Origin of the sequence: Micromonospora sp. NPDC048868 (assembly GCF_043198195.1) — a bacterium.
Taxonomy (GTDB): domain Bacteria; phylum Actinomycetota; class Actinomycetes; order Mycobacteriales; family Micromonosporaceae; genus Micromonospora; species Micromonospora reichwaldensis.
Genome location: NZ_JBICUN010000018.1, coordinates 1 through 56,766, shown reverse-complemented (window position 1 = coordinate 56,766; position 56,766 = coordinate 1). Strand labels below are relative to the sequence as shown.

Annotated in this window: 49 protein-coding genes; 18 read left to right on the top strand and 31 right to left on the bottom strand. The window is 72.8% G+C overall.

The window, feature by feature from the left end; all coding sequences use genetic code 11:
• Window positions 1-85: 85 nt before the first annotated feature.
• From ACGFNF_RS24240 to ACGFNF_RS24230, 3 genes are all read right to left on the bottom strand, one after another.
• Window positions 86-793: an HAD family hydrolase gene (locus ACGFNF_RS24240; protein WP_393170869.1), complete on the bottom strand. Its 708-nt coding sequence runs from the start codon at window positions 791-793 to the stop codon at window positions 86-88.
• Window positions 794-1,240: 447 nt separating this feature from the next.
• Window positions 1,241-1,819: a TetR/AcrR family transcriptional regulator gene (locus tag ACGFNF_RS24235; protein ID WP_393170867.1), complete on the bottom strand. Its 579-nt coding sequence runs from the start codon at window positions 1,817-1,819 to the stop codon at window positions 1,241-1,243.
• A 639-nt stretch (window positions 1,820-2,458) separates the two neighbouring features.
• Entirely contained in the window at window positions 2,459-5,167 is a 2,709-nt protein-coding gene (locus ACGFNF_RS24230; RefSeq protein ID WP_393170865.1) for a glucosidase, read from the bottom strand.
• 42 nt (window positions 5,168-5,209) lie between these two features.
• Between ACGFNF_RS24230 and ACGFNF_RS24225 the strand changes: the two genes are divergently transcribed.
• From ACGFNF_RS24225 to ACGFNF_RS24215, 3 genes are all read left to right on the top strand, one after another.
• Window positions 5,210-7,153, top strand: coding sequence for an amylo-alpha-1,6-glucosidase (locus tag ACGFNF_RS24225; RefSeq protein WP_393170863.1), 1,944 nt, complete (start codon window positions 5,210-5,212; stop codon window positions 7,151-7,153).
• A 139-nt stretch (window positions 7,154-7,292) separates the two neighbouring features.
• Window positions 7,293-8,624: a glycosyltransferase family 4 protein gene (locus tag ACGFNF_RS24220; RefSeq protein WP_393170861.1), complete on the top strand. Its 1,332-nt coding sequence runs from the start codon at window positions 7,293-7,295 to the stop codon at window positions 8,622-8,624.
• A gap of 213 nt (window positions 8,625-8,837) precedes the next feature.
• The gene (locus ACGFNF_RS24215; RefSeq protein ID WP_311412960.1) at window positions 8,838-9,647 is read left to right on the top strand and encodes a metal-dependent hydrolase; all 810 of its coding nucleotides are present in this window, start codon (window positions 8,838-8,840) and stop codon (window positions 9,645-9,647) included.
• Between the two features lie 18 nt (window positions 9,648-9,665).
• Here the strand turns inward: ACGFNF_RS24215 and ACGFNF_RS24210 are convergent, their stop codons facing one another.
• Entirely contained in the window at window positions 9,666-10,730 is a 1,065-nt protein-coding gene (locus ACGFNF_RS24210) for an aminoglycoside phosphotransferase (RefSeq protein ID WP_393170858.1), read from the bottom strand.
• Between the two features lie 249 nt (window positions 10,731-10,979).
• On the opposite strand from ACGFNF_RS24210, the gene ACGFNF_RS24205 reads away from it, so the two are divergent.
• Both ACGFNF_RS24205 and ACGFNF_RS24200 read left to right on the top strand, forming a co-directional pair.
• A complete protein-coding gene (locus ACGFNF_RS24205; RefSeq protein WP_393170856.1) occupies window positions 10,980-11,564 on the top strand; it encodes an N-acetylmuramoyl-L-alanine amidase in 585 nt (194 codons plus the stop codon).
• A 48-nt stretch (window positions 11,565-11,612) separates the two neighbouring features.
• Window positions 11,613-12,185, top strand: coding sequence for a GNAT family N-acetyltransferase (locus tag ACGFNF_RS24200; protein WP_393170854.1), 573 nt, complete (start codon window positions 11,613-11,615; stop codon window positions 12,183-12,185).
• An 8-nt stretch (window positions 12,186-12,193) separates the two neighbouring features.
• On the opposite strand, the gene ACGFNF_RS24195 is transcribed toward ACGFNF_RS24200, so the two are convergent.
• Together ACGFNF_RS24195 and ACGFNF_RS24190 are read right to left on the bottom strand one after the other, a co-directional pair.
• Window positions 12,194-12,787 carry a nucleotidyltransferase family protein gene (locus tag ACGFNF_RS24195; RefSeq protein WP_357578672.1) on the bottom strand — a complete coding sequence of 198 codons (594 nt, stop codon included), beginning with the start codon at window positions 12,785-12,787 and terminating at the stop codon, window positions 12,194-12,196.
• A gap of 230 nt (window positions 12,788-13,017) precedes the next feature.
• Complete coding sequence (locus ACGFNF_RS24190; RefSeq protein WP_393170852.1) at window positions 13,018-13,830, bottom strand: NAD(P)H-binding protein; 813 nt, start codon at window positions 13,828-13,830, stop codon at window positions 13,018-13,020.
• An 81-nt stretch (window positions 13,831-13,911) separates the two neighbouring features.
• Between ACGFNF_RS24190 and ACGFNF_RS24185 the strand changes: the two genes are divergently transcribed.
• Complete coding sequence (locus ACGFNF_RS24185; RefSeq protein WP_088999458.1) at window positions 13,912-14,325, top strand: helix-turn-helix domain-containing protein; 414 nt, start codon at window positions 13,912-13,914, stop codon at window positions 14,323-14,325.
• 16 nt (window positions 14,326-14,341) lie between these two features.
• On the opposite strand, the gene ACGFNF_RS24180 is transcribed toward ACGFNF_RS24185, so the two are convergent.
• Window positions 14,342-16,045 (bottom strand): bifunctional 3'-5' exonuclease/DNA polymerase, encoded by a 1,704-nt coding sequence (locus ACGFNF_RS24180; RefSeq protein ID WP_393170848.1) that lies wholly within the window; start codon window positions 16,043-16,045, stop codon window positions 14,342-14,344.
• A gap of 94 nt (window positions 16,046-16,139) precedes the next feature.
• On the opposite strand from ACGFNF_RS24180, the gene ACGFNF_RS24175 reads away from it, so the two are divergent.
• Both ACGFNF_RS24175 and ACGFNF_RS24170 read left to right on the top strand, forming a co-directional pair.
• Window positions 16,140-18,038 (top strand): ABC transporter transmembrane domain-containing protein, encoded by a 1,899-nt coding sequence (locus tag ACGFNF_RS24175; protein ID WP_393170846.1) that lies wholly within the window; start codon window positions 16,140-16,142, stop codon window positions 18,036-18,038.
• Window positions 18,035-19,765 carry an ABC transporter ATP-binding protein gene (locus ACGFNF_RS24170; RefSeq protein ID WP_393170844.1) on the top strand — a complete coding sequence of 577 codons (1,731 nt, stop codon included), beginning with the start codon at window positions 18,035-18,037 and terminating at the stop codon, window positions 19,763-19,765. The genes ACGFNF_RS24175 and ACGFNF_RS24170 overlap by 4 nt, the downstream gene beginning before the upstream one ends.
• 12 nt (window positions 19,766-19,777) lie before the next feature.
• On the opposite strand, the gene ACGFNF_RS24165 is transcribed toward ACGFNF_RS24170, so the two are convergent.
• The 5 genes from ACGFNF_RS24165 to ACGFNF_RS24145 are packed head-to-tail and all read right to left on the bottom strand — an operon-like array spanning window position 19,778 to window position 24,802.
• The gene (locus tag ACGFNF_RS24165) at window positions 19,778-20,707 is read right to left on the bottom strand and encodes a carbohydrate ABC transporter permease (RefSeq protein ID WP_132238816.1); all 930 of its coding nucleotides are present in this window, start codon (window positions 20,705-20,707) and stop codon (window positions 19,778-19,780) included.
• Window positions 20,707-21,615 carry a sugar ABC transporter permease gene (locus ACGFNF_RS24160; RefSeq protein ID WP_334563809.1) on the bottom strand — a complete coding sequence of 303 codons (909 nt, stop codon included), beginning with the start codon at window positions 21,613-21,615 and terminating at the stop codon, window positions 20,707-20,709. The genes ACGFNF_RS24165 and ACGFNF_RS24160 overlap by 1 nt, the downstream gene beginning before the upstream one ends.
• Before the next feature lie 16 nt (window positions 21,616-21,631).
• On the bottom strand, window positions 21,632-23,068 hold the full coding sequence (gene ngcE, locus ACGFNF_RS24155; protein ID WP_393170843.1) for an N-acetylglucosamine/diacetylchitobiose ABC transporter substrate-binding protein: 1,437 nt from the start codon (window positions 23,066-23,068) through the stop codon (window positions 21,632-21,634).
• A 25-nt stretch (window positions 23,069-23,093) separates the two neighbouring features.
• Window positions 23,094-23,843, bottom strand: coding sequence for an SIS domain-containing protein (locus ACGFNF_RS24150; protein WP_393170842.1), 750 nt, complete (start codon window positions 23,841-23,843; stop codon window positions 23,094-23,096).
• Complete coding sequence (locus tag ACGFNF_RS24145) at window positions 23,840-24,802, bottom strand: MurR/RpiR family transcriptional regulator (protein WP_393170840.1); 963 nt, start codon at window positions 24,800-24,802, stop codon at window positions 23,840-23,842. The genes ACGFNF_RS24150 and ACGFNF_RS24145 overlap by 4 nt, the downstream gene beginning before the upstream one ends.
• A 190-nt stretch (window positions 24,803-24,992) precedes the next feature.
• Between ACGFNF_RS24145 and ACGFNF_RS24140 the strand changes: the two genes are divergently transcribed.
• The 4 genes from ACGFNF_RS24140 (at window position 24,993) to ACGFNF_RS24125 (ending at window position 28,604) form a co-directional block, all read left to right on the top strand.
• Entirely contained in the window at window positions 24,993-25,979 is a 987-nt protein-coding gene (locus ACGFNF_RS24140) for an N-acetylglucosamine kinase (protein ID WP_393170838.1), read from the top strand.
• Between the two features lie 259 nt (window positions 25,980-26,238).
• Window positions 26,239-26,859, top strand: coding sequence for a class I SAM-dependent methyltransferase (locus tag ACGFNF_RS24135; protein WP_393170836.1), 621 nt, complete (start codon window positions 26,239-26,241; stop codon window positions 26,857-26,859).
• A 7-nt stretch (window positions 26,860-26,866) separates the two neighbouring features.
• On the top strand, window positions 26,867-27,667 hold the full coding sequence (locus tag ACGFNF_RS24130) for a Stf0 family sulfotransferase (RefSeq protein WP_393170834.1): 801 nt from the start codon (window positions 26,867-26,869) through the stop codon (window positions 27,665-27,667).
• Between the two features lie 10 nt (window positions 27,668-27,677).
• Window positions 27,678-28,604: an aldo/keto reductase gene (locus ACGFNF_RS24125; RefSeq protein ID WP_393170832.1), complete on the top strand. Its 927-nt coding sequence runs from the start codon at window positions 27,678-27,680 to the stop codon at window positions 28,602-28,604.
• Here ACGFNF_RS24125 and ACGFNF_RS24120 read toward each other — a convergent pair whose 3' ends face one another.
• The 13 genes from ACGFNF_RS24120 to ngcE (ACGFNF_RS24060) all read right to left on the bottom strand — a co-directional run bounded on the left by ACGFNF_RS24120 (window position 28,605) and on the right by ngcE (ACGFNF_RS24060) (window position 42,070).
• Complete coding sequence (locus ACGFNF_RS24120; RefSeq protein WP_393170830.1) at window positions 28,605-29,111, bottom strand: hypothetical protein; 507 nt, start codon at window positions 29,109-29,111, stop codon at window positions 28,605-28,607.
• 25 nt (window positions 29,112-29,136) lie between these two features.
• Window positions 29,137-31,230, bottom strand: coding sequence for a prolyl oligopeptidase family serine peptidase (locus tag ACGFNF_RS24115; protein WP_393170828.1), 2,094 nt, complete (start codon window positions 31,228-31,230; stop codon window positions 29,137-29,139).
• Window positions 31,223-31,642, bottom strand: coding sequence for a VOC family protein (locus ACGFNF_RS24110; protein WP_393170826.1), 420 nt, complete (start codon window positions 31,640-31,642; stop codon window positions 31,223-31,225). Before ACGFNF_RS24110 ends, ACGFNF_RS24115 begins: the two co-directional genes overlap by 8 nt.
• A complete protein-coding gene (locus ACGFNF_RS24105) occupies window positions 31,639-32,946 on the bottom strand; it encodes a hypothetical protein (protein ID WP_393170824.1) in 1,308 nt (435 codons plus the stop codon). The genes ACGFNF_RS24110 and ACGFNF_RS24105 overlap by 4 nt, the downstream gene beginning before the upstream one ends.
• Window positions 32,943-33,173 carry a hypothetical protein gene (locus ACGFNF_RS24100; protein ID WP_393170822.1) on the bottom strand — a complete coding sequence of 77 codons (231 nt, stop codon included), beginning with the start codon at window positions 33,171-33,173 and terminating at the stop codon, window positions 32,943-32,945. Before ACGFNF_RS24100 ends, ACGFNF_RS24105 begins: the two co-directional genes overlap by 4 nt.
• Window positions 33,170-34,408 (bottom strand): MFS transporter, encoded by a 1,239-nt coding sequence (locus ACGFNF_RS24095; RefSeq protein ID WP_393170820.1) that lies wholly within the window; start codon window positions 34,406-34,408, stop codon window positions 33,170-33,172. The genes ACGFNF_RS24100 and ACGFNF_RS24095 overlap by 4 nt, the downstream gene beginning before the upstream one ends.
• Complete coding sequence (locus ACGFNF_RS24090) at window positions 34,408-34,992, bottom strand: hypothetical protein (protein ID WP_393170818.1); 585 nt, start codon at window positions 34,990-34,992, stop codon at window positions 34,408-34,410. The genes ACGFNF_RS24095 and ACGFNF_RS24090 overlap by 1 nt, the downstream gene beginning before the upstream one ends.
• Window positions 34,983-36,434, bottom strand: a complete 1,452-nt coding sequence (locus tag ACGFNF_RS24085; protein WP_393170816.1) for an MBL fold metallo-hydrolase — start codon at window positions 36,432-36,434, stop codon at window positions 34,983-34,985. The genes ACGFNF_RS24090 and ACGFNF_RS24085 overlap by 10 nt, the downstream gene beginning before the upstream one ends.
• Window positions 36,434-37,894: an MBL fold metallo-hydrolase gene (locus ACGFNF_RS24080; protein ID WP_393170814.1), complete on the bottom strand. Its 1,461-nt coding sequence runs from the start codon at window positions 37,892-37,894 to the stop codon at window positions 36,434-36,436. Before ACGFNF_RS24080 ends, ACGFNF_RS24085 begins: the two co-directional genes overlap by 1 nt.
• Before the next feature lie 81 nt (window positions 37,895-37,975).
• Entirely contained in the window at window positions 37,976-38,116 is a 141-nt protein-coding gene (locus ACGFNF_RS24075; RefSeq protein WP_357578650.1) for a hypothetical protein, read from the bottom strand.
• A gap of 651 nt (window positions 38,117-38,767) precedes the next feature.
• The gene (locus ACGFNF_RS24070; protein ID WP_393170812.1) at window positions 38,768-39,673 is read right to left on the bottom strand and encodes a carbohydrate ABC transporter permease; all 906 of its coding nucleotides are present in this window, start codon (window positions 39,671-39,673) and stop codon (window positions 38,768-38,770) included.
• A complete protein-coding gene (locus tag ACGFNF_RS24065; protein WP_357578649.1) occupies window positions 39,670-40,578 on the bottom strand; it encodes a sugar ABC transporter permease in 909 nt (302 codons plus the stop codon). Before ACGFNF_RS24065 ends, ACGFNF_RS24070 begins: the two co-directional genes overlap by 4 nt.
• Window positions 40,579-40,651: 73 nt before the next feature.
• Entirely contained in the window at window positions 40,652-42,070 is a 1,419-nt protein-coding gene (gene ngcE / locus ACGFNF_RS24060; protein ID WP_132238802.1) for an N-acetylglucosamine/diacetylchitobiose ABC transporter substrate-binding protein, read from the bottom strand.
• Between the two features lie 195 nt (window positions 42,071-42,265).
• On the opposite strand from ngcE (ACGFNF_RS24060), the gene ACGFNF_RS24055 reads away from it, so the two are divergent.
• The gene (locus ACGFNF_RS24055; protein WP_393170809.1) at window positions 42,266-43,726 is read left to right on the top strand and encodes an acyltransferase; all 1,461 of its coding nucleotides are present in this window, start codon (window positions 42,266-42,268) and stop codon (window positions 43,724-43,726) included.
• On the opposite strand, the gene ACGFNF_RS24050 is transcribed toward ACGFNF_RS24055, so the two are convergent.
• Window positions 43,698-45,209, bottom strand: a complete 1,512-nt coding sequence (locus ACGFNF_RS24050; RefSeq protein ID WP_393170807.1) for a CoA-acylating methylmalonate-semialdehyde dehydrogenase — start codon at window positions 45,207-45,209, stop codon at window positions 43,698-43,700. The two genes, ACGFNF_RS24055 and ACGFNF_RS24050, sit on opposite strands and share 29 nt — an antisense overlap.
• Window positions 45,206-46,513: an aspartate aminotransferase family protein gene (locus tag ACGFNF_RS24045; RefSeq protein ID WP_393170805.1), complete on the bottom strand. Its 1,308-nt coding sequence runs from the start codon at window positions 46,511-46,513 to the stop codon at window positions 45,206-45,208. The genes ACGFNF_RS24050 and ACGFNF_RS24045 overlap by 4 nt, the downstream gene beginning before the upstream one ends.
• 194 nt (window positions 46,514-46,707) lie before the next feature.
• Here ACGFNF_RS24045 and ACGFNF_RS24040 point away from each other — a divergent pair, with 194 nt between their 5' ends.
• Entirely contained in the window at window positions 46,708-47,703 is a 996-nt protein-coding gene (locus ACGFNF_RS24040; RefSeq protein ID WP_393170803.1) for a hypothetical protein, read from the top strand.
• A 61-nt stretch (window positions 47,704-47,764) separates the two neighbouring features.
• On the opposite strand, the gene ACGFNF_RS24035 is transcribed toward ACGFNF_RS24040, so the two are convergent.
• On the bottom strand, window positions 47,765-48,460 hold the full coding sequence (locus tag ACGFNF_RS24035) for a Tat pathway signal sequence domain protein (RefSeq protein WP_393170801.1): 696 nt from the start codon (window positions 48,458-48,460) through the stop codon (window positions 47,765-47,767).
• 380 nt (window positions 48,461-48,840) lie between these two features.
• Here ACGFNF_RS24035 and ACGFNF_RS24030 point away from each other — a divergent pair, with 380 nt between their 5' ends.
• From ACGFNF_RS24030 to ACGFNF_RS24020, 3 genes are all read left to right on the top strand, one after another.
• Window positions 48,841-49,608, top strand: a complete 768-nt coding sequence (locus ACGFNF_RS24030) for a TetR/AcrR family transcriptional regulator (RefSeq protein ID WP_327028997.1) — start codon at window positions 48,841-48,843, stop codon at window positions 49,606-49,608.
• Between the two features lie 210 nt (window positions 49,609-49,818).
• Complete coding sequence (locus ACGFNF_RS24025; RefSeq protein ID WP_357580105.1) at window positions 49,819-50,448, top strand: DUF6230 family protein; 630 nt, start codon at window positions 49,819-49,821, stop codon at window positions 50,446-50,448.
• Window position 50,449: 1 nt separating this feature from the next.
• A complete protein-coding gene (locus ACGFNF_RS24020) occupies window positions 50,450-50,968 on the top strand; it encodes a DUF6114 domain-containing protein (protein WP_393170798.1) in 519 nt (172 codons plus the stop codon).
• A 1-nt stretch (window position 50,969) separates the two neighbouring features.
• On the opposite strand, the gene murD is transcribed toward ACGFNF_RS24020, so the two are convergent.
• Complete coding sequence (gene murD, locus ACGFNF_RS24015; protein WP_393170796.1) at window positions 50,970-52,316, bottom strand: UDP-N-acetylmuramoyl-L-alanine--D-glutamate ligase; 1,347 nt, start codon at window positions 52,314-52,316, stop codon at window positions 50,970-50,972.
• Window positions 52,317-52,407: 91 nt separating this feature from the next.
• On the opposite strand from murD, the gene ACGFNF_RS24010 reads away from it, so the two are divergent.
• On the top strand, window positions 52,408-53,757 hold the full coding sequence (locus ACGFNF_RS24010) for a hypothetical protein (protein ID WP_393170795.1): 1,350 nt from the start codon (window positions 52,408-52,410) through the stop codon (window positions 53,755-53,757).
• Between the two features lie 19 nt (window positions 53,758-53,776).
• Here the strand turns inward: ACGFNF_RS24010 and ACGFNF_RS24005 are convergent, their stop codons facing one another.
• Together ACGFNF_RS24005 and ACGFNF_RS24000 are read right to left on the bottom strand one after the other, a co-directional pair.
• Window positions 53,777-55,603, bottom strand: a complete 1,827-nt coding sequence (locus tag ACGFNF_RS24005; RefSeq protein WP_393170793.1) for a PucR family transcriptional regulator — start codon at window positions 55,601-55,603, stop codon at window positions 53,777-53,779.
• Window positions 55,604-55,786: 183 nt separating this feature from the next.
• Entirely contained in the window at window positions 55,787-56,440 is a 654-nt protein-coding gene (locus ACGFNF_RS24000) for a hypothetical protein (protein WP_393170791.1), read from the bottom strand.
• Between the last annotated feature and the right edge of the window lie 326 nt (window positions 56,441-56,766).

The following is a 56,766-nucleotide window of genomic DNA, read 5'->3' as shown; positions in this document are numbered from 1 at the left end:
CCGGCGGCCCGGCCACGGCGTGCCGGCGGCCCGGCCACGGCTCCCCGGCGGCGCAGCCGCGGCTCAGAAGTGGCGCAGCCGCGGCTCAGAAGTGGCGCAGCAGTTCGGGAAACGCGGACAGCCGCAGCACGCCCGGGTCGGCCGGGTCCAGCTCGTCGTGCTCCAGCACCCAGGTGTTGTCGTTGGGAATGAACACGGCGTTCAGCCCGGCGGCGCGGGCGGGCAGGATGTCGGACTTCGGGGAGTTGCCGATCATCCACGTGACGGCGGGGTCGACGCCGTGTTCCCGGACCAGCCACCGGTAGGTGTCGACGTCCTTCTCCGGCACGATGTGCGCGGCCCGGAAGTGGTGCAGCAGACCGCAGGCGTCGAGCTTGCGCTGCTGCTCCTCGCGTTCGCCCTTGGTCAGCAGCAGCAGGTGGTGCCGGGCGGCCAGGACGTCCAGCGCCTCGGCCACCCCGGGCATCAACTCCACCTGGTGCGCGACCAGGGCCGCCGCCAGCTCCTCGATCTCGCGCCGCTCCGCCTCGGTCGCGGGCCGCAGCCGCAGCCGCTCCAGGCACTCCCCCAGGCTGCGCAGGAACACCTTGCTGCCGTAGCCGTGCGCGACCGCGTTGGCCCGCTCGATGTCGTCCAGGATGGCCCGGGTCTCGGCCCGGTCGAGGGTCGGATGGTCCAGCCACTCCAGGAAGTCGTCGATCACCCGCTCGAACAGGACGTTGTTCTCCCAGAGCGTGTCGTCGGCGTCGAAGACGAGCACCTGCCCGTCGCGGCGGCGAATCGCGTCGCCCATGCCTCCCCTCCCCCTCCCCATCCCTCCCCGCGATGCGACTCCGGGCCCTGCTGGCGGGGGCGCACCCAGCTGATCTTGGACAGTTGCCGTGCGGTGCGCACCGTAACTGTCCAAGATTCCGAGCGGCAAGCGAGTTGCGAGCGGTCGGCAGGGCGGCGAGGCCGCGCAGGTTGTGGCCGGGGAGGGGCCGAGCCGCGGAGTCGGGGGGCCGAGCCGCGGGGTCGCGGGCCGAGCCGCGGGGTCGCGGGCCGAGCCGCGGGGTCGCGGGCCGAGCCGCGGGGTCGCGGGCCGAGCCGCGGGGTCGCGGGCCGAGCCGCGGGGTCGCGGGCCGAGCCGCGAGGTTGGGGGTCGGGCCGCGAGGTCGCGGGCCGAGCCGCGGGGTCGGGGGTTGGGCCGCCGGGTCGGGAGTCGGGGGCTGGGCTGCCCGGTCGGGGTTGGGCTGCGGGGTCAGGGGGCGGCGAACACACCGGACATGATCATTTCCTCACGCTGTTCCTGGACGTCCGGGCGCAGCCGCCCGCCCCGCGTCAGCATGACCGTGCCATGCAGCAGCGCCCACCCGACCTCGGCGAGGGTGTCGGGGTCGCGGCCGGCAGCCAGTGGCGTCAGGGCCGCGCGCAGCTCGGCGGAGGCCGCCCGGGGCGCCCCGGGCCCCGGGTCGCGGCCCAGCGTGAGGTCCGAGGTGTGCGCGAGCATCGCGTCGTAGACCTCGGGACTGGCGTACGCGAAGTCCAGGTAGGCCGTCACCACGGCCGGCCACTGCCCGCGTTCGCCTCCGGTGGCGGTGTCCCGGGCGGCGGCGAGCGCGGCGGCCAGGTCGGCGAAGCCGAGCACCGCCACGGCGGACATCAGCGCGGCCGGGTCCGGGAAGCGACGGTAGAGGGCCTCGATGTCGATCCCGGTCCGCTCGGCCAGTCGGCGGTGGGTCACCGCCGCCCACCCCTCGGCCTCGGCCAGCTGGCGCGCGGCCAGGACGAGGCGCTCCCGCTCGGCCGGCGCGGCGTCTGCTTCCTCTGCTGGCGACACGCCGCCGATGCTAGCGACCGTCACCGCCCGTGAGGCATCCGCGACGGATTGACGACTCTGCGCCCGTCGCGTCGCCGTCGCAGTCACCGTGGCCGTCACCGTCGCAGTCGCCGTCGCCGTCGCCGTCGCCGTCGCCGTCGCCGTCGCCAGAGATCTTGGTACCGGAGCGCCCCCAGAGGGGCCGATTCCTGCCAAGATCTGCCCCGTTCGCCTCGCCGTGCCGTGACCGTTCGGGGAGCGGGCCGGCCGAAGCGAGCCAGGACGGGCCACGCGCGGCGGAACGGGGGCGCGGCGGGACAGGCCGATGGCAGCGGGGGCGGGCCGACCCCCGTACGCGCCGGCACGGCGGCCTGGCCCCGCCCTGACCCGCCTGCGGCACGGTAACCCGCCTCCGGCACGGCGGGCACGGCCCCGCCTCCGGCACGGCGGGCACGGCCCCGCCTCCGGCACGGCGGGCACGGCCCCGCCTCCGGCACGGCGGGCACGGCCCCGCCTCCGGCACGGCGGCCTGACCCGCCTACGGCACGGTAACCACGGCCCGCGTCCGGCACGGCGGACACAGCCACGCCTGCGGCACCGTAACCACGGCCCCGCCTGCGGCACGGCGGGCACGGCACGGCGGGCACGGCCCGCCCGGGGTCAGCGGCGCAGGGTGAGGATCAGGTCGGCGACCAGGGCCGTCCATCCGGTCTGGTGCCAGGCGCCCAGCCCGGCGCCGTTGTCGCCGTGGAAGTACTCGGGGAAGCAGATCAGGTCCCGCCAGTCCGGGTGGGTCTGGAAGAGCTGGGCGGCGCCGTAGATCGGCCGGCGGCCCCAGCCGTCGCGGGTGAACAGCGAGATCAGCCGCGCGGAGAGGTCATCGGCGATCTCGTCGAGGGTCCGCTTCACCCCCGACCGCGTCGGATACTCCACCTGGAGGTCGTCGCCGAAGAAGGCGGCGTAGTCGCGCAGCGCGCTGATCAGCAGGAAGTTGGTCGGCATCCAGATCGGGCCGCGCCAGTTCGAGTTGCCCCCGAACAGGCCGCTTGTCGACTCGGCCGGCTCGTAGCCGACGCTGAACTCCTGGCCGCCGAGGGTCACCGAGAACGGCTTGTCGAGGTGGGCCCGGGACAGCGTGCGCAGGCCGTACTCGGAGAGGAACTCGTCGGTGTCGAGCATCCGGGCGAGCAGCCGGGCGATCTGCTCCGGGCCGACCATGGACAGCAGCCGGTGCTGGCGGCCGTCGGGGCCGAGCCGTCGGGCGCCGATGACGTCGGCGTACTCGGGGCGGTTGGCGAGGAACCAGCGCAGCCGGGCGTGCAGCTCGGGCAGCCGGTGCAGGGTGTGGGCGGTGAGCCGGGTCGTCGCGGCCAGGGGCAGCAGGCCGACGACCGAGCGGACCTTCAGGGGCACCTTCGAGCCGTCGGCGAGGCGCAGCACGTCGTAGAAGAACGCGTCCTCGGCGTCCCACAGCCCCTGCTCGTACGCGGCGGCGGCGATGTAGGCGAAGTGCTCGAAGAACTTGGTGGCGGTGTCGACCCAGGTGCGGTCGTGCTCGGCAAGCACGACGGCGATGTCCAGCAGGTTCAGCGCGTACATGCCCATCCAGCCGGTGCCGTCGGACTGCTCCAGCACCCCGGCCACGGGCAGCGCCGCCGACCGGTCGAACGGGCCGACGTTGTCCAGCCCGAGGAAGCCGCCCTCGAAGACGTTGTTGCCGCCGGTGTCCTTGCGGTTGACCCACCAGGTGAAGTTGAGCAGCAGCTTGTGCATCACCCGGGCCAGGAAGTCGTGGTCCCGGCTGCCGTCGATCTCGAAGACCTTCAGCGCCGCCCACGCGTGCACCGGCGGGTTCACGTCGCCGAACGCCCACTCGTACGCCGGGATCTGGCCGTTGGGGTGCAGGTACCACTCGCGGAGCAGGAGCAGCAGTTGCTCCTTGGCGAAGCCGGGGTCGACCCGGGCGATGCTGACGCAGTGGAAGGCCAGGTCCCAGGCCGCGTACCAGGGATATTCCCACGGGTCGGGCATGGAGATAACGTCGAAGCTCGCCATGTGCCACCAGGCGCTGTTGCGCCCGTGCCGGCGGCCCGAGGGCGGGGGCGCGGAGCCGGGATCGCCCTCCAGCCAGCGCTTGACGTCGAAGTGGTAGAACTGCTTGCCCCACATGAGCCCGGCGATCGCCTGCCGGGCGATGAGGGTCTCGTCCGGCGTCGCGGCGGCCGGGATGACGCCGGCGAAGAACCGGTTCGCCTCCGCCCGCCGGGCCCACACCACCGCGTCGAAGCCGTCACCCAGGTCCGCCGGCGGGGGCGGGGCGCCGCCGGGCGGTGGGGCGGTACGGGTCAGCCGCAGTCGGATCCGCCGCTGCGCCCCGGCCGGCACGTCCAGCACGTAGTGCAGCGCGCCCTTGGTGCCCTCCCGGGCGGGGTTGACCGTCGGGGCGCCGTCGACCACGTGGTCGTTGATGCCGTCCTTCGGGTAGGCCGAGCGGCCGGGCAGCCCCCAGAGCCGTTCGGCGTTGGTGTCGTTGTCGCAGAGCAGCGGCGTGGGCTCCCCGTCGCCCTCCAGCAGCAGCTGACCGAGCACCCGGTGCTCGCCGACGAGCCGCGATCCCTCGCCGACCAGCCGGGGCACCCGGTCGCCGCCGGGCAGCCCCCACGCCCAGGTGTTGCGGAACCAGAGGGTGGGCAGCACGTGCAGGGTGGCCGCCCGGTCGCCCCGGTTGGCGACGGTGACGACGACGCACAGGTCCGTCGGGGTGGCCTTGGCGTAGTCGACCGTCACCGCCCAGTACCGGTCGTCGTCGAAGATGCCGGTGTCGACCAGCTCGTACTCGGTGTCGTCCCGGCCGCGCAGCGCGTTCACCGCGACCAGTTCGTCGTACGGGAAGGCGGCCTGCGGGTAGTGGTAGCGCCAGCGCATCCACGAGTGGGTGGGGGTGGAGTCCTCGTACCACCAGTACTCCTTGGCGTCCTCGCCGTGGTTGCCGCCGTCGCCGCCGAGGCCGAACATCCGCTCCTTGAGGATCGGGTCACTGCCGTTCCACAGGGCGAGGGCGAAGCAGAACGTCTGCCGGTCGTCGCAGACGCCCGCCATGCCGTCCTCGCTCCAGCGGTAGGCTCTGGACCGCGCGTGGTCGTGCGGGAAGTAGTCCCAGGCCGTACCGTGCTCGCTGTAGTCCTCCCGTACCGTCCCCCACGCCCGCTCGGACAGATAGGGACCCCATGCGCGCCAGTCCTGTTCCCCGGCGTCGGCCTGAGCCAGCCGGAGCCGTTCGGGGTCGGGCGCGGAGTCGTCGGGGGGCGGCACGTCGGTGATCACTCGCACATCTTCGACGCCGACGGGGGACTTCACCACAGGAGCCATTCTCGTCGTGGCGTGTTGCACCCCGCCGCCGGTGGAGGAAAGTTGATCGACATTCGCTTCGGCCCGCAGGTGTGCGGCGACCTGACCGGCGGCACCGCCCGGGAGTGGCTGGTCACCGACGGTCTCGGCGGCTACGCCACCGGCACGGTCAGCGGGCTGCGCACCCGCCGGTACCACGGGCTGCTCGTGGTGGCCGGCGAGACGCCGGCGTCCCGCCGCGTGGGACTGGTCGGCCTGGACCCGGCCGTGCTGTTCCCCTCCGGTGCCCGGGTGCGCCTGGGCGCGCACGAGTGGGCCTCCGGCGACGTCGACCCGCGCGGCTTCGAGCTGCTGGAGCGCTTCGACCTGACCGACGGCCTGCCCCGGTGGCGCTGGCGCGTCGGCGACGTGGTCATCGAGCGGGAGCTGGCGATGACGCACGGCCGCTCCTGCATGGCCGTCGTGCACCGGCTCGTCTCCGGCGGGCCGGTGCGGCTCGAACTCGCGGCGGCCTGCACCTGGCGGGACGCGCACGGCGAGCGCCGCGCCGACGGCCCGGCCCCACGGGTGGAGCCGGTGCCGGGCGGGGCGGTGGTCGAGGGCTCGTTCCGGCTCGCCGGGCCGGACTGGACCCCCCAGGGACAGTGGTGGCTCGGCGCGCACCACCGGGAGGAGGCGGCGCGGGGCCTGAACCCCGACGAGGACCTCTGGTACGCGGGCCGGTTCTCGGGCGAGCTGGAGCGCCCGGGCGACACGGTGTCGGTGCTCGCCTGGGCCGGTGAGCTGGCCGAGGAGCCGCCGCCGGCGACCGAGGTGGTCGCGGCGGCCCGGGCCCGCAACCGGCGGGTGGTGGCCGCGGCGAAGCCGGCCGACCCGGTCGAGGCGACGCTCGCGCTGGCCGCCGACGCGTTCGTGGTCCGCACCTCCACCGGGCCGGACGTGGTGGCCGGCTACCCGTGGTTCGGCGCCTGGTCGCGGGACACGATGATCTCCTACGAGGGGCTGTTCCTCTGCACCAACCGGGCCGACGAGGGCCGGGAGCTGCTGCGGGCGTACGCGGCGACGCTGTCGGAGGGGATGCTCGCCAACACCGCCGACACCGGGCGGGTCGAGTACAACACCGTCGACGCGACCCTGTGGTTCCTGCACGCGGTCAGCCGGCACGTCACCGTCACCGGTGACACCGACCTCGGCGACGAGCTGCTGCCCGCGCTGCACGGGGTGGTCGACGCGCACCTCGCCGGCACCCGGTTCGGCATCGCCGTCGACCCGGCCGACGGGCTGCTCACCCAGGGCGGCACCCCGGGCACGGCGCTGACCTGGATGGACGCCCGGGTGTACGGGGTGCCGGTCACCCCGCGTACGGGCAAGCCGGTGGAGGTCAACGCGCTCTGGGTCAACGGGCTGGCGGGCCTGGCCGAGCTGACCGAGCTGGCGGGGCGGGACGCGGGCGAGCTGTGGCGGCTGCACGAGCGGGCCGGCGCCGCGTTCCGGCACCGGTTCCCGGCCCCGACGGGCTGGCTGCACGACGTGGTGGACGCGCCCGCGCCGGCGTACCCGCTGGGTGGGGCCGCGCAGCACGACGACGACCTGCTGCGCCCCAACCAGCTGCTGGCCTGGTCGCTGCCGTACGCCCCGCTGGAGCCCGACGAGCCCACCGTGCGCCGGGTCGCCGGCGGGCTGCTCACACCGCTGGGCCCGCGCAGCCTCTCCCCCGACGCACCCGAGTTCGTCGGGCGGCACCGGGGCGGTCCGGCCGAGCGGGACGGCGCCTACCACCAGGGCACCGTCTGGCCGTGGCTGCTCGGCCCGTACGCCGATGCCGCCCGACGGGCCAAGATGCCGGTCGATGACCTTTTCGTCGGCATCGAGACACATCTGACCGAATATGGCCTAGGATCGGTGAGTGAGACGGCCGACGGACTCGCGCCGCACGCCGCCACCGGGTGCCCGTTCCAGGCGTGGTCGGTCGCCGAACTGCTGCGCGCCCGCAGGAACGGCCGGTAGCGCTTTACACGACCGCAACGGCGGCGTCTCCGGCGGTTAGCCAGCCGCCAGCAGGATGGGTCCCGATCCAGTCCCGACCGTCACGGGCACCGCTCCGGTGTCGGCGGCGCGCACTCGGGGACAACTCAAGGGGGCCGCATTGTCACCTGACGCCGACGTGATCGACATCCATCCCGCCCGGCGACAGCGGGTGCTGATGCTCTCCTGGGAGTACCCGCCGGTCCTCGTCGGCGGGCTCGGCCGGCACGTGCACGCCCTGTCGGTCGCCCTCGCCGCCGCCGGCCACGAAGTCACCGTCGTCACCCGCCACACCGACAGCGCACCCCTCGAGGAATACGCCGACGGCGTCCGCATCGTCCGCGCCGCCGAAGACCCCGTCACCTTCCCCCTGGCCACCTCCTCCCTGCTCGCCTGGACCATGGCCTTCAACCACACCCTCACCCGCGCCGCCCTACGCGCCACCGAAGCCGGCAGCTACGACGTCATCCACGCCCACGACTGGCTCGTCGCCCACACCGCCATGACCCTGCGCGAACACCTCGACATCCCCCTCGTCAGCACCATCCACGCCACCGAGGCCGGCCGACACCAGGGCTGGCTACCCGAAGAGATGAACCGCACCATCCACGGCGTCGAACACTGGCTGAGCAACGCCTCCGCCCGGGTGATCGTCTGCTCCGGCTACATGCGCGAGCAGGTCGCCACGCTCTTCGACGTGCCGGCCGGGCAGGTCGACGTGGTGCCCAACGGGGTCGACGACCGGGCCTGGCGCGCCCGGCCGGGGGCGGTCACGGCCGCCCGGGCCCGGTTCGCCGGCGACGGCCCGCTCGTCGGGTACGCCGGCCGGCTGGTCTACGAGAAGGGCGTGCAGCACCTGGTGCACGCCGTGCCGTACCTGCGCGACCGGTACCCCGGGCTGCGGGTGGTGATCGCGGGCGACGGCCCCTACCGGGGCGAGTTGGAGGAGGAGACCCACCGCCTCGGGCTCGGGCAGACCGTACGCTTCGCGGGATTCCTGGACTCGACCCGGCTCCCGGCGCTGCTCGGCGCCACCGACGCGACAGTGGTGCCAAGCCTCTACGAGCCGTTCGGGATGGTGGCCCTGGAGGCCGCGGCGGCCGGTGCGCCGCTGGCCGTGGCCCGCACCGGCGGCCTCGCCGAGATCGTCGAGCCGGGCGTGACCGGGGTGACCTTCCCGCACAGCGACCCGGGCGCCCTCGGCGTGGCGGTCGACCAGCTCCTCGGCGACGAGGTCTTCGCCCGGCGGGTGGCCCGGCGGGCGCGCGCCATGGTCGGCCGTCACTACGGCTGGACGACCATCGCCGCCCGGACCGCCGGCACGTACGCGACGGCCGCCCGGGAGCACGGCCCGACGCAGGCCCGGCGCGCCGCCGCCCGGCTCGGCGGGGCACGCCAGAAGATCACCATCCCGGAGGGGAACCTGCTCGCGGTCGGCGGCGCCGTCCGCTGAGCGGGCCGTCGCCGCCTCCCCGCCGTCCGGTGGCCGACAGACCGGCCCCGTCCGCCGCCCGGCAAGGGCATACTTCCTGCCGGTGCGGCAGATCCACCCACCCCTCCCCGCCACCGTCCCCGGTGGACCGTCCGGGCGATGCCCCTGCGGAGCGTCGGCGAACTACAGTGGCGTAGTTTTGGCGCTCAAGATCCCTGGGGAGGGTGAGCCGACATGATGGGACCGTCCCACGCGCTGTCCGGCGCGGCGGTGTGGCTGGCCGGATCCTGGGCGCTGCAACAGTTCGCCGACTACCACCAGTCGCCGCTGGAGCTCGCCGTCGGCACGGCCGTCTGCGCCGGTGGCGCGCTCTTCCCCGACCTCGACCTCTCCGGCAAGGTGACCCGCAACCAGGGCGGGGCGACGGTCGCCCGCACCTTCGGCGTGTTCTCGCTCTTCATCGCCGAGGTGATGGAGAAGGTCTCGCTCGGGGTCTACTACGCGACGAAGCTCAGCAAGGATCCGCGCCGCAACAACGGCCACCGCACCCTGACCCACACCATCCCGTTCACCCTGCTGGTCGGCTGGGGCACCACCACGCTCTGCGCCGCGTACGGCAAGTGGGCCGTCATCGGCATCCTGTTCTTCATGTTCGGGCTGGCGCTGCGCGGCCTGTTCGACAAGTGGGCGGAGCGCGCCGGCTGGGTCATCGTCACCCTCGCGTCGGCCGCCGCCGCCTGGTACACCTTCGCCAACCTGCCCGGTGGCCGGGGCTACCCGCTGATCGGCACCGCCGTCGGGGTCGGCTGCTTCGTGCACATCCTCGGCGACATGATCACCCGGGCCGGGGTGCCCATCCTCTGGCCCATCCCGATCAAGCGTCGGATGTGGACGCCGATCGGCCTGCCGAACAAGATCGCCCTGCGGGCCGGCAGCAAGACCGAGGTGGTGGTCGTCCGGGCCGTACTGACCGCGATCTCGGTGCTCGCGGCGGCCGGGCTGGTCGCCCCGTCGGTGCTGCAACGCTTCAACATCGACGTCTGACGGCCGGCCCGCGCCCGGTCAGTCCCACGCCTCGGCGGCCCAGCGGGCCAGCAGCTCCAGCACGGGCCGGCGGCCCGCCATCATCTCCGCCTCGTCGCGGGCGTCGTAGGTGCCGCTGATGGCGGAGCGGCCCAGCCGGCCGAGCATCATCGGCGCCAGCCAGAAGTACTTGGCCGCCCCGGTCAGGCGGACGGCACGGGCCACCTCCCCCGGCGCGACGGCACCGCGCAGCCCCTCGGCGTACCGGTCCGGCACGGTGGCGGCCACCTCGTCGAGCAGCGCGACGTCGACCAGACCGTCGAGGAAGGTGTCCAGCACCAGGTTGGCCGCGTCCTCGCCGACCGGCCCGGGGCCGACGCCGGACCAGTCCAGCAGCACCGGGCCGTCGGCGGCGAACACCAGGTTCATCGGCCAGCAGTCGTGGTGGCAGAGCGTACGCGGCAGCCGGTCGGTGGCGGCCAGCACGTCGTGCCGCCGTTCCCACAGCACCCGCAGCGCGTCGCGCAGGGGGCGCGGCCAGGCGGCGACGGCGACCGGGTGCTCCCACGGCACCGGCGCGGCCACCGGGCGGCTCAGCGTGTAGTCGCGCAGCCAGTCGCGCGCCAGCCAGTCCGGCGGGCGACCGCCGGCCGCGAGTTCCCGCGCCTCGGGGTCGCCGAGCCAGCGGGCGTGTCCGGCGCCGAGCCGGACGGCCACCTCGCCGAGGTCGACGGGCGTGCAGGCGACGCCCGGCCGGCCGGCGACCTCGGGCAGCCACAGCGCGACCGAGCCGTCCGGCCGGTCGTCGACCGCCAGCGCCGTCGGCGCGGCCAGCCCGGCGTCGGCGTACGCGGCGGCGGCCAGCCCGCTGCGGTACGCCTCGACCTCGCGGCGCCAGTAGTTCCAGTGCCCCGGCTCGGCGCTGCCGGCCCAGTGCGCCGGGCCGGGGCGGCCGGGCGGGTTGAGGAGTTTCAGCACGGCCGGCCGCCCGTCCCGGCGGGTGCGCCAGATGCCGTGGGTCACCCCGTTGAGCACGTTGTGGGTGAGCTGCCCGGCCGGCACGTCGGCGGGGACGAGGTCGGTCGGCGGGCGGGACGTGGTCACGGGGCCTCCAGCGCCAGGTAGCCGGCCAGTCCCTCGGCGACGCACACCAGCCAGGCGGCGACCGCCCCGACGACGTGCCGGGTCGACGTTCCGATCGTCAGCGGGCGTCCCCGCCGTCAGCGACCTGCCCCGGGCGGCGCACGACCAGTCGGCCGAATCGCCGGCAACGGGACTGGGGACGACGATACGTTCGGGTTGTCGAGCCCTCTGCCGGCCATCCGCACCGGCGTCCGTCGAAAGGAGCATTCGATGGCCCTCTGGGAGGATCTCGCGAGCTGGCGCGGCCCCACCGCCAACCGGGTCCCGAACGGCATGGTGGAGGTTCGCGGCCTGGTGGTACACATCGCCGACGGCACCTATGAGGGCACCATCAGCCACCAGCGGGACCCGGACACCGAAAACTCCTCGCACTTCATCGTCAGTCGTGAGGGTGACATCGCGCAGCTGGTCGACACGGCGGACAAGGCCTGGACCCAGCGAGCCGGCAACGGGCACTGGCTCTCGGTGGAGTGCTCCGGGTTCAGCGTCGGCAGCCCGCACCACGCCAGCCATCCCGGCTGGGAGAGGCTTACCGACAAGCAGATCGCCGCCCTCGGCCGGATCTTCGCCAGGGTGCACGAGGAGTGCGGCGTCCCGCTCGCCCTGACGGCCGACCCGTCGGGCACAGGCCTCGGCCACCACAGCATGGGAGGCAAGGCCTGGGGGCACGACAAGTGCCCCGGCCCGCCGATCATCGCGCAGAAGCCGGACATCCTGGCCGCCGCCCGGCAGATCGCCCGTCCGTCCGGGCCCACGCCCTCACCGGGCCTCGTCGTACGGCGCGCCGCACCCTGAGCCGGCACGGGGCAGCGGGCGGCCCGGCCCGTCGCTACGGTGCGGAGGATGGACAGTTCCCATCCGCTGGTGGCCGGCATCGTGCACCAGGCGCCCGGCTCGACCGTGCGGCTGCGCCCGGTGGCCGAGGACGATCTGGCGATGTTGCGCCGGTTCGCGGTCGAACCGGGGCTGATCGGGCTCGACTGGGCCGGCTTCCGGGACGCCGCCGCGCCGGCCCGCCGCTTCGCCGAGGACGGCTATCTCGGCGAGCGGACCGGCGGCCTGATCGTGCAGGTCGAGCCGGCGGCGGACGCCCCGGCGGGCTACCTCAGCTATCTCCACGGCCAGTACGGCGGGCGGGCACCGTACTGGGAGATCGGCATCGTGCTGCTGCCCGAGTGGCGCGGCCAGGGCATCGGCTGGCGGGCCCAGGCGCTGCTCTGCGACTACCTGTTCAGCCACACGCCGGCGCAGCGCATCCAGGCCAGCACCCACGCCGAGAACACCGCCGAGCAGCGGTCGCTGGAGAAGGCCGGCTTCCAACTGGAGGGGGTCGTACGGGCCTGCGAGTTCCGGGCCGGCGCCTGGCGTGACGGGTGGCTCTACAGCCGGCTGCGCGACGACCCGTCACCGCTGTGACCGCACGGCTAGGCGCCGATGCGCTGGGGTGGAACGGTCAGCCCGTAGAGCGCCATCAGCTCCGGGGTGTCGACCCGGCTGCCGTCGGCCACCGAGTCGCAGGAGATGTCGACAATCTGGTCCTTGTGCGCGAGCAGGTAGGGCCGGGCGCCCACGTCCGCGCTGGCCAGGGTGGCGATGCCGGACCAGTGCCGGCGTCCGAACAGCATCGGGTAGCCGCGCAGCCCGTCGTAGGTGGCGCAGACCAGCACGTCGGGGTACGGCAGCGCGACGACCCGACGCACGGCGGTGGCGGTCAGGCCGGGCATGTCGACAGGCACCACCACGACCGCCTCGATGCCCTCGTCGTCGAGCGCGGCGAGGCCGGCCCGGATGGACGAGCCGACGCCGGTCCCCCACGCCCGGTTGATCACCACCGTGGCCCGGCTCAGGTCCGCCGTCTCGCGGACCTGGTCGGCCGCGGCGCCGAGCACGACCACGATCCGCTCGCAGCCCGCCTCGGTCATCGTGTCGATCATCCGGTTCACCAGGGGCTTCTCCCCCTGGTGCAGCAGCGCCTCGGGGCCGCCGATGCGACGCCCCCCGCCCGCGGCGATGATCATTCCTGCGATCCGGTTCAGCTGGGCCCCCTCCACCGTGGAGCGGGCCGTGGCGCGAGGGCACGGCCCGCTCCGTCGTACGGACATCGGGAGCAACGAGGAGAAGGCAGACCGGGTAGCGGGGCGAAAAGGGAAAATAGTGCAACCGTTACCGGCCGGGAACCGCACCGCGTCGCCCGTCTCCGGCGCGGCCGGCTCCGCGGCGGGCAGCCCTGCCGAGGCTGTGCGTACGGTCAGGACGGCGCCCCGGCGGCGGCGACCGCGACCGGCATCGGGTCGCGGGGCGGACGCGACAGCAGGCGCGCCAGATCGCCGTGGGTCCGCGCGAGGAACCCGGCCGCCGTGGCGGAGTAGATCGACATGAGCATGGCCGGCTGGAACGGCAGCAGGCCCGCGCCCGCCAGGGCGGCACGCCGCCCGCCCAGCGACTCCGGGCGGTAGGGCACGCCCAACCCGGCGGCGACGCCGGCCGCGGTGAGCGCGACGGGCCCGGTCAGCTCGTACGTGCGGCCACGGTGGGCGGCGGGATCGGCGGCCACCCGCACGGCGGCGTCGGCCAGGTCCTGTCGGGCCACCGCGGCCAGCGCTCCCGTGCCGAACGGGGCCGTGACCGCGCCGTCGACCGGGGCGGCCAGCTGACCGAACAGCTCGGCGTAGAGGCCGTTGCGCAGGATCGTCCAGTCGAGCCGGCTCTCCCGCAGTCGACGCTCCGTCCACCGGTGCGCGAGCGCGAAGGCCAGGTGGTCGCCGGCGCCGACCAGGCTCGTGTAGACCACGTGCGCCACCCCGTGCCGCTCGGCGGCGGCGACCGCCCGGTCGTGGCGGGCGGTGACGACGTCGTCCTCGCCGTAGCCGGCGGAGACCAGCACCAGCACGCGTACGCCCGTCAGGTCCGGCCCCGCCGGGTCGTCGAAGTCCACGCTCCGTCCGGCGTCGCCGAAGCGACCGGGCGTACGGGTGCCGGCGAGCGGGGCGAGCCCTCGCTCGACCAGCCCGGCGTGGATGAGGGATCCCAGGTGCCCGGAGGCGCCGGTGACCAGCAGCATGTGGCGAGCCTTTCGGTGGTACCGAATCGGAACTAGCCTCATCGTCGGGAACCACGGACGCGGCCACAAGGAGGCACTTCGATGTCGGCAGGGCACACGGCGGTAACCGACGCGCTGGCACCCTGCGGCCTGCCCGAGCACCCCGACTGCGGCATCCGCGACGTGCTCGACCGCATCGGCGACAAGTGGTCGGTGCTCGCGATCGTCGAGCTCTCCTCGGGCGTCCGCCGGTTCCGGGAGCTGCAACGGGCCATCCACGGCATCTCGCAGCGGATGCTGACCCTGACCCTGCGCCGGCTGGAACGCGACGGGCTGGTGCTGCGCACCGCGTACCCGACCGTCCCGGTTACCGTCACCTACGAGCTGACCGAGCGCGGGCGGAGCCTCACGCACCTGGTCAGGCAGTTGGCCGACTGGTCACTCGCGCACAAGGACGCCATCGCGCAGTCGCGGCACGCGTGGGACGCCGCGAACCCCGGCTCCGGCGTCTCCTGACCCGGAACGGGAGCCGTCAGGTCGCGTCGGCGTAGCAGTCGACGACGGAGAGGTCCAGCGGGAAGCGGACCGGGGTGTCGCCGAAGAGCAGCGCCGTGGCCTGCTCCCCGCACCGGGCGACCGCGTCGGCGACCGCGTCGGCCCGCTCCGCCGGGCAGTGCACGATCACCTCGTCGTGCTGGAAGAAGACCAGCTCGCCGCCGGTGGCGGCGAGCCGGCCGCGCAGCGTCGCCAGCAGGGTCGAGGCCCATTCGGCGGCGGTGGCCTGGATGACGAAGTTGCGGGTGAACCGCCCCCGGGACCGGGCCGCCCGCGCCCGCGGCGACTGCGGATCGTCGCCGCCGTCGGGCACGTCGGCGTCGGGGTCGCCGAAACCGGCCGTGCCCGGCGGGCAGGTGCGCCCCAGCCAGGAGCGCACCAGCCCGCCGGCCTCCCCCGTGCGGGCCGCCGCCTCCACATAGTTGAAGGCCGTCGGGTAGCTGCGCCGCAGCACCGCCAGCGCCGGCACCGCCGCCCCGCCCGTCTGCCCGTACATCGCGCCGAGCAGCGCCACCTTCGCCCGGGGCCGGTCGCCGCCGAAGGCGTCCTGGGCGAGGGCGGCGTAGAGGTCGCCGGCACCACCGGCGGCGGCGAGCCGGGCGTCGCCGGAGACCGCGGCGAGCACCCTCGGTTCGAGCTGGCCGGCGTCGGCCACCACGAACCGCCAGCCCGGATCGGCCACCACCGCCCGCCGGATCACCTTGGGGATCTGCAACGCGCCGCCGCCCCGGGTGGCCCAGCGGCCGGAGACGACCCCGCCCGGGACGTACTCCGGCTGGAACCGGCCGTCGCGCACCCAGGCGTCCCGCCAGGCCCAGCCGTGCGCCGTCCAGATCCGGTAGAGCTCCTTGTATTCCAGGACCAGCGGCACCGCCGGGTGGTCCACCCCGCGCAGCACCCAGGCCCGGGTGTTGGGCAGCTCCACCCCGGCCCGGGCGAACGCCCGCAACAGCTCCGCCGGGGAGTCGGCGTGCAGCTGGCGTACGCCGAACGCGTCGGCGATCCGCGCGGCCAGTTCGGCCAGCCGGCGGGGCGGGCCGCCCACCGGCGACGGCTCACCGAGCAGCTCCGCGAGGAGCCGGTCGTGCACGTCGGCCCGCCAGGGCAGCCCGGCGGCCCCCATCTCCACGGCGATCAGCGCGCCGGCCGACTCGGCGGCGACCAGCAGCCGGAACCGGCCGGGATGCCCGGTGGCGGCGATCCGGGCGAGCTGGTCGGCGTACACCCGGGTCAGTGCCTCGACGCCGGGGCCCGGCGGGCCGGGCAGGGCGTCGAAGAGCGCGCCCTGCCCGTGGCCGGGTGGCGCGGCCGGGCGGGGCGGCGGATCGGGCGGCACCGGCGCGCCGGTCAGCCGGGCCCAGGCCGCCGCGAACGATCGGGGCTCGCCCCAGCGGCCGGCGTGGCCGAGCAGCAGGGCCTCGGTCAGCTCGACGTCGTGGCAGCGGTCGACCCGCACCCCGGCGCGCAGCAGCGCCGGGTAGACGGTCGCGCCGGAGGCCCACACCCAGCGCGGCCGGTCCGCCGCCTCGCGCGCCGCGACGGCGGCGGCCAGGTCGGTGACCGGCTGCACCGGGCCGACGGGCTGCCCCGCGGCGTCGAGGGGTTGCAGCGCTCCCCCGCCCCGCTCGTCCGAGGCCACCGTCACCAGCACGGATGTGATTCTGCCTCGCCCCTGCGACACTCCGCCCACCAACCACCCCGGCGACGGAACGTCGGCGGGCGGCACGCCGGAAACGGGGCGGTGCGGCGGTGCCGCGGCTCGGTAGCGTGGGCCGGTGTCACCACGGATCCCCCATCCCGAGCCCGGTACTCCGGACCTCCGGGGCCCGTTGCGGTACCTGTGGTGGCTGGTCCGCTGCCAGCCGTGGCGGGTGCTGCGCGGCAGCCTGTTCGGCACGGCCTGGATGACCGGCCTGGCGGTCCGGCCCTACCTGATCTCCCGTGCCGTGGACGACGGGCTGCGGGCCGGCGACAACCGGGCCCTGGCCCTGTGGGTCGCGGCGATCGTCGTCGCCGGCGTCGCGCTGTCCTGGCTGGGCATCATGCGGCACCGCACGATGACCTTCATCCGGGAGGACGCGAAGGCGCGCTCCGCCGCCGTGGTGCTCCGCCAGCTGTCCCGGGTCGGCGCCGTGCTGCCACGCCGGGCGGCGGCGGGCGAGGTGGCCACGGTCGGCGGCACCGACATCGACCGGGCGGCGCAGGTGATGACGGTGACCGGGCCCGGCGTCGGCGCGGTGATCGCATACCTGGTCGTCGCCGTCGTGCTCTGGTCGATCTCGCCCCTGCTCGCGCTCTGCGTGCTGGTGGGCGTGCCATCGGTCGTCCTGGTCGTCGCTCCCCTGCTGCGCCGGCTGGAGCGGGCGGAGTCGGTCTACCGGCAGCAGCAGGGCGAGCTGACCGCCCGGTCGGGCGACATCGTGGCCGGGCTGCGGGTGCTCGCCGGGGTGGGTGGCCGGGGCCTGTTCGCCCGCCGGTACGCGGCCCGCTCCCGCGACCTGCTCGTCGAGGGATACCGGGTGGGCGCCGTGAACAGCTGGATCGACGCGGCGACGGTGGCCGTCCCCGGGCTGTTCCTCGCGGCGGTGGTGTGGCTGTCGGCCCGGATGGCCGTCACCGGCGACATCAGCGTCGGGGAGCTGGTCGCCGTCTACGGCTACGTCGCGACTCTCGTCGTGCCGGTCTGGTTCCTGCTGGAGGGCGGCCACCAGCTGATCCGGGGCCGGGTCGCGGCCCGCCGGATCGTCGCCCTGCTCGCCGTCGAGCCGGACGGCGTCGGCGGGCCGCGCGACACGCCGGCCCGTGCCCGCGCGGCGACGGTTCCCGGCAGCCGCCAGCCGGCCCGCCCCGCCACCCCCGTCGCGGCCCCCGCCGGTCCCGCCACCCCCTCCGGCGGCCCCGCCGGCCCTGTCCTGGGCTCCGCCGGCCCGGTCCCGACTCCCGGCGGCCCCGCCGGCCCGGTCGCGGATCCCGGCGGTCCCGCCGACCTGCACGACCGGTCGAGCGGGCTGACCGTCCGGGCCGGCAGCCTCACCGCGGTGGCCGCCGCCGACCCGGCGGACGCCCTCGCGCTGGCCGACCGGCTCGGCCGGTACGCCGTCAGCGACGCCACCTGGGGCGGCGTGCCGCTGACCGCCGTCGAACTCGACGAGGTGCGGGCCCGCATCCTGGTCGCCGACCACGACGCCTACCTGTTCGCCGGGAGGCTACGGGAGGTGCTGCGTGGGGCCCGCCCCGACGGTGACCGGGAGCGGATCGCCTCCGCCCTGCACGCCGCGTCGGCCGAGGACGTCGTCGAGGCCCTGCCGGACGGGCTCGACACCCCGCTGGACACCCGCGCCCGGTCCCTCTCCGGCGGCCAGCGGCAACGGGTCCGGTTGGCCCGGGCGTTGCTCGCCGAACCGGAGGTGCTGATCCTCGTCGAGCCGACCTCGGCGGTCGACGCGCACACCGAGGCGCGGATCGCCGAGCGGCTGCGCCGCGCGCGGGCCGGACGGACCACCGTCGTGCTCACCACCTCGCCGCTGCTGCTGGGACGGGCCGACGAGGTCGCGCACCTGGTCGCGGGGCGGGTCGCCGCCACCGGCGCGCACGCCGACCTGCTCGACCGGGACCCGGGCTACCGGCGGCTCGTGGCCCGTGGCGACGCCGACGCCGAGCAGGCGCTGCGGTGAGCGGGCTGCCGGTCGCCGACCGGTCCACCGTGCGCCGGGCGACCCGGGGCCTGATCGCCCGGGACCGGCGCGCGGTCGGAGTCGTGCTGGCGCTGCACGCCGCCGCCACGGTCGCCGGGCTCGCCCCGCCGTGGCTGCTCGGCACCATCGTCGACCGGGTGTCCGCGGGGGCCGGCGTCGCCACCGTCGACCGGTTCGCCCTGGCGATCGGCGGGGCCGTGCTGGTGCAGACGTTGCTGTCGCGCTACGCGCGGTACGCGGGCCACCGCTTCGGCGAGCGGGCCGTGGCCCGGCTGCGCGAGGAGTTCGTCGAGCGGACGCTGAACCTGCCCGTCGGCGTCGTCGAGCGCGCCGGCGCCGGGGACCTGGCCACCCGCAGCTCGGTCGACGTGGCCACCGTCGGCACCACGGTCCGGGACGTGGTGCCCATCATCGTCATCGCCTCGGTGCAGCTGGTGCTGCTGTTCGGGGCGGTGTTCCTGCTGCATCCGCTGCTCGGGCTGGCCGCGCTCGCCGGGCTGCCGACGATCGCGCTGGTGACCCGGTGGTACCTGCGGCGCGCCGGCCCGGCGTACCTGGCCGAGGGGGCGGTCGCCGCCGAGCTGACCGAGACGCTGACGAGCACCGCCGAGGGTGCCCGTACGGTCGAGGCGCTGCGCCTCGCCGACGAACGGATCGGGCACGGCACCGCGCGGATAGCCGGGGTCTGGGCCGCCCGGCGGAAGACCCTGGCGCTGCGCACGGTGTTCTTCAGCGTGGTGGAGGCCAGCCACCCGCTGCCCGTCGCCGCGCTGCTGCTGGTCGGTGGCCTCCTGCTCGCGCGGGGTGAGGTGTCCCTCGGCGCGGTGGTCGCCGCCGCGCTCTACCTGCAACAGGCGATCGATCCGCTGGACCGGATGCTCATGTGGACCGAGCAGGCACAGCGCGGCCTCGCCTCGTTCGCCCGGGTGCTCGGCGTCGGTCAGGTGCCGCCGGAGCGGCCCGGCCGGGCCGCCGCGCCGGTGGACGAGCGGCTGGTCGTCCGGGGAGCCCGGTTCGCGTACGGCGGCGGACCCGACGTGCTGCACGGCATCGACCTCGAGGTGCGGCCCGGCGAGCGGTTGGCGCTCGTCGGTCCGTCGGGGGCCGGGAAGTCCACCCTGGCGCGGCTGCTCGCCGGGATCGACGCGCCCCGGGAGGGGGTCGTCAGTGTCGGCGGCTGCCCGGTCACCGACCTGGACCCGGCCGAGCGCCGGCGGCGCATCGCCCTGGTCACCCAGGAACACCACGTGTTCATCGGCTCGCTACGCGACAACCTCGCGTTCGCCGCCCCGGACGCCTCCGACGACCGGATGCGCGCGGCGCTGGCCACGGTCGGCGCCGACTGGCACGCCCGCCTGCCCGACGGTCTCGACACCCTGCTGGGCGACGGGGCGCACCAGCTCGGCGCCGCCGAGGCCCAGCAGCTCGCGCTGGCCCGGCTGGTGCTCGCCGACCCGCACACGCTGATCCTCGACGAGGCGACCGCCGCTCTCGACCCGACGACCGCCCGGCGCACCGAGCGGGCCCTGGCCGCCCTGCTCACCGGGCGGACCGTCATCGCGATCGCGCACCGCCTCAACACCGCCCACGACGCCGACCGGGTGGCCGTGCTGGAGGGCGGGCGGATCACCGAGCTCGGCAGCCACGACGAGCTGGTCCGGGCCGACGGCCCGTACGCCGCCCTGTGGCGCTCCTGGCACCCCTGACCCGCCCGGGTCCTACTTCACCGCGCCGGAGGTGAGACCCGACTGGATCTGCCGCTGGAAGATCGCGTACACGACGATCATCGGGAGGATGGCGATGGTGAGGGCGGCGAAGAGGCCGGACCAGTCGGCCTCGTAGCCGGCGTTGACTGAGATGTCGGCGATGCCCTGGGTGAGCACCCACTTGTCCTTGGCGTTCGAGAGCAGCACGAGCGGTAGCTGGTACTGCCCCCACTGGCCGATGATGTTGAAGATCCCGACGCTGATCAGGCCCGGCTTCGCCATCGGCAGCATCACCTGGAAGAACAGCCGGGTGTGCGAGCAGCCGTCGATCATCCCGGCCTCGGCCACCGACGACGGCAGCGTCTTGAAGAACGCGGCCAGGAAGAACACCGTGAACGGCAGCGAGTAGGCGATGTAGACAAGCACCACGCCGGTGTGGGTGTCCAGCAGCCCCAGGTTGCGCACGACGAAGAAGAGCGGCACGAGGGCGAGGAACACCGGGAAGGCCAGCCCCGAGACGAACAGGTAGTAGATCGCCCGGTTGCCCCAGAACTTGTAGCGCGCCAGCACGTACGCGGCCATCGAGCCGAAGAGCATCGTGCCGAAGGTGCTGCACGCCACCACGATCACGCTGTTGATGAAGTAGCGCCCGACGTTCGCCTTGTTCCACGCCCGGGCGTAGTTCTCGAAACGCAGCTCGGCCGGCAGAGTCCACGGGCTGCTGAAGATCTCCGTGGTGTTCTTGAAGGAGGCGAGGAAGGTCCAGAGGATCGGCACGATCACGATGACCGCCCACACGGCGAGCGCCACGTGCCCGAGGTTGGCGAAGAGCCGTACCTCCGAGCGCCTGCCTCTGCCTCCGCGCCCGCCCGCGGCGCCCGGCTTCACGGTCTTCGGCGGTAGCGCCGCCGGTGTCGGCGGCAGCGTCGTCTGCGGGTTCATCAGTACTCCACGCTTTCCCGCTTGGTCAGCCGCAGCGTCAGCGCCGCGAACGTGAGGGTGAGGAAGAACAGCGCCACGCCCATGGCGGAGGCGTAACCGTACTTCGAGTAGACGAAGGCGTTGCGGTAGATCTCCATGGCCAGGACGGTCGTCGCGCCGTCCGGGCCGCCGCCGTCCACCGAGAGCACCGAGACGATGGCGAACGCGTCGAAGGCGGCGATGCCCAGGTAGACCCAGGCCACCTGGAGGGTGTCCCAGAGCAGCGGCAGGGTGACCCGGAAGAAGAGCGTCACCCGGCTCGCCCCGTCCATCTCGGCGGCCTCGTAGATCTCGCCGGGGATGGAGGCCATGCCCGCCGAGAAGAGCACCACGTAGAAGCCGACCGCCTGCCAGACCAGCACGGCGATGATCGACCAGAGCGCCAGGTTCGGCCGGACCAGGAAGAGCACCGGGTCGAAGCCGAGCTTCATCAGCACGCCGTTGATCAGGCCGGACTCGTTGGGCCGGTAGACCGTCTGGAACAGCACCGCGATGATGGCCACCGCCAGGACCTGGGGGAAGAAGAACACCACCCGGTAGAACTTCGACCCCCAGACCCCCTGGCGCTGCCCGCCGCTGCTCTTTCCGCCCACGTTGAGCAGGAAGGAGAAGAACAGCGCGATGGCGATGGTGATCAGCGGCAGGGCAAGCAGCAGTACGCCGTGGTGCTGGACGGCCTTCCAGAAGTTGACGTCGTCGAACAACCTCCGGTAGTTGTCGAAGCCCACCCACTGCGGGGCGGAGAGCCCCCGCCAGTTGGTCATCGAGATCTGGAACGCCTGCGCGTACGGCGCGATGACGAAGACGACGTACAGCGTGACGGGAACGAAGAGGAACCCGATCACGAACGGATACTTGCCGTGCCGCATGACCCCCACGCCCCGATCAGCGCTTGAACTTGGTGATGGAACTGTCCTTCTTGATCGCGTCGGCACGCTTCTGGATGCGCTCCACGAAGGCGTCCGCCTTGATCCGGCCGAACATCAGCTCGTTGGTGGCCGTGCGGACCTCCGTGTCGAGCTCCTTGTACCAGCCGTCGAAGTAGATGTTGAACACGTCCTGGCCGGCGGCCTTGAGCGCGGCCTGCGAGCTGGCCACGCCGGGCGGGAAGGCGAAGCCCTCCGAGCCGGCGGTGACCACGGTCGGGGCCTTGACCGTCTCGGTGAAGCCCTTCGCGCCGGCCACCGAGAGCATCTGGCGCATGTACTCCAGGCCGCCCTTGGGGTTCTTGCTCTTGGCCGAGACGAAGTAGCCCTCACCAGCGGTCGCCCGCAGCGCCGTCGCCGGCAGCTTGTCCGAGGCGGACAGGCTCGGCACCGGCATCAGCTGGTAGTCGAAGCCGGACGGGGTGTCCTTCTTCTGCTCGCCCTCCAGCCAGTCGCCGCTGGGGTAGAACGCCAGCTTGTACTGGTTCTGCCGCAGCTGCACGTCGGTGTGCTTGAGCCCCTCGAAGCTCTTGTCGACGTACTTGGCGCCGATCTCGGCCCACGCCGCGGCGGCCTGCTTGACCGCGTCCTGCTGCCAGGCGCCGTCCTCCAGGTTGTCGATGTTCTTCAGGACGTCGATGCCGCCGATCTTCGCCGCGTGGGTGAGGATCACGTTCCACTGGTAGTACGCGGCGTTCGCCCCGGCGTAGCCGTACGGGGTGATGCCCTTGGCCTTGATCTTGTCGAGCAGGGCGGTGAACTCGGACCAGTCCTTCGCCGGCGCCCAGCCGTTGTCCTTGAACAGCTTGCCCGAGTACCAGATGCCGAAGACGGTGGAGACGTAGTACAGGACGTACGGCTTGCCGTTGAAGGACCCGACGTCGACGGTGCCCGGCACCACGGTGTCGCGGACCTTCTTGTTCGGGTCGTCGACCGAAGGGGCGTCCCACAGCTCGGTGAGGTCCTGGAGCTGGCCGTCGGCGACCAGGGCGCCGAAGTCCATCATCTTCTCGCCGGAGTTGTTCACGAACTCCGGCGGGTTGCCCGAGGCGAACCGCGGCTGGAGCACCGTGGACACGGCCTGGGTCGACTGGTGCTTGATCTCGGCCTTCGGGAACGCCTTCTTGTACAGCGGCTGGTGCACGTCGGTGGCGTACTTCTCGCCGTAGCCACCGTTGAAGATGACCACCTCGATGGGGGCGTCCTCGGCCACCCCGAGCGGGTTGGTGGCGCTCTTCTTACCGTCCGCGACCTGCTCGTTCTTCTCGTCGCCGCCGCTGGTCGCGCAGGCGCTCAGCAGGCCGGCGGCCGGGGTGGCGAGCAGGCCCACCGCGGCGGCCCGGCGCAGCACGGTCCGGCGGCTCAGGTCGGCCGGGTTGTCGGGGGTAATCGACATCGTCGTCTCTCCTTGTGTGTTCGGGTCAGGCGGTCCGCCGGAGGCGCCCGGCATACCGCGACTCGAGGGCGTGGTTGTGCTCGTCCCCGCCGGGGACGTTGGCGGAGAGGTAGATAGGGGGTACCTCCCCGGCCTGGTGGAACCGTCGTACGACCTCGGCGGTCAGCAGCTGCGCCAGCAGCGCCGCGGTGACCGAGGAGACCGCACAGACCGCGCCGCCGCCCTCGAGCGGCAGCAGTGCGTCGCCGTACGGCGCGCCGTTGTCCAGCACGACGTCGGCGAGGTCGGCGAGGCGCCGGCCGGACGGGTGCCGCGGGGCGACCCGTGCGGTGTGCGCGACCGAGGTGACCGCGATCAGCGGGTGGCCGCGTCCGGTGACCAGCGTCGCCAGCTCGACCACCGAGCCGTTGATGCCGGACTGCGACGCCACCACGAACACGTCCTGCGGCTGCGGGGCAGCCAGCTCGTAGAGCTGGTGGGCGACCGCGGGGTCGCGCTCCAGCTTCGGGTCGGCGAGCACGTCGCGCGGGGCGTCGCCGTGCAGCACCAGGTCGTGCAGGGAGAGCCGGTTGGTGGGCACCAGCCCGCCGGCCCGGGCGACCAGTTCCGCGGCGAACGCCTCGGAGTGGCCGGCGCCGAACGCCTGGAGCACCCCGCCGGCGCGCAGGCTGGTGGCGATCAGGTCGGCGGCGGCGCCGATCGCGTCGGCGCTGGCGTCGACGAGCCGGTCGAGCACCGGGCGGACGGCGTCCGCGTACCCCTGGGCGCTGATCATGCGGTGGCCCCCTTCGCGGCCTTGTGCCCGTCGACGGCCTGGGCGGTACGCCGGAAGGCCGCGTGGGCGCGGTCGTGGGTGCGCTGGGCGACGGCGATGTAGAGCAGGTCGAGCACGACCAGCTGCGGGTGCCGGGCGGAGAGCGCGTCGGGGCGGAAGGTGGTGGCCTGGCTGGCGGTGAGCAGCACGATGTCGGCCAGCTCGGCCAGCGGCGAGCGCGGGAACCCGGTCAGCGCCACGGTGGTCGCGCCCCGGCTGCCCGCCTCGGCGAGCATCTCGATGGTCTCCCGGGTCTGGCCGGTGTGCGAGATGCCGAGCGCCACGTCGCCCTGGCGCAGCAGGGCCGCGCTGGCGAGGCCCTCGTGCACGTCGTTCCAGGCCCAGGCCGCCACGCCGATGCGGTGCAGGCTGAACTGCATCTCCTCGCCGACCAGGGCGCTGCCGCTGGCCCCGAAGATGTTCACCCTGGACGCCCCGGCGATGGCGACGGCGGCCCGTTCCACCTCGGCGAGGTCGAGCAGCGCGGCGGTGTCGTGCATGGCGCGGGTGTCGGCGGCCATGATCTGGTCGAGGACCCGGGAGAGGGGGTCGCTGGGCTGAATCTCGCGGCCGATGTCGACGGTCCAGCCCGCCGAGCGGGCCCGGCCGGTCTCCGCGGCGATGCCGAGTCGCAGGTCGGCGTAGCCGTCGAAGCCCATCGCCCGGCAGAAGCGGGTGATCGTCGCCGGGGAGGTGCCGCTGCGCTCGGCCAGTTCCACGATTGTCGCCCGGGCGGCGGCCTCCGGGTCGCTGAGCACGTGCTCGGCGACGCGGCGCAGTGCCCCCGTCAGCTCGGCCGCGCCGGCCCGGACCCGCGCCAGCACGCCGTCGGAGGCGACCCCGAGCGCACCCCGCCGGTCGACCGCGCCGGCGTCGACCACCGCGGTCCCCGCGGAGGTCTCCACCTCGTGATCAACCATGGGGCACCTTTCCGAAAAGAGTGTTAACTGTTAGTGGTAAAAGTTCTTACTGAAAGCCCCTCTGTGTCAAGGCCACGGGCGAAGTTTTCAAACTGTTACCTGGCGCACAGCCCCGGAGCCGGTCCGCCCCTTGCCCCCCGCCGCCGGGCCGACCAGCATGAACGCGGCGTCGATCGAGAGGCGGGTGCGAATGTCCGACAGCGTCGTGGTCGGTCTCGACGTCGGGGGTACGTCCACGCGGGCGACCGTCCTGGCCCTCGACGGGCGGCGGCTGGGCAGCGGCCGGGCGGGCGGCGGGAACCCCACCAGCCACGGTGCCGAGCGGGCGGCGGGCGAACTCCTGGCCGCACTGCGGGAGGCGCTCGCCGGCGTCGATCCCGCCCGGGTGCGTGGCGGCACGATCGGGCTGGCCGGGGCGGGCCGGCTGCTCGCCGATCCGGCGGGCCGCGAAGCCTTCGACCGGGCCTGGCGCGACGCCGGCCTGCGCTGCCCGTACGCGGTGCACGGCGACGCGCTGGTCGCGTACGCCTCGGGCACCGCCAGCCCGGAGGGCACGGTGCTGATCGCCGGCACCGGGGCGATCGCCGCCAGAGTCAGCGAGCTGCGGCTGGACCGGGTGGCCGACGGTCACGGCTGGCTGCTCGGCGACGCGGGCTCGGGCTTCTGGCTGGGCCGGGAGGCGGTCCGCCGGCTGCTGGCCGACCTCGACCGGGGGCACACACCGGGCCGGCTGGCGACCGGGGTGCTCACCGAACTGCTCGGCTCCGCCGAGGTGGCGACCCGCCCCCGGGACACCGTCGACGCCCTGGTCCAGACGGTGACCCGGCGACCCCCCGTGGAGCTGGCCCGGCTCGCGCCCCTCGTGGTCGCCGCCGCCGTCGACGGCGAGCCGGTCGCTTGTGGGCTCATCGACGAGGCCGCCGCGCACCTGGCGGAGAGCGCGGCGCGGATCCGCCCGGCGGGCGAGGTCTCCCCCATCGTGTTCGGCGGTGGCCTGCTGACCGGCGACACCCCGCTCGCCGCGGCGGTGCGGGTCGAGGTCGGCCGGCGGTGGCCCGACGCGCCGCTGCACAGCGCCGGCGACGGCGCTGCCGCCGCGGCCTGGCTCGCCGCCCGCGACCTGCCCGAGGTGACGGATCCGCAGGCCCTGCACGCCCTGCTGGTCCCGACGCGCTGAGCCCACTCCCCCGACCGGTCCACATCCGGATCGCGGAACCCGGTACACGTCGTTCGAATTCGGCCGCACACCACGTTCCTGTGGCGTCCCGGCACGAACTGAGATAAGAGCCCTACATCGAGGTACGTCTTCTGGACTCATCGCCGCCCACCGTCGGCACCTGCCCCCGGGAATTGTTCGGCAATGCCCCACCGACCTCGCCCGGAACGCCGGCATCGGTGCCCCACGCGCCGGCGCGGATGGTGCTAACTTGGCTGCCGTGAAGCCCGATTCAGGCTGGCATCGCCTCCCCTCGCGTCTTGAAGCCGATCAACTCGTCGTCGACGACCACTACAAGGTGATGAAGCGGTGGGAGACCCCGCTCATGCAACGGATGGCAGAGATCCTGCTCGCGAACCTGGAGCGGACCCGCATCATCGAGGTCGGCTTCGGCATGGGGATCTCCGCGGGTGCTCTCCAGGACCAGAAGATCGAGCGCCACACCATCATCGAACCCCACCCGGAGATGTTCGAGCGCCTACAGCAGTGGCGGGCCGATCGCCCTCAGGCTGACATCCGGCCCGTGCACGACTATTGGCAGAATCAGACAGGCCTGTTCGCGGAGGCCGACGGGATCTTCTTCGACACCTACGCCGAGGATGTGCCCGCCCTCGTCGACGAGAATGTCTCCTTCCTCGTCGAGGCGGCATCGCACCTCAAGCCGGGTGCCGCCGTCGCGCTGTTCTGGATCCTGCCGACCATCGACGAGGTTCAACAGGAAAAACTCTACAGCCACTACCGGCGAATCGTGATCGAACGGGTTCCCGTGGAGCCGGGGACGACCGGCGTCAACGCGCTCGCCCGCCTGGGCTTTCTTCTCGCCATCATCGCGATCAAGTAGGTCGCCGGTGTCGCTGACCTACGTCGTCTGCGCCACTCCGCGCGTCGGCAGCACCTACCTCTGCGAGGCCTTGGGGCGCGTTCCGGGCGCCGGCTCACCGCGGGAGTGGTTCGGCCGTCCACGCATCCACCATCTGGCCGGCACCTGGGACCTGCGGGCACCACAGTCCACGATGGACGAGCCGCGGCTGACCGACCCGTCGGCGTATCTCCGCAGAGTGCGCGCCGAGGCGGACAGCGGCGGAGTGCTCGCCCTCAAGCTGCACTGGAATCAGGTCGAGTGGTCGCGTGACAACCTCGGTGTCGATCCACTCGCCGTTCTCGAAGGCCGGCAGGATGTGCGGTTCATCCGCCTCTACCGCGACGACCTGGTCCTGCAGACGGTGTCCAGCTATCTCGCCTCGGTGACGAAGGAATACGTGCGCTGGGCCGGGACGGGCCACACCGACGACGACGAATTTCGCGACGCCGTGGCGGGGACCCCGGCCTACGACTTCGACGTCCTGTTGGACACCCTGCAGGCGTTGGCGGTCATCGAGCACGGGTGGAGCCCGTTCTTCGCCGAGCGCGACACGGCACCCCACACCCTGAGTTACGAGGAGCTGGACGACGATCTGGCTGGCTCGGTCAACGGTGTCCTTGAGTACCTCGGCCTTCCCCGGCAGTCCGTGGTGACGTCTCCGGTGGTGCGGCAACGGACGGCCGCCAATGACGACCTGGCAGAGCGGTTCCGGTCCGATCTGGTGAGCAGCGGGGTGGCCGATGCGCTCCCCGCCGACCTGCGCCGCCGCTGCGGCGTGCCGGTGTGAGTGGCAGCGGATGCGGCTGAGGCCCCTGGGCGGGTTGGCCGTCTCCGGCTACGGCCTGGGCACGTGGACGTGGGGCCACGAGACCGACGAGGACGCCGCACGGGAGCAGTTGTGGTGCTTCCTCGATGCGGGCGGCACGCTCGTCGACACCGCCGCCGTCTATGCGGACGGTAACGCTGAGCGCATCCTCGGCCGGTTGCTCGCGTCGGTGCCGCGTGACGCCGTCGTCGTCAGCACCAAGGCCGGCGTGACCGCGAACGGCGTGGACACCGCTCCCGATGCCCTGCTGGCCCAGCTCGACGCGTCGCTGCGACGTCTCGGTACGGACCATGTCGACCTGTGGCAGCTGCACGCCTGGAGCGACGCGACCCCGCTGTCGGCAAGCGTCGAGGCGCTACGTGTCGCACGTGATTCGGGCCGGGCCAGGGCGGTGGGGGTGTGCAACTACACGCCCCGCCAGGTGGACGAGGCGTTCGCGGTCACGGAGCGGATCGGCATGCCGATCAGCGGGGTGCAGCTCCAGTACTCGCTGCTGGTTCGGGCGGCCGAAGCCGTCGCGGAGCGGGTCCGTGCGCACGGTGCGGGGGTGCTGGCATGGTCGCCACTGGCCAGCGGGGTCCTGACGGGGAAGTATCACCGGGGGGTGCCGCCCGGCACCAGAGGCGCTGACCCCCGATACTCCCCGTTCATCGCGCCTTTCCTGTCCGCTCCCGAGGTGCCGGCGGCGCTCGAGGTACTCGACCTCGTCGCGAGGGCGCTGGGCCGCAGCTGCGCCGAGGTGGCGCTGGCCTGGGTTCGTGACCGCCCGGGGGTCGCCGGTGTGCTTCTCGGCGCACGCGACGCCGACCAGGTGCGGGCCCAGCTCGCCAGCGTCGACCTGGAGCTGCCGGCGGAGGTCGCCGACCTGCTCACCAGCTCGGTGATGCCGATCGGATGATCACTCGTGCTGGCCCGACGCCCGTTCGGCGAGCATCCGGTGGAGTTCCTCGACGGTGTACTCGACGGGGGGCGCCTCGCGACCGTGTTCGTCGGCCCCGGGTAGCGGCCGGCACCGGGGCGGTCTGCCTTCGCTCTTCGGTAGGAACTCGTAGTCCCGGCAGACCACGATGCGCAGCTGTTCGCGGCGATGACGGGTGATCAGAGCCGGGCACATGCCGAGCGAGTAGACACCGCAGTCGAGGTGCAGGGGCGGCTCCTTGAAGGTCACATCTTCGCTGTATCCGACGAAAATGATCAGGTCGCCACGGGCGATGTCGAACCCGCACGCCTGACACCGCCGCTCCACCATGCAGAGCACGGACTTGCCGGTGTCCACGAGTTTGAGCACGGGGGCTCCGGCCTCGTCCCGGAACGCCACGTGTGTGGCGAGGAACCCTCGGTGGTCCGCCTCGCCGTGCATCCCCGCGAGCAGGCGATCCGGGGGTGGAACTGGTCGTCTCGACACGAGCGGGTCCTTTCAGGAGGAGGCGTCACGGCACCTGGTGGAGTGCCTTCAGTGCCCAGGCGCAGACGAGCGCCGCCTTTCGCTTACGCGCGTCGCGGTCGGTGCTGCCGCCGTGGCCGGCTGACAGGTCCGTCGACAGCAGGAACGGTCCGCCGTGGGCCTGCTCGCGCAGGCGGGACACGTACTTGAGCGCTTCGTGCGCCCCGACCCTGCTGTCGTTCAGCGCGGCGAACACCAGCACCGGCGGGTACTCGCGGGAAGAGATGTTGTCGTAGGGCGCGTAGGCGCTGATGGCGGCGTAGGCGCGCGCGTCAGCCAGCGGGTTGCCCCACTCCGCCCGGTCGACAGTGGTGAGCGCCGCCTCGGAGTCGAGCAGGGTGCCGAGCGGGTCGAGGAACGGAACGTCGAGCACCAGCCCGGCGAACGATTCCGGCGAGGTGTTGCAGGCGGCAGCCGCGACGAGAGCACCGGCGGACGCGGCGCTGGCGACGACGCGCCCCGGTGGCAGGTCACAGGTTCGGACGAGCGCCTCCACGCAGGCCAGGTAGTCGTTCACGCCGGTCGCCTTGTGCTCGCCACGGCCAGCCTCGTGCCAACCGGGTGGACCCTCTCCGCCACCGCGGACATGAGCGAACGCGTAGACGCCGCCGCGGGCGAGGAACGGCAGCCGCGCGGGATCGAAGTCCAGCGGTACGACGGCACCGTAGGCACCGTAGACCTCGAGCACCGCGCCCGGTGGCGGTGGCGCACCAGCGCTGCGGCGTTGCCGCACCACTGTCAACGGCACCGCCGTCCCGTCACGACCGTGGGCCACCAGGTCGAGTTGTTCGTACCCGGCCGGATCCCAACCGGGAACCGCCGCCCTGTCCACGATGTCGGTGCTGCGGCTGCGCGGGTCGTACGCCGCGGTGATCGGCGGGCAGACGACCGAGGAGGCGGTGAACCGTACGAGCCGCGAGTGGTGGTCCGGGTTGCCGTTCACACCCACCCACGTCGTCGCGGCGGGTAGCGCCAGGTCGGTCACGACGTTGTCGGCGTCGATGACCCGTATCCCCCGGTGGCCGGGCGAGAACGTCTGCAGGACCACGTGTCCGGCGAACGCGTCGACGGTCAGCAGCTTCGTCTCCCGCGCGTCGCCGAACACCACCTCGGTCAGCGCTGCCATGGGCCGGGCCGGGCAGTGCCACAGCCGGGAGGTCTCGTCACCGGAGTTGGCCAGGATCCAGAACTGCCCCTCCCGGTGATCGGCCTGCAGACGCGTGCCGGCACGTCGTGCCGGCCCCAGGAGGAACGGTTCGGACCGTGGCGCCAGCGCGTCGATCACGGAGATCTGGTTGCCGACGTGGCTGTCCGACTCGATGAAGACGTACCTCTCACTACGTGACAGGTCGACGGTGAGCCACGACGACTCGTCCGGCTCCTCGTACACCAGGGTCCGCTCGCCCGTCGCCAGCGTGAGACGCCAAACCTGGAAGGCCCGGCCGGTGGCGTCCGTGACGAGGTGGAAGTAGTGCTCGCCGGCGGCGTCCCAGGCGCCGCCGTACGTGACCCCGTCGACCTGGACGGGCAGCTCGGCGCTGGCGGCGACGTCCCGGAAACGCAGGCGGAACCGCTCGTCGCCGACAAGGTCGACGGCGTACGCCAGGAGCCGACCGTCCGGCGAGACGTCGTAGACACCGAGCGCGAAGTGCGGCTGCCCGGCGGACAACGCGGCCTCGTCGAGCACGACCTGTTCGGTCTGTGGCACGGCCTCGCCCGAGTCGGGGTCGACCAGGCTGCGGCAGCGGAGCACCGCCGCGGATCCATCGGCCGTACGGCTGTAGTAGAGCCACTGTCCCTTCGCGACGGGCACCGATCGGGTGCCCTGCGGCGTCCAGGACCTGATCTGCGCCTCGGCGTCCGCGGCCGTGCTCTCCAGCGGCTCCAGGATCGCCGTGGTGTAGGCGTTGTTGGCCTGGACGACGGCGAAGACCTCGGGGGTGAACAGGTCTTCCATCCACTGCCACGGGTCGCTGCGGGTCTGCCCGTGGTGCCGGGTCAGGTGCTCCCTCGGCGGTGCAGCGGGTGGGTCGACGTCGGCCACGCTCCAGGTCGCCGCGACGCGGGTGCCTTCACTCATAGAGTTCCCTCAGCTCCCGCATCTCCTGCACCACCTCCGGCCACAGCTCGTCCGGCCCGGACAGGGCGCCCTCGATGCCGAAGATGTTGCCGAAGGGATCGCGGAACTGGGTGATCTGCCGGCCACCCTGCACGGCCAGCGGCCGGTGTATCTCCAGGCAGCCCCGGTTGGCGAGTTCACGGCGGGCGTCGTTGAAGTCCGCCACCTCCAGGTACGGCAGCGGCGAACCGCCGGGAGGATTGCGTTCGTCCGTCGGGGAGAACACGATCTCGACCCCGGCCAGGTCGATCGACGCCGAGCGGGGGAAGCGGACCAGCGGCTGCCGCGTGAGGTTGGCCCACCAGTGCGCGATCGCAAGCCATTCCTCGGAGAAGATGACGACGGACGAGACGCGGCTGATCGATACCGTCATGAGGTCCCACCCGGTTCCCGCGCCTCGAGCAGTGCCGCTGGCGCCCACCCGGCCACGAGCGCGTTGGCCTGGGATATCAGCACACGTCTGAGGAGCTGCGGTCGGGCGACGCTGAACAGGTCCGCCAGCGTCCGCCGGACGTCTTCGGGATCCGCGTCACGGCTCCACACGTGGGACGACGCGAACACGTCCGCGGCGTACAGCTCACCTCGCAGGATGGCGACGAAATCGTCGAAGCAGAGGGTGAGTCCGCACGGAAACCGGTCCCGGGCCGTCTCGGCGGCTTCATACAGCGGCACGAACCCGGACCGCGTGACGTCGAGCGCGTACTGGCAGCGGGTACCCGCCGGACCTTCGATGAGGGTGAGCAGGAAGGTCTTGGGCCCGAGGCCGTCGTGGGTGCCCTGGGCCCAGTGCGCGCGCCGTGGACCGCCCGGCGGGTACAGCGTCAGGTCCCTCGCCAGGCCGGGAAGCTCGTCGAGCACGAGTTCGTGGCGGTCGCGTCCTTCGCGGTCGCTTCTCGGCCGTCCGGACAGGGGGAGCACGAGCTCACCCAGCTCCTGTTCGTGGCCGGGCGAGACCCACTCCGCGGCGGCTGCCGGCTTCACGACCACGTCGATGTCCCAGGCGTCACCGGCACGGACCACGGACGGTGCGGCAGCCCCGGGCGCGGAGCCCTGCGCCACCCAACCGTCGAACACCGACCGGTCGACCGCCGGGTGCCGGACGCCACTGCCAAGGTGCAGCCCGTCGCCGTCTGACGCGGGCGCCCGCTCGGCCCCGCCGTGGCGCACCTCGAACACCGAGCCCTCGTCCGATGGCACTCCATCGGCTCGGCAGGGACCGTCGCCGCGCAGGTAGAACGCCGATGGGCGACCGGTTTCGCGGACCATCAGCCCCGCGGTCGGCAGGGTCGCGGTACTGACCGGCGCCGGCGCCACGAATCGCAGCACAAGATCACCGACGGAGACGTCGTGGTCGACGTACCCGCGGATCGCGACGAACCCCAGGACCTCGATCGCTTCGGCGGCCACCGCCGGCAGCAGCGGGCTCACCACCACCACCACCTGCCGATCGAGCTCGTGAAGCGTCTGCAGGTCCAGCTGTTCCGGGCGGGCACCGGTGATGACCACCGCGTCGACCGGCGGCATCGCGCCGTGGTCGAGGTGTCTGGGTGGGTGGAACACGTAGCGGTAGGAGTCGGTCCATCCCACGTCATCGAGCCAGGCCGGGTCCACCGCCACCCTGACCCCGCCGGTGGAGTGGACGCGCCAGCTGCGGCCACCCTCGAAGATGGCCTTCACCGCGGTTCTCCGTCAGCCTCGGACAGGTAGACGGCGTGCAGCAGCCGGGTGGCGGTGGCGTCCCGCCAGGACGCGGTGAGCGAGGGCATCTCGTTCGGCTGGGGCCACCACACGGCGACTTCCGTGTCGGCGGGGGCGGGCGCCACCATCATCGGCAGGTCCCGGTAGAGCACCGGTTCCAGGCCGAGGAGACGACCGGCTTCCGGGTGCCGCCCGGTTCCGCTCATCGCCCCACACCCTCGACCGCCAGATCGGGCACCCGTTCCTCCTCCATGCCCAGCCGGCGCAGCCCTGGCAGCGGAAGCACCATCAGGGTCGACACCACCAGGATCACCGTCGCCACCCAGCCCAGGGTGGCGGGACCCAGCCTCTCCAGGAGCCAGCCGGCAAGGAGGTATCCCACGGGCATCAGGCCGAAGACGGTCAGCTGATCGATGGAGAACACCCGCCCGAGCCGCCCGCGCGGGACTGTCCTCTGCAGAGCGGTGGTCCACAGCACCGCGAACGTGGCCAGTCCGAAACCGGTCAGCGCGGAGGCGACGAGAATCAACGCCGGATGGCCGTCCATCGCCAGCAGGACGGTCTGCGGGAGCTGGAGCAGCAGCACGAAGGTCGCCACCCAGCCCGGCGAACGCGTACGGATCGACGAGGCCAGCATCGCGCCCAGGAATGCCCCGCCCCCCTCAGCCGCCGAGATGTAGCCGAACCAGCCCTCGGGCCCGGTCAGGATGGGCAGCATCACCGCGACGGGTGCCGCCACCATCGCCATGTGCAACGTGCCCTGCAGCATCACACCGGCCATCCACGGCAGCCGGATGACGTAGGCGAAACCGTCCTTGATGTCGGCTGCGAGCGACGAGCCCTGGCCCTCCGGACTGGGCGCTGGCTCGTTCAGTCGGAGCAGTGTGACGATGCTGACGAGGAAGGTGACGATGTCGATTCCGAGCGCCCAGGTCGGGCTGAACGCCGCCGCCACGGCCCCGCCGAGCGCGGCGCCGACGATGACACCGAAGCGGTTCACCAGGGACCGCAGGCCGTTGGCGCTCGCCAACATCTCCTCGGGCACCAGCGACGGCAGGATCGCACCGTACGCGGGACGGTAGAAGCCGCTGCCGATGCCGAGCACCGCGGCCAGCACGCCGAGCACCACCAGCGGCGCGTCGTTGCCGACGAGGATGATGCCCAGAACGGCGGCGGCGCGGATCAGGTCAGAAATGATGATCATGCGAGAGCGGCGGTGCCGGTCCGCCAGGGCACCGCCGATCAACAGCGAGACGACGCCGCCCAGAGCCGTCATCCCGAGTACCAGACCCACCGCCTGAGCGGCATCCTCGCGTGGCAGCAGGAACAGCGCGACCGCCACGGTGTAGAGGGCGTCACCGACGACGTTGGTGAGCTGGCCGATCCAGACCCGCCGGAACTTCGGCAACCGCAGCGGAGTGAGAAGGGACGCGTTGAACATCAAGTTACCTCGGAAGTAGCGGGCCGTAGCCGATGCCGCTCATGAACTTCGCCGTTGGCCGTGTCGATCAGCAGGTCCACGCTCTCCTTCAGCGCCAGCGAAGCCCGGATCAGACCTTGGAGCAGCGCAACACCGTCCGGCTGGTGCCAGTCGCCCGGCATGCCACCCGGTTCACGGGACAGAAGACGTTGCGCCAGAACATCTGCCGCCTGATCCGGATCCTCCAGATGAGGACAGACCAGGACGGCGAAATCCGCCCGGTCGAGGGCGCTACGGAGCATACGTTCCTCGATCGACCCGCCGCGCTGGAGGGCGACGCCCCCGCCCGTGTCGACCACCCCCTCGGTGGCAGTGACCGCCTCAGCCAGCGCGCGCACCTCGTGGCGGGCGGTATAGGCGTGCCAGGCGGAAAGGCCACCGCTGGCGTACGCGTCATCGGCGGCCTGCTCGGTGTAGCCGAACCTTCCGTACCAGCGCGGAGGATCCTCGTCGAAGCAGGCGACCTCCAGGCCCCGGCGAGCGGCCAGGACCCCAGCGACCGTCGACTTGCCTGCGGCAGGTGGACCCACGACCACTATCGCCACGCAAGGGCCCGTACGTTGCGGTAGAGCTCGGCGGCCAGTTCCGGCCGCACCTGCTCGCTGTAGTAGCCGTACAGGAAGCCCACGGGGCTGTCCACCTTCTCGCACAGGTACCACTGGCGCATGCGGCTGACCGCGAGTTCCCAGATGTGGATCCTGCCCCGGAGTACGGCGACAAGGTCCACAGCGTTGACGTCGATGCCGGACGGCACGGAGAACAGGCAGTCGCGGAGGTCCAGCGGCTGCTCCTCGAAGCGGCCGTTGTTGAAGTTCAACACGAAGACTCGTGAGCCGTCGTCCGCCTCACCCGCGGCGTCGAAGCCGCGCAGGTGGACAGCGAACCTGTGCGGGCCGACCGGCTTGTCGAGATAGGTGTTCTGGGTGATCAGATCCCGCCCCAGGTTCGCCTGCATCAGCAGCGGAGCCATGAGCTGGAGTTCCGACTCGACGAGAGCCCGGTCCTCGTCCGTGAGCTGTTCGTCGAACAGGGGCGGCAGCGGCTCGGACAGGTCCGGCTCGGCAACGGCCTCCTTGTCGCTGGGGGCGACGGGACGCGACGGCTCGGCAGGATCGATCCATTCCGCCTGGCTGTAGCGCACCTCCGTCCCGTCGTCGACCACCACGTTCTGGCCGGGACTCATGCCCAGCACCCGGGTGGTCAGCGAGAGCCGGCTGGCGATGCCGGCCAACTGCTCGAAGTCTCCCCACAGGAACTCGCCGTGCTTGGCGGGAACCTGCACGTAGCCGCCACCGCTGAAGGTCACGTACCGGACCGAGGGGAAGCTCGCCACGACGTCGGACAGCACCCCGTGCAGCAGGCGGAGGCCGGTGACCTCAGCGAACTCGGCACTGCCGAGCGGCAGCATGTTGTCGAACGCGCCGAGGTGACCCGCCGGCGGCACCTGCCCGTTGTGGGTGGCCACGACGATGTCCGGATCGCATCCGCCCTCCAGCGAGGGGGCCGCGATCGACGTGTCGGACTGGATGAAGACTCCGCCGGCCTTCTCCTCCGCATGCCGCACGAAGACGCTGGCGACACGGTTCTCCCACATCGGCGCATCCGGGCCGCCCGGGACGAACACCACGTCGACCGCGCCGATCCTCTGCACCGCGCCGAGCTCGACCAACTCGACCTGGCGGCCCGCCTCCTCCAGGGCGCGAACGCACACCTTCGGCATCATCCGCGGCATCAGAATGCGGGTTTCCGGCGGCAGCAGGTCCAGCGAGTTGAGGTGGAAGTGGTCCAGATGCTCGTTGGTGACCAGCACGGCATCCAGCGACGGCATCTTCTCCACCGCCACCTGGCGCGCGGGATGGATCTCGAAACGCAGCCTGTCCGAGTGTCCGAAGGAGTCGGTCAGCACCGGATCGACGAGGACACGGGTATCCCCGATCTCCACCAGCCACGACTGGTGACCCAGGAACGTCAGGGATGCGGGGGACATCAGGCGTTCTCCTTCTCGAGGTACTCGAGCTGCTGCTGGTAGACCCGGCACGACAGGTCCGGGCGTACCTGCTCGCCGAGGGCGTCGTAGAACAGCGCCACCGGCGAGGACAGCGCGTTTCCGTCGAACCACGTGCGCATCGCGATGCCGACGACGTCCCAGTACTGCAGGTCGCCACGGAGTACGGCGGCGAAGTCGACGGCGTGGATGAAGATTCCCTCGGGGTACGCGGCGACAGAGTCGTCAAGCGGCAGATCCGCCGCCTCCTCGAACGCCCCGGCGGCCAGATCGAAGCGGAAGCTGCGGTCCGGACGGGTCAGATACTTGAGCTTGAGGACGAACGGGTGTGCCGACGGCGAAACGGCCATCCGCCGGCCGAAGTCACTGAGCAGCAGGACGCGGCTCAGATACGTCAGCTCGCGTTCGATGCAGGCCAGCGCCGCGTCCTCGGATTCTTCGTCGGCGTTCTCGATGCAGCGCATGGCGATGCTGTCCCGCCTGGCCAGGAAGCTCTCCCGCCGGTGGATCAGCTCGGCGAAGCGGTCATGGTCGACGCCGAGCCACGACAGCTCCCCGACCTTCTCGATGCCGTGCTCACGCACTTCGACGACGTCGCCGGGAACGGGGCCCACCACGTCCATGTGCCGCACCAGCTGCTTGGCCAGGCGCGCCATCTCCTGCTGCTCCGAGAACGGGAACGGGCCCATCTGCTCGTAGTCCTTCAGGAATCCGCCGCCGCACAGCAGGATGTGTGCCCCGCGGAAGATCTCCGACTGCTCCACCGCCGAGGCGACAACTTCCCCGAGGATGTCCAGGCCCGGAAAGCCCTGACCGCGGTAGCGGACGGCGGTCTGCCCGGCGGGCCGGTAGCAGTCCAGCGACCCGAACACACCGGGCGGGGTCACCTGCGCGTTGTTGCTCATGGCCACCACGCGGGGGGCTGGCAGCCGTCCCGAGGAAACAGCCTCGATGAAGTCCGTGGAGGTGGTGGCGTCGATTCCCAGGAAGACGCCGCCCCGGTCCGGCTCGGACGCGTCGAGCACGTAGACCTGCGACACGCGGCTCTCCCAGAGCACCGTGTCGGGGCCAGGGGGGAAGAGGGTGACGATGACCGACCCGAACCTGGCCGGCTCCCCGAACGGCAACCGGGTGACGGTCAGGCCGAGCGACTCGATGCAGTCGACGACGGTGTCGATCATGGTGGGCCCGACGATGACGGGCGTCGACTTGTCGAGCTTGTCCAGGGAGGGCAGGTGGAAGTGGTCGGAGTGCTCGTGACTGATGATCACGGCAGCAGGCCGTGGCATCCGGTCGATGTCGATCAGCCTCGGCGGATAGATCTCGACCGGGCTCGAGGTGTACTCCTCGCCGTAACGGCGGTACAGGATTGGATCCACGAGGACCGGTGAATCCTCGGCCCCGAGAGCGAAGCCGTTGTGTCCAAGGAAACCGATCTTCATATCGCCTCTTCCAAGGGGTGCGGTGGGGGCACAGTGACCGAAGGCGGTGGGCGACGTCGTACGCCGCCCACCGCCCTGGCACTAGCGGGTGTAGTGGGCCATCCCGACGTGAACCCGGGATCCGCCCGCCTTGGCGGTGGTCGCCTTCGGCGTGACCTTGCCGACGGCCTGCTTCAGCGCGTCGAGGTCGGCCTTGGTGATGGGCTTCGCTTCCTTCTTCATGTTCACCTCCCATGCGTGGATCGGCAGCGCTCCGCCATGCGGACCCGCAGGTCCGCACGCGGGCAACTGCACCTGCCTGTTCCTTTTCGGAGCAGCCGGAGGCGACCACGGAAGTCTCGCGACGAACCGTCGATCGACTCATGACTGTCCATGGGCGAGTGTGTCACCGATCGACGGGAGCCGCTGTCCCATCATCATCCACAAGGAATCGCGGGCGCGGCTGACCGGCGTCGGCGAGACCGCCGCACCCGCCCCCGCCAGCCAAAACGGGCTCCTGCGGCGCAGTCCCCCACGTCGGCGCCACCGCCGCGACTCAAGCCGTTTACAAGCGTGCGTGTAGTGGCGGCCCGACGCGGCGGGAGCGGCTCGTCCGCTGGACCTCGATCAACCGGAACGCGATCGGGCGGCCGGGTCGGCGCGACGCGTGGAGGCGCACGGCGGCCCGCTCGCGTACGCCGGTGTGCCGTGGCGCCGCAGCCGCGGTCCGTCGCAGACGTACGACCTCGGCGCGCCGGCGGCGGTCCCGGCCGCCCTCGCCGCGCGGCAGGCGACCTCACGCGGGAGCGGGCCGCGGGGCCGGCGCCCTTCTGCCCGTCGAGGCGGGTGCGGCCGCCGGCGCGCTCGAAAAAACCTGATCGGTAGCGGACGGGACTACTTGAGCTGGCCGGCGGTCAGGCCAGACTGGACCTGGCGCTGGAAGAGGATGTAGACCAGCAGTACCGGGACCACCGCGATGGTGAGGCCGGCGAAGAGCTGCGCGTAGTCGCCGGCGTAGCCCTGGTTGACCGAGAGCGCGGCGAGCCCCTGGGCCAGCACCCACTTGGACTCGTCGCCCTGCATGAGCACCTGCGGCAGCAGAAACTGGTTCCAGTGACTGAGGAAGTTGAAGATCGCGACGCTGATCAGTCCCGGACGCGCCATCGGCAGCATCACCTGGAAGAAGAGCCGGAAGTGACCGCAGCCGTCGACCAGTGCCGCCTCCGCGACGGCCGTGGGCAGGGTACGGAAGAAGGCGGTCAGGAAGAACACCGTGAACGGCAGCGAGTACGCGGCGTAGACCAGGATCAGCCCGGTCCAGGTGCCGAACAGGCCGGCGTTGCGCACCACGAAGAACAGCGGCACCAGGGCGAGGAAGACGGGGAACATCAGCCCGCCGACGAACAGGTAGTAGACGACCTGCTTGCCCCGGAACTCGTAGCGGGCGAAGACGTACGCGGCGGTGGCGCCCATCAGCATGGTCAGGGTGACCGAGCCCGCGACCACCACCAGGCTGTTGAGGAAGTACTGGCCGATGTGCGCACCGCTCCACGCGCGCGACCAGTTGTCGAAGCGCAGCGCGCTGGGCAGCGACCACGGGTCGGCCAGGATCTCCGCGTTGCTCTTGAACGAGCTGATGAACATCCAGAGCAGCGGCAGTACGGTCAGCGCACCCCAGAACAGCAGGAAGCCGTGCGACAGCACGTTGGCGACGCCGAGTTCGCGGCGTACCGGGCGGTCGGCGGGGCCGGGAGGCTCGTCGGGCAGCGCCACGGACGCGGGCTTGTCCAGAGTCGTCACGAGTACTCGATCCTGTCTCGCTTGCTGGCCCGCAGCGCCAGCACCGCCACCGTGAGGGTCAGGAAGAACATCACCACGCCGATCGCCGAGGCGTAGCCGAACTTGGTCTCGCTGCCGAACGCCGTGTCGTACATCCGCACGCCGATGACGTCGGTGGAGAAGTTGGGACCGCCGTTGGTCATCAGCTGCACCAGGATGAAGCCGTCCAGGGCGAAGATGGCCAGGTAGACCCAGGCGACCTGGACGGTGTCCCAGAGCAGCGGGATGGTCACCTTCCACAGCGTGGTCAGCCGGGAGGCGCCGTCGAGCATGACCGCCTCGTAGATCTCCTTGGGGATGGCCGACATGGCCGCGCCGAAGAGCACCACGTAGAAGCCGACGTTGCTCCAGATCATCACGGCGAGCACGCACCAGAAGGCGGTCCGCGGATCCCCCAGCCAGGTGGGCGCGCCCAGACCGACGCTGTGCAGGGCGCTGGTGAGCAGGCCCTTGTTCGGGTGGTAGACCTCCTTCCACAGCAGCGCGATGATCACGACGGAGAGCACCTGGGGGAAGAAGTAGACCGTGCGGTAGAACGACGAGCCGCGCACCCCGCTGACCCCCGCCCGGCCCTTGCGCCCGCCCATGTTGAGCATGGCGGCGAAGAAGAGGCCGAGCACGATCGTCAGCACCGGAACCAGCGCCAGCAGGATCGCGTTGTTCTTCAACGCGTTCCAGACGTAGTCGTCGTTCCAGAGCGTCTTGAAGTTCGCCAGCCCGACCGAGTTGGCGTCGGCCGAGTAGCCGAGCCAGTCGGTGGTGGAGATCTGGAACGCCTGCAGGTACGGCGACACGACGAAGATGACGTAGAGCAGCACCGGCGGCACCAGGAAGGTGACGATCAGCGGGTACTTGCCATGTCTCACGATGAGGTCCTACCTCTTCAGCGGCGGCCCGGGGGGGGGGGGGCAAACCACCCCCCCCCCCCCGGCCGGGGTGTCAGGCGGCCCGCTTGTACTTCTTGATCGAGCTGTCCTGGGCGATCGAGTCCGCGCCCTTCTGGCACTGGTCGAGGAACTCCGCCGGACCGATCCGCCCGCTGAAGAACTCGCCGCACGCGGCGTCGATGAGGTTGCGCTCCAGCTTGCGGTAGTAGTTGTTGTAGACCCAGTTGAAGCCGTTGCTGCCGGAGGCCTCCAGCGCCTTGACGACCGTGTTCAGCCCGAACGGCAGCTCGACGCCCTCGCTGGCACCAGCCACCACGGTCAGGCTGGAGACCTTCTTGGTGAAGTCCTGCGCGCCCTTCTTGGAGAGCATGACCCGGAAGAACTCCAGGCCGCCGGCGACGTTCTTGGCCTTCGCCGGGACCATGAACGGCTCCCCGGCGGTGCCCCGGACGGCCTCGAACGGCAGCTTGTCGCCGCTGCCCAGGCTCGGGGTCGGCTGGATGGTCATGTTGAACCCGGCCGGCGTGACGTCCTTCTGCTCGCTCTCCAGCCAGGAACCGCAGGAGATGAAGGCCGCCTTGCCCTGGCACCACGCGGTCTGCGACTGCTTGTGGTCGAGGCCGGGCGAGCCCTCGAGGATGAACTTGTCCTTGACGATCTGGTGCCAGGCGTCGGCCGCGGTCTTCATCGCGTCGGACTTCCAGGCGTTGGGCTCCAGGTTGTCGATCGCCGTGGCGACCGAGGGGCCGCCGAACTTGATGGCGGTCGAGATGACCGGCCAGCTCATGTAGCGCGGGTGCGCGCCCGCGTACGTCCAGGGGGCGATGCCCGCGGCCTTGATCTGCTTGCACAGCGCGATGTGCTCGTCCCAGGTCTTGGCGTACTCCCACTTGCGCTCGGTGAAGAGCTTGGTGGAGTGCCAGATGCCGTAGACGGTGTAGGTGTAGTTCATGACCAGGAACTTGCCGTCGTACGAGCCGACCTCGACGGCGCCCGGCAGCAGGGTGTCCTTGACCGTCTTGCCCGGAATGTCGAGGCTCGGGGCGGCCAGCAGCTCGCCCAGGTCGGCGATGGCGTTCTGCGACACCAGGCCGTTGAAGTCGATCTGGTTGGCGCCGGAGTTGTTGACCACGTCCGGCGGGGTGTTGTCGACGAAGCGCGGCTGGAGGGTCTTCGCGATCTCCTGCGTCGCCGAGTGGTTGATCTTCGCCTTCGGGTACTTCTCGGTGTACATGGCCTCGTGGGCCTTCGCGTACTCCTCGCCGAAGCCGCCGTTGAAGATCACCACCTCAAGGGGCGCGTCCTCCTTGACACCGAGCGGGTTCTGCTCGCTCTTGGTGCCCTTGTAGGTGCCGGCGTCGCCCTTGTCGTCGTCACCGCCGCCCGTGGCGCAGCCGGTCAGCAGGCCGGCGGCGGGGGTGGCCAGGAGGCCGGCGGCGGCGGTGCGCCGCAGGATGTCACGCCTGTTCATGGTCTCTCCTCGGATCGGTCCGGGCGGTCGCCGGATGGGGGATGGTGACCGCCGCACGAGGCGCAGGGGGAATTTGTCTTCAGTTCGCAGAATGTTGCTGAAGAATTTCTACGGCAGGAGGGCGCGGACTTCAACCCCCGGGGACCGAACCGTTATCAGCAGCGGCCAGTCCACGCCTGACGTACCCTCGGGGCCATGCGCCGCCTGCGGCAACTCGCCGCGCGCACCCCCGCTGGTCGGCAACGATACGTCGACCTGCTCCGGGCGCTCGCGATCGGCATGGTCGTTCTCGGCCACTGGGCGGTCGCCGCGATCGGCGAGGACGCCGCCGGCCGGCCGACGGGGCGCTCCGCGCTGCCCGACCTGCCGTGGGCGTACCCGCTCACCTGGGTCGCCCAGGTCATGCCGATCTTCTTCCTGGTCGGCGGGTACGCCAACGCCGCCTCGCTGGCCGCCCGCCGGGCCGCCGGCGTCGACGCCACCGCGTGGCTGCTGGACCGGGGCGCCCGGCTGCTGCGCCCGACGACCGCGCTGCTGCTGGTGATCGCCGGCGGCGCCACGCTCGCGTCGCTCGTCGGTGTCGGGGCGACGCTGGTGCGTACCGTCGCCTGGTTCGCCACGATCCCGCTCTGGTTCCTCGCCGCCTACCTGATCGTGGTGCCGCTGACCCCGGCGATGCTCGCCCTGCACCGGCGCTTCGGCCTGCTCGTGCCGGCGGCGCTGGCCGGGCTGGTCGTCGCCGGCGACGTGGGGCGGGCGCTGGGCCCGGCGGAGCTGGCGCTGCCGAACTACGTCCTCGGCTGGCTGGCCGTGCACCAGCTCGGCATCGCCTGGCGCGACGCCGACGCCGGGCGTCACGACGCCCACCCGGACGCGGCGGCCGGGCATCCGCCGCGCCCCGCGTCCGCGCGCGACCGGGCACGCGAACGTCGGCTGCCGCTGTCGCGGCGCGCGGGCGCGGCGGCGCTGCTGGGCGGCCTGGCCGCGACGGTGCTACTGACCACCGTCGGACCGTACCCGGTGAGCATGCTCAACGTCCCGGGCGAACGGCTGGACAACGCCGCCCCGCCCAGCCTGGCCCTGCTGACGCTGACCGTCGCCCAGTTCGGGCTGATCCTGCTGCTGCGCGACCCGGCGGAGCGCTGGCTGCGCCGCCCCCGCCCGTGGCAGGCGGTGATCGCGGTGAACGCCGTCGTGCTCACCGTCTTCCTCTGGCACCTCACCGCCGCGATCCTGCTGGTCGGCGCGCTGGACGCGGCCGGGCGGCTGCCGACCCCACCCCCGGGGTCGGCGGCCTGGCTGGCCTGGCGGGTGCCGTGGGTGCTGATGCTGACCGTGGTGCTGGCCGCCCTGGTCGCGGTCTTCGGCCCCGTCGAGGCCCGCACCGGCCGCGCCGGCCGCACCGGGCAGGGTCGGCCGGCCGGCGGCGGGACCGCGTCGGGCCGCGCGCCGGCCGGCGGCGGGTGGCGGGCCACCGTGCGCAGCGCGCTCGCCGCCGCCGGTTTCGCCGCCGTGGTGTACGCCCTGGTGGTCAACGCCCAGACGCCGAGGGCCGCGCCCGAGCCGCTGGGGCTGCCGGCGGCGGCGCTGGTGGCGTACCTGGCCGGGGCCGGCACCCTGCGCCTGCTCAGGTCTGGGTGGGGAAGCCGAGGTTGACCCCGCCGTGCCGGGGGTCCAACCAGCGGCTGGTGACCACCTTGCCCCGGGTGAAGAAGCGCACCCCGTCCTCGCCGTGCGCGTGCAGGTCGCCGAAGAGCGAGGCCTTCCAGCCGCCGAACGAGTAGTACGCCATCGGCACCGGGATCGGCACGTTGACACCGACCATGCCGACCTCCACCTCGTGCTGGTAGCGCCGGGCCGCGCCGCCGTCGTTGGTGAAGATCGCCGTGCCGTTGCCGTACGGGTTGGCGTTGACCAGCTCCACCGCCTCGTCGTACGAACCGACCCGCAGCACGCCGAGCACCGGGCCGAAGATCTCGTCGGTGTAGATCGACATGTCCGGGGTGACGCGGTCGAACAGGGTCGGGCCCAGCCAGAACCCGTTCGGGTCGCCGTCCGGCTCGACGTTCCGGCCGTCCACCACCGGCACCGCGCCGGCGGCCACCCCCGCCTCGACGTACGCGCGCACCCGGGCGGCGTGCGCGGCGGTGACCAGCGGGCCCATGTCGCAGCCGCGCCGGCCGTCGCCGGTGCGCAGCCGGCCCATCCGCTCGGCGATCCGGGCGACCAGGGCGTCGGCGACGGGCTCCACCGCGACCAGCGCCGAGATCGCCATGCACCGCTCCCCCGCCGAGCCGAACCCCGCGTTGACCGCCGCGTCGGCGGCCAGGTCCAGGTCGGCGTCGGGGAGCACCACCATGTGGTTCTTCGCCCCGCCCAACGCCTGCACCCGCTTGCCGGCGGCGGTGCCGCGCTGGTGGACGTGCCGGGCGACCGGGGTGGAGCCGACGAACGACACCGCCTTCACGCCCGGGTGGTCCAGCAGCGCGTCCACGGCCTCGGCGTCGCCGTTGACCACGTTGAGGACCCCGTCGGGCAGGCCGGCCTCGGCGAACCACTCCGCCAGCAGCAGCGCCGCGCCCGGGTCCTTCTCGCTCGGCTTGAGCACCACCGCGTTGCCGCAGGCCACCGCGATCGGCAGGAACCACAGCGGCACCATCGCCGGGAAGTTGAACGGGGAGATCACCGCGACGACGCCGAGCGGCTGCCGCAGGCTGTACGAGTCGACCTCGGTGGAGACGTTCTCACTGAACCCGCCGCGCAGCGCGGAGGGGATGCCGCAGGCGTACTCGATGATCTCCAGGCCGCGCTGCACCTCGCCGGCGGCGTCGGCGAGCACCTTGCCGTGCTCGGCGGTGATCACCTCGGCGAGCCGGTCCCGCCGCGCGTGCACCAACTCCCGGAAGGCGAACAGCACGGCCGTCCGCCTCGCCAGGGACGCGTCCCGCCAGGACCGGGCCGCGCGCCCGGCGGCCTCCACCGCAACCGCGACGTCCGCCGCCGAGGCCAGCTCCACCCGGGCCGTACGCCGACCGGTCGCCGGGTCGAAGACGTCCCCGTGCCGCCCGGACGAGCCGCTGAACGGCTTGCCGTCGACGAAGTGGCCGATGACGCCGACGCCGTGCTCCGCCGCGCTCACGCCGCCACCTCCGCCGCCACGCAGGAGCGGACCGCGTCGACCAGGATGGCCAGGCCCTCGCGGGCCTCGTCCTCGGTCAGGGTCAGTGGCGGGCCCATCCGCAGCACGTTGCCGTACAGGCCGCCCTTGCCGGTGAGCAGCCCGCCGGCCCGGCACGCCTCGAAGACCCGACCGGTCAGCGCCGGGTCCGGCTCGGCGGTGCCCGGCCGGACGAACTCGACGCCGAGCATCAGCCCCTTGCCGCGTACCTCCGCGACGCCGTCGAGACCGGCCACGGCGGCGCGCAGGCCGTCGGCGAGGATCGCGCCGGTGCGGGCCGCGTTGGCCTGGAGGTCGTGGTCGAGCAGGTAGTCGAGCACCGCGTTGCCGGCGGCGGTCGAGACCGGGTTGCCGCCGAAGGTGGAGAAGCTGATGCCCGGCACCGACTCCAGCACGTCCGCGCGGCCGACCACGCCGGCCAGGGCGAAGCCGTTGCCGATGCCCTTGGCGAAGGTGAGCAGGTCCGGGGTCACGCCGTGCGCCTGGTAGCCCCAGAAGTGCTCCCCGGTACGCCCCCAGCCGGTCTGCACCTCGTCGCAGACGAACAGGATGCCGTGGGAGTCGAGGACCTTCTTCCAGGCGGCGAAGAGCCCGTCCGGCGGGTGCACGAAGCCGCCCACGCCCTGGATCGGCTCGGCGATCAGGCAGGCCACGTCGCCGGCGGTCTGGGTGGCGAGCACCTCGTGCAGGTCCTCCACGGCCGCCTCGACCCGTTCGGCCTCGCCCAACCGGGCCAGCAGGCCGCGCAGCCGCTCGCCGGAGTGCAGCCAGGCCACCTGGAGCGGGTTGAGCGCGCTGGCCGACCAGCCCCGGTTGCCGGTCACGCCCATCGCCGCGTACGACCGGCCGTGGTAGCTGTTGCGCACGGCGAGGATCTGGTGCGAGCGGCGGTGGTTGGTGGCGGCCAGCAGCGCCGCCTCGTTCGCCTCGGTGCCCGAGTTGGTGAAGAAGACCCGCGCGTCGGGGATGCCGGAGAGCCGCGCGATCTTCTCGGCCAGCTCGACCTGCTGCCGGATCAGGTAGAGGGTGGAGCTGTGCACGATGCCGGTGCGCAACTGCCGCTCGACGGCCTCCCGGATCTCCGGGACGTCGTAGCCGATCATGTTGGTCAGCACGCCGCCGAAGAAGTCGAGGTAGGTGCGGCCCCGGGCGTCGGTGACCCGGCGGCCGGAGCCGGAGACCAGCTCGAGCGGCTCGTCGTAGTAGAGCGGCATCCAGGACGGGAGCACGGCCCGGTGCCGGGCCAGCAGGTCGTCGGTGGTCATCGTCGCACCCTCTCAGCGGCGTTCGCGGTAACCGCACGCTGCCACCAGCCGGCGGCGGGGACAAGGGCCGGCGGGTGGCGCGGCACCGGGGCCGCCCCGCACCGTCGCCCGGCGCACGACCGGCCCGGGCCGGTCGTGCGCCGCCGGCCCGGTCGTGCGCCGCCCGGGCACCCGGCCGCCGGTACGATCCGGCGGTGCGGACCGGTGAGGAAGCGCCGCGTGGGGCGCCGGCGCTGCCGACCGGCGCGGCGGGCACGAGCGTCGGGGCGATCGCGGCCGGCGTACGGGCCTGGCTGGGCTCGGGGCCGCTGCGCGACCTCGTCGGGCACTTCGGCGGCACGTGGCCGGACGGGGACGTGGCGGGAGTGCTGGCCGGCCTCGACGACTTCTCCGCCCGGCACTGGGACTTCCGGGGTGGCCGGGAGCGGCCGGACGCCCGGGAACCGGCCGTCGACGCGGCCACCGCGCGGCTGGTGCTCGCCACCGCCGACGCGCTCGGCATGGTGCGTCCGGCGGCGCCAGCCCGCTCGCGGTACGCCCACCTGGTCGTGCTCGGCGGGTTGGCGCACGCCTGTCAGCGCCGGGTCGCGTACGCGGCGCACCTGCTGCGCGGCGGCACCCGGGTCGGCGGCGAGGTGGCGGTGCTGGGCAGCTTCCGCCCGCTGTCGGACGCGGAGTGCCGGGCCCTGGAGGTGGCCGGCGTCCCGCCCTGCGAGACCGAGGTGGCGGCGCTGGACGCGGCGGTGCGGCGGGAGTTCGCGGTGACCGTCCCGGCCGAGGAGGACGGCCACGACGCCGACCACCCGCACCGCTCCTGGTCGTCGCGCACGTACCGGCCCGAGGGTGGCCCGCCGGTGCGCGTACTGGCCGCCCCGTCCGGCGATCCCGCGCGGCGCCGCGCGCACACCGCCGACACCCAGCGGTTCTGGGCCGAGCACGTCCGCCTGCGCGCGGGCGACACGGTGCTGATGGTGACCGCGCCGATCTACGTGCCGTTCCAGCACTGCGACGCGCTGCGCACCCTCGCCGTGCCGTACGGCTGCGCGATCGAGACCGTCGGCGTCGACCCGGCCCTGCCCGACCTGGCCGGGCTGCCCGAACCGGCGCTCACCCCGGGTCGCTACCTCCAGGAGATCCGCTCGGCCATCCGGTCCGTGCGGGCCCTGCACACGGCGCTGGGCGACGGCTGACCGGCGCACGGCCGGGGGCCGACGCACGACGATCGCCGCGCGCCGGCCCCGTGGGCCGCGCTCAGTTGACGTAGACGGGGGCGTTGCCCTTGCTGGCGTCCTGCACGGGCGAGTACGTCGCGGAGAAGTACGCCGTGCCGAAGCAGAGGCTGGGGCCGGAGAACTTGGTAAGCGTCTGGTTGGTGAAGGTGATCGAGTTGTTGGCGTTGGTCGCCGTGCCGGTCAGGCTGTTGGTGCTGGTCCGGTAGACGCAGGTGATCGCGCCGAGCAGCGAGTTCAGCACGACGGTGCTCTGGATCGGCGCCGTCGCCGTGCCGCTGATCTTGACCACGCCGGCGCTGGTGACCGAGGTGGCGTACGGCAGGTTCTGCACGGTCACGCTCTGCACCCCGGTGGTGCCGATGACGTTTGTGGTGCAGTTGGTGAAGGACTGGGCGGTCAGGCTCTCGGTGGCGGTGCCCGGGGCCGCCGGGTTGCTCAGCACCTTGGCGCTGAAGGTGGACGCGGCGCACTTCACGCCGGTGGTGCCCGAGGCGGAGGAGTAGAAGGTGGCGTTGGTGCCGGTCCTGAGGCTGGCCCGGATCACGTCGTTGACGGCGACGGCGGTGCCGCCCGGCGCCGGGTAGGTCAGCACGTTGTTGGCGAACGGTGCCGGGGTGGCGGAGCGCGGAGCGGCGGCGGAGCCCGGAGCGGCGGCGAGGCCGGTCAGCAGCACGAGGGCGGTGAGACCCACGCCGATTCGTCCGTACCTGAGCATGGTTCTTCCTTTCGGGGGACGGGGGGAGGTCGACTCGCGCGGGCGGGGGGTGCCCGCGTGGCGACCGGGGCCGTCGCGTCATGGACGGCGGTGGGGGGTGCCGGGCGGCCGTCGGGGCCGGACGGCGGTGGCGGTGGTGGTGCGGCGACGTCAGCGGGCAGGCCGGCGTGGCGCGCCGCGGCGCAGCGGCGTCACCTGCGTCTTTCCGGCCTTGGGAGGGCGCACCTGTTCCGCGATAATGGCAGCCATCGAGCCCTCCTTCGATGAGCCGACGGGTGACCATCCGGAAGATCACCCATGGTGACGGGATCCCAACTGAGCGTGCAGAAAGTTATAAACCCCGGAGGGTCGTAAAGTCAATGAATGGAGAGGCAGGCACGTTGACCACGCAGCGCCGCCCGCATCCGGCGCCCCTGCCGGGTGCGCGCCCCGGTCGCGACCCCGATCGCGCGATCAAACGTGGTCCGCGCCGGCTCTCCGCCGAGGCGGTGGCCGCCACCCAGCGCGACCGCCTCTTCGACGGGCTCGTGCGGGAGGTGGCGACGAAGGGCTACGACAACGCCCGGGTCACGGACATCTGCCACGCCGCCGGGGTGACCCGACCGGCCTTCTACGCCCTCTTCAGCGGCAAGGAGGACGCCTTCCTCGCCGCGTACCGGCACGGCGTCGCCGTGCTGTCGCAGCTCATGGAGAGCGCCTACCGGGAGGCCGGGCCGACGTGGTCGGACGCCGCCCGCGCCGCCCTGCGCACCCTGCTGGAGGTGCTGGCGAGCGTGCCCGCCTTCGCCCGGATGGCGCTCGTCGAGGTGGACGCGGCCGGCCCGGACGCCCGCCGGGAGCGCGACGCCCTGCTCGGCAGCTTCCGCCGGTTCTTCGCCGACGCCGGCCCCGGCCCGACGGTGGACGTGGACCGGGACGCGCTGGTGTCCACCGTGGTCGGCGGGATCCACGCCACCGTGCGCAGCCGGGTGGCCCAGGGCCGGGCGACGGAGCTGCCCCAGCTGCTGCCGGTGCTCACCTACGCGGCCACCGCGCCCTTCCTCGGCACCGACGACGCGGCCCGGGCGACGCGGCTGGCACGCCCGGCCGACGGCCCGGGCACGACCGCGCCGTGCGCGCCGGCCGGCGAGGCGGCCACCCTCTCCTGACGGCGACCCGGCCTCCCGGCCGGGCAGCCGACACCGCGCGGTCGGAAACCGCAGCGGTTTTTCACTTTGGCCGCATTTGGCAGATACCGCCTCAACCAGCCCCCACCGGCCGTTGACCCGGCATTTACTCGGCGGTAACTTCAGCCTGCGCAGAGCTTGAGCCGATTTCCCATTGTCGCCGATCAATCGATCTTCGAAAGGGAGCCCGCCATGTCGGAGCAGATCGCACCGATCGAACCCGATCCGCCGCGTAGTGGCGTGCGCTGGCGCCGGTTCGCCGTCACGCTGGGCACCGTCGTGGCGGGTGCCGCCGGCATGGTCGTGCTGACCGCCCAGGGCGTACTGGGCGCGCAGTTCGCCATCTCCGGCATGCCGTTCACCGTCACCGCCGACAAGCTCACCGGCACGGGGTTCGAGCAGTTCGCCACCATCGACCAGATGATTCCGGACAGCCCCAACCAGGGCGACACCGGCGGGCAGGTCCTGGTGATGGTGTCGGCGATCGACAAGGCCGAACTGACGAACCTCTGCCAGAGCATCAACCTGGGCGGCGTCTACCTGAAGATCACCGCCGGCGGCGCCGGCACGCCGGTCACCGCCCGCACCCTGGTCGTCGACGGCGACGAGGTCGCCGGCAACGCCTCGTTCAAGAACATCAACGTCGGGCAGGACGCCAGCACCCTCGACCAGGTGCCCGGGGTCAAAGGCAACCCCGGCGTCTTCGCCCAGCAGTCGGACACGGTGATCATCACCAACCTGCGGCAGAACAACTACGCCACCACGGCCGCCGTCTTCAACCTGCCCGACCTGCGCATGGCGTTCACCTCCGACGGATGCTGACGTGACCGCCGCGGGACACCACCCGGTGCCAGCCGCCCGCCGACCCGGCGGGCGCTGGCGCCGCTGGCGGCGGGGCCGCCCGTTCACCGCCGGGGTGCTGATCGCGCTCGGCGGCACGGAGATGCTCGTGACCCTGCGCGCGCCGCTCGGGGTGCTGCTGCACGTCGGGCCGCAGGGGCTGGCCGCGTACCTGGTGCCGGCCGTCCTGGTGCTCTGCGGGGTGCTGCTGGTCGCCACCCCGCAGCAGCGGGTCTTCTACGCCGTGCTCTCCCTGCTGCTCGGGCTGGTCTCCTGGCTGACCTCGAACCTGGGCGGCTTCCTGGTCGGGATGCTGCTGGCCCTCGTCGGCGGGGCACTCGCCTTCGCCTGGACGCCCGACAAGCGGCGCCAACCGGCCGGCGCCACCCGGGCGCCCGAAGCATCGGCCCCGCAGACCGGGGACCCGGAGGACGACCCGGACGACGACGAGCTGCTGCCGGGCCTGGGCACGACGCACCCGACGCCCGCCGACCGGGGCTGAGTCAGCCGGCGGTGTCGCGTACCGCCTGGGCGAAGACCTCGGAGCGGTGCTCGAAGTTGCGGAACCGCCCGTAGCTCGGCGCCGCCGGGGAGAGCAGGACCACCCCGTCGGCCGGGGTCACCTCGCGGGCCAGCCGGACAGCGTCGACCAGGTCGTCGACCACCTCGGTACGCACCTTCGGCAGGCCGGCGAGCGCCTCGACGATCCGGGGGCCGCTGTCGGGAATGCCGAGCACGGTCAGCTCGCGCTCCGCGAGGTGCTCGCGCAGCGGCGCGTAGTCCAGGCCCCGGTCGGTGCCACCGACGATCACCGTCAACGGCCGCCCCTCGTACGCGTCGATGGCGTGCATGGCCGCGTACGGGCTGGTGGCGAGGGTGTCGTCGACGAAGGTGAGGCCGGACGGGTCGGCGATCTCGGTGAGCCGGTGGGCCAGCCCCTGGAACTCGGCGACCGCCACGGCCAGCGTGTCCCGGCGATCCACCACGTCGACGCCGAGCGCGTCGAGCACCGCGAGGGCGACGCAGAGGTTGCCCTCGTTGTGCCGGCCGACCAGCGGCAGCACCGCACGCGGGAAGAGCGGCCGGTCGCCGAGGTGGAACCAGGGCGTGCCGTCGGCGCCGCCGGCCACGTGGGTGGTGTCCGGCAGGCCGGCGCGCACCGCCGCGCGGTCGCCCAGTTCGAGGGCGAGCCTCGGGTCGGCGCCGTTGACCACCACGGTCCGTGGCCCGTGCGCCAGCAGGTTGAGCTTGTCGCGGTAGTACTCGGCCTCGCCGCCGTGCGCGTCGAGGTGCTCGGGGAAGAGGGAGGTGACGACCGCCACCCGGGGCGAGTCGGTCAGGTCGCTGCACTGGTAGCTGGACAGCTCCAGCACGTACAGCTCCGCCTCCGGCAGGTCCAGCGTCGGCACGCCGATGTTGCCGCCGAACACGTTCGGCCGGTCCACGGCGGCGAGCAGGTGGCTGATCAGGCTGGAGGTGGTGCTCTTGCCCTTGCTGCCGGTGACGCCGACGGTGCGGGCGGCGTGGTCGGCCATCCACAGGGCGGTGCCCTGGGTGACGGTCGCCCCGCGCCGGCGCAGCTTCACCAGCCACGGGTGGGTCTGCGGCACGCCTGGCGAGCGGACCACCACGTCGGCGGCGGCCAGCCGGGCGAAGCCCTCCTCGCCGGTGACCAGCGGCGCCGCCTCGGCCAGCGGCCCCTCCCAGGGCAGGCTGAGGAAGTTGGCGCTGTCGTCGACGGCGACCAGGTCGGCCGGGCCGTGCGCGGCGATCGCGGTCACCGCGGCCCGGCCCTCCCGGCCGGCCCCCCAGACGGCGACGGTACGTCCGCGCAGGTCAGACAGGCGCACGGGCTCTCCTCAGGGGGTGTTGTCGGGCGTGGCAGGGGCGGGGTCCGGCGCAGCCGGACACGGCCGGACGAACCAGGGCCTAGTATGGCGTGTGCCCAACGAGCAGCTCCGGCGGATGGACGCCTTCACCTTCCCGTCCTACTCGATCGACCTCTCCACCGGGGAGGTGTTGTTCGATTACGCCCTCACCGGCCCCGACGGCGAGCAGCGGTTCACCGAGGTGGTCACCCTTCCCCTGCCGGACGCGCCGCCCTCGGACGAGACCGTGGCGACCCTGGGCCGGGTGCTGGAGCTGTTGCACGTGGTCGCCGGCGTCAGCTACTACAAGGTCGCCGCGCCGCCGCGCCTGGTGCTGCCGGCGCCGCTGGGCACGGCCGCCGCCGAGCTGGTCACCGCCGTCTACACCAAGGGCCTCGCGGAGTACGCGTACCGCAACCAGCTGCCGCACGTGCTCGAGCTGCGCCCGGAGGTGCCGCCCGGCACGGTCTCCCCGCCCCGGGAGTACGACGACTCCGACCGGCGTCCGCTCTCGGCTGTCGGCGGCGGCAAGGACTCCATCGTCAGCCTGGAGGCCCTGCGCCGGGCGGGCCTCGACCCGGTGCCCTTCTCGGTCAACCCGAACCACGTGATCGTCGCGGTGAACGAGGCGTCCGGGCTCGCCCCGCTCGCCGCCCGGCGGCGCATCGACCCGGTGCTGTTCGAGCTCAACGCCGCCGGGGCCCGCAACGGCCACATCCCGGTCACCGCGATCAACTCGCTGATCGCCGTCGCCACTGCGGTGCTGCACGGCCTGGGCCCGGTGGTGATGTCCAACGAGCGCTCGGCGTCGGACCCGAACCTGGTCTGGAACGGCCACGAGATCAACCACCAGTGGTCCAAGGGCGTGGAGGCGGAGGGGCTGCTCCGGGCCGCACTGGCCGCGCACGCCGGGCTCACCGAGCCCTACTTCTCGCTGCTGCGCTCGCTCTCGGAGCTGCACATCGCCCGGTCGTTCGCCGAGATCGACCGCTACGACGACGTGGTGACGAGCTGCAACGCCGCGTTCAAGCTGCGCGACGCCAGCGAGCGCTGGTGCCGCGACTGCCCGAAGTGCCGGTTCGTCTTCCTGGCCATGGCGCCGTTCATGCCCCGCGAGCGGGTCACCCACATCTTCGGCGGCGACCTGCTCGCCGACCCCTCGCAGATCCCCGGCTACCGGGAGCTGCTGGGCGTGGACGGGCACAAGCCGTTCGAGTGCGTCGGCGAGGTGGAGGAGTCCGTGGTGGCCCTGAGCCTGCTGGCCGAGCAGGACCAGTGGCGCGACGCCCCGGTGGTCCGCGCCCTGGTCGACGCGGTCCCGGCCACGGCCTGGTCGACGGCGGCCACCTCGGACGTCTTCACCCCGGGCGGCCCGAACCACATCCCCCCGCCCTACGCCAAGGCCCTCGCTGCGCTGACCTGACGCTGACGGGGGTGTTGGGTCAGCGGGGCGATGCGGGGTGGGTGCGGATGGCGTCGAGGGCCAGCAGGGCCACGTGCAGGGAGAGGCAGGCCTCGACCGAGTCGAGGTCCACGTCCAGGACGCGGCGGATCCGGGCCAGCCGCTCGTAGAAGGCCGGTCGGGACAGGTGTGCCGCCCCGGCCGCCGCCGACTTGTTGCGGCCCTGCTCCAGGTACGCCCGCAGGGTGCCCAGCAGCTGCTCCCGCGGGTGCTGCGCGTCGTGGGTCAGCAGTGCGCCGAGTTCCCGCTCGACGAACGTCTGCAACCGGGGCTCGTCGCGCAGCAGGTGCAGCAGCCCCGCCAGCCCGACGTGCGGTAGCCGGAAGACCGGCAGGTCCCGCCGGTCCCGCCGGGCGGCGTCGGCGATCTGCCGGGCCTCGACCAGCGACCGGCGCGCCTCCCGCAGGCTGGGCACGCCGGAACCGGCCGCGACGAGCAGTCCGCCGCCCGCCGGCCGGGCCACGCCGTTCGTCCGCCCGTTGGACCGGGCCGGTCCGTCACCACGGACGGGGGCGTCCGGGCGGGTGCGGTGCAGCGCGGCGGCGAACGCGGCCAGCGACCGCTCCTCGGCCGCCGGCTCCGGCAGGGCGAGCAGCACGCCGACGGCGTGGTCGTCGACGGCGCTGGACAGCCCGGTCAGCTTCGCCTCGTGCAACGCCTGCCCGACCGCCTCGGCGAGATCACGCAGCCGAGCAGGGCCGGCCTCCGGACCGCCCGGCTGCCCCTGGTCCGGGGCCGGGCCGCCCTCCCCCGCCGGGTCGTCGGCCCGGTGCCGGACCACCACCCCGACCAGGTGCCGGCGCTCCAGCAGCACGCCGAGCGCCCGGGCCCGCAGGGCGACCTCGTCCACCGGCAGCGAGTGGTCGAGCAGGGCGGTGAGCAGCGTACGGTGGATCTGCCGCTCCAGGCCCTCGGCGTCGCGCCGGATCAGCCGGCCCAGGGCCAGCGTCGAGGCGGCCCGCTCGACGAGGATGGTCAGCCGGGTGGGCGGGACCACGGGCGGCGCGGCGACGCCGACGGGCGCTCCGCCCTCCTCGGCGGGGTCGAACACGCGCCGGCCCGCCGCCAGGTCGCCCCCGCCGGGCCAGCGCAGCAGCAGCCGCCCCCAGTCCTGCCCCCGGGCGCCGACCGTGGTCACCAGCCACCCGTTGTCGCCGTCGTACGCGGTCCGCCCCGCCGGCCGGATCCGCCGCGAGTGCTGCTCCCAGCAGTCCAGCAGCAGCTCGGCGCTCTCCCCCGCCGGGTCGTACGCGAGCACCTGCCGGGAGAGGTTCTCCAGCACCACCGGGCAGCCGGAGAGGTCGGCGGCCTGCCGTACCACCTCGCCGGGGCCGGCGCCCTCCACCGACAGCTCCGTGAAGCGCTGGTGGATCTCCTCCGTCGCCCGCAGCTCGGTCAGCTGGGCGTCCACGATCAGCGCGTGCACCGCCTCGGTGATCCGGACGAACGGGGTGGCCCGCCGCAGCTCGACCAGGGGCAGGCCGCGCCGCTCGGCGGCGGCGGCCATCACCCGGGGCACCCCGCTGACGTACCGACGACCCAGCTCGACGACCAGGCCGGAGACGCCCACGTCCGCCAGGTCGCCGATGAAGGCGCGCAGCCCGGCGTCGTCGGCGGGCAGCCCGATCCCGGTGGTGAGCACCAGCTCGCCGCCGCCGAGCAGCGGGGCGATGTCGGGCACCTCGGTCACGTGCACCCAGCGCACCGGGCGGTCGAGACCGGCCTCCCCGGCGACCAGGCGCGGAGCGCCGTGGCGGACCGGGTCCAGCGCGAGGACCTCACGGACGGTAGGGAACACGGGCGACACGCTACCGTCCGTGACATAGATTCCGCACGGGCAGCCGCCCCGTCCCGGGTTCATGCCGCCAAGTGCGTACAAGCGGTGCGACAACCGCTGCCGGGACCCGGCCGGAAGATGGGCGTTATCGCGGGAGCCGAACAGCCCACCTGGGCCCGCGGGGGTCAGTCGGTCGGCCGTGTCAGCTACGGGTCACGATGCCGGGTGCTCGACCTGTGCGCGCACCTGCGTAAATAGCCTGCTCGGATTGTCGGCCGGCTTGAAGCCTCCGAAGTGAATCACGCCAATGACGTACGGGGAGGCCCACCCGCAGACTTCGACGCGGATGCCGGCGTTCTTGCTGGTGCCGCAGCGTGCTGTGCCGCCCAGCGGTCCCGGCGCGACCGGCTTCACGTCGACGACCGCCGTCAGCGCGCCGAACACGGCGTCGAGCGTCGTTTCCGGTGCGACAACAGTGCCGGAGACCCCGCTGACAAGCACGAACCGGCTGTCGTCGGGTCGATGAACCCCGAGCTCCGCTGAATGCTTCTCCTTCCCCGCTGCGTAGGCGGTACCCACCGCGCTGGTCGGCTCACCCTGGAGAAGTCTCTTGAAGCCGCCGATGTTCTGCTTGGTCATGTCGTGCAGTCGTCGGTCGATCGATTCGTTCCAGCCGTCGAGCAGCGTCTCAGGCGCGTCGAGTCGTATCGAAACGGTATTGGGGCTGCTGCTGGGCGAGTGGCCGGCGGCAGGCCGTAACTCAGCGGTGTCCGTCGGCCGCGTGCATCCAGCCGCTAGCAGGACCGCCAGGACCAGTGCGTTGGCCTTCGCGGCGCGAAGGGCGCCACCCGTAGGCGTTGTCGTCATGCTCCACGCTTCCTCTCGAGGCCGGCGGCGCACGATATCGCGACGGGCCTGCGTCGCAGCAGGCTGGCCACCGCTGCGATGCCGCCCGAGTGTGTCGGGTAAGCGAATGCCTACTTCAGCCAGGTCTTGGCCCAGTGGGGTGATCGCTACAGCATCCAGTCCGATCCTTACCAGATCCTTGTGATGTCACGTCAGTCCCGGGCCCGCGCCCAGTCGAGGAAGCGTTCCCTCAGAGGGTGGTTCGGTAGCCTTTGCCCATTGTGGGCTTGGCTCAGTGTGTGAATGCGAGCGATGGTCGTAACCGGTGAGGTCTCCATCGCGTTGGG

What these genes read in the sequence shown, in the direction of transcription:
- ACGFNF_RS24025 (WP_357580105.1), top strand. Translation starts at nt 49,819, where the DNA reads ATGTCGGAGCAGATCGCACCGATCGAACCCGATCCGCCGCGTAGTGGC.
- ACGFNF_RS24110 (WP_393170826.1), bottom strand. Translation starts at nt 31,642, where the DNA reads ATGACGGTATCGATCAGCCGCGTCTCGTCCGTCGTCATCTTCTCCGAG.
- ACGFNF_RS24150 (WP_393170842.1), bottom strand. Translation starts at nt 23,843, where the DNA reads ATGATCAGCGCCCAGGGGTACGCGGACGCCGTCCGCCCGGTGCTCGAC.
- ACGFNF_RS24095 (WP_393170820.1), bottom strand. Translation starts at nt 34,408, where the DNA reads ATGTTCAACGCGTCCCTTCTCACTCCGCTGCGGTTGCCGAAGTTCCGG.
- ACGFNF_RS24045 (WP_393170805.1), bottom strand. Translation starts at nt 46,513, where the DNA reads ATGACCACCGACGACCTGCTGGCCCGGCACCGGGCCGTGCTCCCGTCC.
- ACGFNF_RS24100 (WP_393170822.1), bottom strand. Translation starts at nt 33,173, where the DNA reads ATGAGCGGAACCGGGCGGCACCCGGAAGCCGGTCGTCTCCTCGGCCTG.
- ngcE (WP_132238802.1), bottom strand. Translation starts at nt 42,070, where the DNA reads ATGAACAGGCGTGACATCCTGCGGCGCACCGCCGCCGCCGGCCTCCTG.
- ACGFNF_RS24160 (WP_334563809.1), bottom strand. Translation starts at nt 21,615, where the DNA reads ATGCGGCACGGCAAGTATCCGTTCGTGATCGGGTTCCTCTTCGTTCCC.
- ngcE (WP_393170843.1), bottom strand. Translation starts at nt 23,068, where the DNA reads ATGTCGATTACCCCCGACAACCCGGCCGACCTGAGCCGCCGGACCGTG.
- ACGFNF_RS24215 (WP_311412960.1), top strand. Translation starts at nt 8,838, where the DNA reads ATGATGGGACCGTCCCACGCGCTGTCCGGCGCGGCGGTGTGGCTGGCC.
- ACGFNF_RS24035 (WP_393170801.1), bottom strand. Translation starts at nt 48,460, where the DNA reads ATGCTCAGGTACGGACGAATCGGCGTGGGTCTCACCGCCCTCGTGCTG.
- ACGFNF_RS24080 (WP_393170814.1), bottom strand. Translation starts at nt 37,894, where the DNA reads ATGAAGATCGGTTTCCTTGGACACAACGGCTTCGCTCTCGGGGCCGAG.
- ACGFNF_RS24115 (WP_393170828.1), bottom strand. Translation starts at nt 31,230, where the DNA reads ATGAGTGAAGGCACCCGCGTCGCGGCGACCTGGAGCGTGGCCGACGTC.
- ACGFNF_RS24140 (WP_393170838.1), top strand. Translation starts at nt 24,993, where the DNA reads ATGTCCGACAGCGTCGTGGTCGGTCTCGACGTCGGGGGTACGTCCACG.
- ACGFNF_RS24145 (WP_393170840.1), bottom strand. Translation starts at nt 24,802, where the DNA reads ATGGTTGATCACGAGGTGGAGACCTCCGCGGGGACCGCGGTGGTCGAC.
- ACGFNF_RS24125 (WP_393170832.1), top strand. Translation starts at nt 27,678, where the DNA reads ATGCGGCTGAGGCCCCTGGGCGGGTTGGCCGTCTCCGGCTACGGCCTG.
- ACGFNF_RS24185 (WP_088999458.1), top strand. Translation starts at nt 13,912, where the DNA reads ATGTCGGCAGGGCACACGGCGGTAACCGACGCGCTGGCACCCTGCGGC.
- ACGFNF_RS24190 (WP_393170852.1), bottom strand. Translation starts at nt 13,830, where the DNA reads ATGCTGCTGGTCACCGGCGCCTCCGGGCACCTGGGATCCCTCATCCAC.
- ACGFNF_RS24230 (WP_393170865.1), bottom strand. Translation starts at nt 5,167, where the DNA reads ATGGCTCCTGTGGTGAAGTCCCCCGTCGGCGTCGAAGATGTGCGAGTG.
- ACGFNF_RS24000 (WP_393170791.1), bottom strand. Translation starts at nt 56,440, where the DNA reads ATGACGACAACGCCTACGGGTGGCGCCCTTCGCGCCGCGAAGGCCAAC.
- ACGFNF_RS24200 (WP_393170854.1), top strand. Translation starts at nt 11,613, where the DNA reads ATGGACAGTTCCCATCCGCTGGTGGCCGGCATCGTGCACCAGGCGCCC.
- ACGFNF_RS24195 (WP_357578672.1), bottom strand. Translation starts at nt 12,787, where the DNA reads ATGATCATCGCCGCGGGCGGGGGGCGTCGCATCGGCGGCCCCGAGGCG.
- ACGFNF_RS24055 (WP_393170809.1), top strand. Translation starts at nt 42,266, where the DNA reads ATGCGCCGCCTGCGGCAACTCGCCGCGCGCACCCCCGCTGGTCGGCAA.
- ACGFNF_RS24085 (WP_393170816.1), bottom strand. Translation starts at nt 36,434, where the DNA reads ATGTCCCCCGCATCCCTGACGTTCCTGGGTCACCAGTCGTGGCTGGTG.
- ACGFNF_RS24205 (WP_393170856.1), top strand. Translation starts at nt 10,980, where the DNA reads ATGGCCCTCTGGGAGGATCTCGCGAGCTGGCGCGGCCCCACCGCCAAC.
- ACGFNF_RS24165 (WP_132238816.1), bottom strand. Translation starts at nt 20,707, where the DNA reads ATGAACCCGCAGACGACGCTGCCGCCGACACCGGCGGCGCTACCGCCG.
- ACGFNF_RS24075 (WP_357578650.1), bottom strand. Translation starts at nt 38,116, where the DNA reads ATGAAGAAGGAAGCGAAGCCCATCACCAAGGCCGACCTCGACGCGCTG.
- ACGFNF_RS24240 (WP_393170869.1), bottom strand. Translation starts at nt 793, where the DNA reads ATGGGCGACGCGATTCGCCGCCGCGACGGGCAGGTGCTCGTCTTCGAC.